Consider the following 54,198-nt stretch of genomic DNA (forward strand, 5'->3'; position numbering starts at 1 on the left):
GAGAAGGTCTACAACACGCTGACCGTGATCGGCCGGCCGATCACGGGCGACCGCGCGCCGTCATCGCCCGATCCGTCGACGGCAAGCGATGCGATGAAGACCATGACGCGCTGGCCGGTGACGGTGAGCTATTACGACAGCGACGCCCGCGCCAAGGACGGCGAGCAGACGCCGGTCTACGCGATGTCGTTCGAGCTCTACGAGAACGGCGTCTCCCGCGCGCTGGTACTCGACTACAACGATTTCGTGATCTCGGGCGCGCTGGACAAGTTCAACGTCAGGGATTCCAAGCCCTGCAAATGAGGGGCTGGCCGTCGCCACGCCCTCGGTGTCGTCCCGGCCTGGTGCGCAAATTGCGCACGGGGGCCGAGACCCAACCACCGAAGCTGATGATTGCGCGACGCTGGGGCCACAGCTTTCTTCAACAACTCAACCCTGTGGTAATGGTCCCGGCCTTCGCCGGGACGACGGCGGAGTCTTAAGCACCCCGCGAGACCACTCTGGCCGGAACCATCCGACGCGAGTACGCTTCCCGAAACACGCGTGTCAGGGAGGCACATCATGAGCAAATCAGACCATCTTCGCCCCAGCGGCCTGCATCACAATCCGGCTTACTCCCACGTCGTCGTCGCATCGGGCGCGCGCACGATCTACATTTCGGGGCAGGTTTCCACCGACGAGGAGGGCCGGGTGGTCGGCGCCGGCGATCTCGCTGCGCAGACGACGCAGGTGATGCAGAACCTCGGCATGGCGCTGAAGGCCGCCGGGGCGAGCTATTCCAACATCGTCAAGATCACGACCTTCGTCGTCGGCTACCGACCGGAGCTGCGCCCGATCATCGGCAAGGCGCGCTCGGCCTTCTTCGAGGGCATGGAGCCGCCGGCCTCGACGCTGGTCGGCGTCACCGCGCTCGCGGCCCCGGAATGGCTGATCGAGATCGAGGCGGTGGCGGTCGCGGATTGAGGACCGTGCTTCCCGTCATTGCGAGGAGCGAAGCGACGAAGCAATCCATCATTCCGCATACGCTGAAGCATGGATTGCTTCGCTGCGCTCGCAATGACGGAGTCTGAGGCACCGTCCCGAACTACTCCTCCGCGTTCTTCTGCGGCCCCTCATAGGCAATGCCCCGGATCACGGCGGCATTGCCGAACTTCTTGCGCAGATTGTCCATCGCGCGTTCGGCGTGGGCCGAGCGGCGGTCGAGCATGTCGGAATCATTGGCCTGCGCGCCCGGCCGCAGCGCGCTGACGCCGGCGCCCATCAGGCGGAAGGCGGTGCCGTCGATCTCCTTGGCCAGCATCTCGCGCGTCACCGCAAAGATCTTGGCGGCCAATTGGGTCGGCGTCTGGATCGATTGCGAACGGGTGCGCTGGCGGAAATCAGCGGTCTTCAGCTTCAGCGTGATGGTGCAGCCCGAGAGGTCGCTGCTCTTCAGCCGCGCCGAGGTCTTCTCCGACAGTTTCCACAGCAGCTTTTCCAGGATTGCAAAATCGCGGATGTCGGTCTCGAAGGTGGTCTCGCTCGAGATCGTCTTGGCGCCGCGATCGGGCACCACGCTGCGGTCGTCGATGCCGCGCGCCAGCCGCCACAGCCTGCGGCCTTCGCTGGCGAACTGCTTCATCAATTCGTTCTCGTCGGCGCGCTGCAAATCGGCGATGATGCGGAAGCCGCGCTGCACCAGCTTCTCCTGCGTCGCAGGGCCGACGCCATAGATGAAGCCGACCGGTTTGCTCGCAAGCATCTCGCGGGCCTCGTCCTGGTCGAGTGCGGCGAAGCCTCTCGGCTTGTCGAGGTCGGAGGCGATCTTGGCGAGGAACTTGTTGCAGGACAGCCCGACCGACACCGTGATGCCGATGTCGCGTTCGACGTCGCGGGCGAATTTGGCGAGCACCTTGGCCGGGATCATGCCGTGGACGCGCTGCGTGCCGGCGAGATCGAGGAAGGCCTCGTCGATCGATAGCGGCTCGACCAGCGGCGTCAGCGCCTGCATCGCCTGGCGCACCTCGCGTCCGACCCGGACATATTTCGCCATGTCGGGCGGGATCACGGTGGCGTCGGGGCAGAGTTCCAGTGCCTTGAACATCGGCATCGCCGAGCGGACGCCGTAGGTGCGGGCGATGTAGCAGGCCGCCGACACCACGCCGCGCTTGCCGCCGCCGATGATGACAGGGCGGTCGGCGATCTCAGGGTTGTCGCGCTTCTCGACGGTGGCATAGAACGCGTCGCAGTCGATATGCGCCAGCGAAAGCGCGGGCAGGGCGCGGTGACGCACCAGGCGCGGCGACCCGCAATGGCTGCAGCGCTTCACCTTGATGTCGAGGTCGCCGAGGCAGTCCCGGCAGAAACTGAGGGGGCCGTCGGGCGCTGGCGCTGCCGTCGTCACGGCACGTCGCGCTCCCATTTCGGGTCGCCCAGCACCTGATGGGCGGCGGCGATGTTGGTCGGGTGCAGCTCCGAGGCCGCGGCGAACGCCTTCACGGTGGCAACGTCGCGCATCACGAAATCGAGCACGCTCGCGAGAAATTGAGGATTGGACGCCGCGTTCCGCAGCGTCTCCGGACCGATTCCGGTTTCGGCCAGGAACAAGCCCAGCCGCTCGGGATCGCCGGCAATGAAGCCGAGCGCCTGAATTGCAACGATTTCAGCAACTTCCCGGGGGTTGTGAACAGGCTTTTTCAACGCGCCGGTTTGCCTTTCCGTTAACTTATGGTCTCTATTGAGAGGCCCATCATGCCCGAGTCTTCCGCGTGTGTTCAAGCAACGGAAACCACGCTGCGGAAGTTGGACTACGGGTTAACGGGTTAGAGCGATTCTGGCGCTAGTTTGAATTCACATTTTCGACGCGTCCCGAGCGCGGCGCGTGAGGTGCCGCAGCAGGGCCCGTCTCCTGGGTTAGGGAGGGACGGGATGGCCAAAACCGTCCTGATCGTGGAGGACAACGAGCTCAACATGAAGCTCTTTCGCGATCTGTTGGAAGCGCATGGCTATCAGACTTCGGGCACCAGCAATGGCTTCGAAGCCCTCGATCTTGTGCGCAAGCTGCGCCCCGACCTCATCCTGATGGATATTCAACTGCCCCAGGTTTCCGGCCTCGAGGTCACGCGCTGGATCAAGGACGATCCCGATCTGCGCATGATTCCGGTGGTCGCGGTCACCGCCTTCGCCATGAAGGGCGACGAAGAACGTATCCGCGAGGGCGGTTGCGAAGCCTATTTGTCGAAGCCGATCTCGGTCGGCAAATTTATTGAGACTGTCCGACGCTTCATCGGATAGGGGAGTTGTGGTGCAATGTCCGCGCGTATCCTCGTCGTCGATGACGTTCCGGCGAACGTCAAGCTGTTGGAAGCCCGTCTGTCAGCCGAATATTTCGATGTGCTGACCGCCTCCAACGGCACCGAGGCGCTGGAAATCTGCGCGCGCGCCGAATGCGACATCATCCTGCTCGACGTCATGATGCCTGACATGGACGGCTTCGAGGTCTGCCGCCGCCTGAAGTCGAATCCCGCGACCCATTTCATTCCCGTCGTCATCGTCACCGCGCTCGACAGCCCGGCCGATCGTGTGCGCGGGCTTGAGTCCGGCGCCGATGATTTTCTCACCAAGCCGGTGTCCGACGTCGTGCTGATCGCGCGCGTGCGCTCGCTGACGCGGCTGAAGATGATGACCGATGAGCTGCGCATGCGCGCCATCACCTCGCTCGAGATCGGCATGCAGGCGCCCGAGCGCAGCGCGATTGCCGACAAGGGCACCGGCGGCCGCATCCTCCTCGTCGACGACCGGCCGTCGTCCTACGAGAAGCTGGCGCCGATCCTTTCCGCCGAGCACACGGTCGACGTCGAAACCAATCCGTCGGAGGCTCTGTTCCACGCCGCCGAGGGCAATTACGACCTCCTGATCGTGTCGCTCAGCCTCGACAATTTCGATGGCCTGCGGCTGTGCAGCCAGGCCCGCTCGCTGGAGCGCACCCGCCAGGTGCCGATCCTCGCCATCTCGGATGCCGACAACAACACGCGGCTGATGCGCGGGCTCGAGATCGGCGTCAACGACTATCTGCTGCGTCCGGTCGACAAGAACGAACTGCTGGCGCGGGCGCGCACCCAGATCCGCCGTCGCCGCTACACCGATCATCTGCGCGACAATGTGCAGAACTCGATCGAGATGGCGATCACGGACGCGCTGACCGGCCTCAACAACCGGCGCTACATGGAAAGCCACCTCGCGACCTTGGCGGAGCAGGCCTCGATCCGCGGCAAGCCGCTGGCGCTGATGATCCTCGACATCGACTACTTCAAGGCGATCAACGACACCTACGGCCACGACGCCGGCGACGACGTGCTGCGCGAATTCGCCGTTCGAATCCGCAAGTCGATCCGCGGCATCGATCTCGCCTGCCGCTATGGCGGCGAGGAGTTCGTGATCGTGATGCCGGAGACCGATCTGCATGTCGCCGGCATGGTCGCCGAGCGGCTGCGCCGCTCGATCGCGGGCGAGCCGTTCACCGTCGACAAGGGCGGCAAGCGGATCACGGTCACGATCTCGATCGGGCTGACCACGCTGGAGCGCAAGGGCGAGCAGGTGACCGACGTGCTCAAGCGCGCCGACACCGCACTCTATCGCGCCAAGCACGACGGCCGCAACCGCGTGGTGTCTGCGGCGGCGTAGCGCTCTTCACTCCCTCCGGATCTCCGTCGTCATACCCCGCGAAAGCGGGGTATCCAGTACGCCGCGGCTTCTCGTTTCAAGCGTCACTGCCTCTGGAATACTGGGTCACCCGCTTTCGCGAGGGCTTTGCGAAAGTCGAACAGCTCGACGGGGCCGGACGGCTGTTGTTTGGGCCGGTTAGCGGCTGGACGGGCCAGCCATGATGGCTGGGTGCCTCGTTTGGTTAGGCGATGTGGGGTGGCGTCCTGGCCCATCGCTGGAGATTGATCGCGGTCGCGGCGAGCTGGAAAGCTGCGGCATTGCGTATCAGGCCCCGATAGCGGGCACGCGCAAGGCCGTAGACGCGCTTGAGCAATGCGAACAACGGTTCGATCGGCGCGCGTCGATGCGAGATGACCGCGTTACGACGCACCGCCCAAGGCCCCAAGCGAAGCCAGCGGTTGTGTCTGCGCATAATGCCGTCGCGAATATCCATCTGCTTCAGCCGCCCACGTCGCGCGATGGTATCGTAGGCTTTGTCAGCGTAGACTGTTGCCTCGTCGCCGCAGATCAGCTCGTCGGCGGGCACGGTGTCGTTGACATTGGCTGGCGTAAAGGCAAGGCGCCGGATGATGCGACTGCCTTGGTCCATCGCCACGTGCATCTTGTAGCCGAAGGCATATTTGCCGTCCTTCCTGGTCCAGGCGGCGTCAGGATCGTGAGGGCTTTTGACCAGCTTGCTGGCGGGGCGCCCGTCCGCATCCGGGGGCAAATCGGGATCCGGTGGTTCGGGCGGATTAACCGCCGAGCGGATCAGCGAAGCGTCAATCAATGTGCCGCGCTTCAAGACGAAGCCGGACTTCTCGATCTGCGCCGTAATCAGGGCAAAAGCGCGCTCCGCCAGCCCGCTCCTGGCCAGCTGTTCGCGGAAACGCCACAGCGTGGAATGATCCGGTACCGGCTCACTCAGCGACAGGCCCAGGAAGCGCCGGAACGACAGGCGGTCCACCAGCGCCTCCTCAAGGCCCGGATCGGACAACCCATACCATTGCTGCAGCAACAGCGCCTTAAACAGCGCCAGCGACGGGTAAGCGGGCGCTCCCATCGACCCGCTACGCAAGCCGCTCAGCAGCGCTTCAATCGCGCTCCAGTCGACCAGTTCCGATACTCGCTGCAAAGGCGCGTTGGCTCGAGCCGCGTCATTCACCAGCCCGTCGGTAAAGCTCAATTGACCAATCTGCCGCTCCGCCATCCGTTCCTCCGGCGAATCCTTCACCAAAGAGAATCATCCCGGCAGACTTCTGCAAAGCCCTCGCTTTCGCGGGTGACGACAGGTAGATGAACCTACCGCCCGCGCTTCACCGCGTCATAGGCCATCCGCTTGAACTCGAACGAGAACGGATGGACGAACGCCATCTGGCGCTGCGCCATCATGACACCGGCGATCCCGGTCTTCGGCGAAATCCACCACTGCGTGCCCGCGACGCCGCCCCAATAGAACTCGCCGGCCGCGTCGGGATGATCGATCGGCGAGGGGGTGAGGATCAGGCCGCCGGCAAGCCCATGCGCCTTGCCGGGCTGCTCGCCCATCATCGCGAAGCGGATCCACTGTCCTGCGGGCAACTGGTTGGACATCATCATTGCGATCGTGTCCGGCTTCAGCAGCGTCGGTCCGCCGGGCAGCAGGCTGCGGATCAGCGCGACCATGTCGGGCAGCGTGGACACCAGGCCGCCGCCGCCATTGAGCCTTGCGACCGGGCGCAGATAGGCACCGGGGAAGGGCGCATTGTCGGTGCGGGTGAGGCCCGGCTTCATCGGCTCCATCAGGTCGGCGCCGGCGTAATAGGCGACGAGCCGGCCGTGATCCCTTTCCGGAACGACGAAGCCGGTATCGACCATGCCGAGCGGATCGAGGATGCGCGCCTTGATGAACTTGTCGAAGCTCTGGCCGCTGACGACTTCCACGAGCCGTGCCACCACGTCGATCGCGAGCGAGTATTCCCACGACGTGCCCGGCTGATAGATCAACGGCAGACCGGCGAGCACGTCGACCATCTCGGCCAAGGTCGTGTTGGGATTGTGCACGCCGCGCTCGTTGAGCGCCTTGAAGATGACGGTGCCGGGATCGAAGAAGCCGTAGCTCAAGCCGGCGCTGTGGCTCAGCAATTGGCGGATGGTGATCGAGCTCTGCGCCGGCTCGACATCATCGATCGACATCGCGCCCGGCCGCAGCACCTTGCGGTTGCCGAGCTGCGGGATGAAGGTCTCGATCGGGTCGTCGAGCCGGAAGCGGCCGTCCTCGAGCAACAGCAGCGCCGCGCAGGAGGTGATCAGCTTGGTGTTGGAGAACACCCGGAAGATGTGGTCGGTGCGCAGCGGGACCTGCGCTTCCTTGTCGGCCCATCCGACGCAGCCGGTGTCGGCGACGTCGCGCCCGACCAGGACCGACCAGGAGATGCCAGACAGCAGATTGTTGTCGATATAGCGCTGCATGGCGGCGCGTGCCGGCGCAAAATCGTAGCCGGTGGCCGTCACCTTCAGATCTTCCATGGTCGTTCCCCAGTTGTGCCGCGTTTGCGCGGTCATCGACAATCTCGCGTGACGGAATATCCACTCAGAGGGTCGCGCGTGGTCAGCGCTACCAATCAAACGGAACCTGTTTGCGCAACCGGATTTATCCGCCGCGCTTCTTGTCTGCTGAGGGGCTTGCGACCTTGATGCCCGCATTCACCAGCAGCACGCGGGCGGCTTCCTTCGCCGCGCGCGCCATCGCCGGATCGTTGCGCACCAGGTCCTGCGCAATCGAGCCGTCGACCAGGAGCGTCAGCTGGGTCGCAAGTGCCTCGGCATCGGTGACGCCAAGCTGCCGCAGCAGATCGCGAAACGAGACCCGGCGGCTTTCCTTGAAGGCGACGGCGATGTTGCGGACGGTGCGGTCCTCGTCGTCCGGCCCGAGCTCGGCGACCGCGTTCACGAACGGGCAGCCGCGGAAATCCTTCGCCGAGAAGCGCCGCTCCAGCGAATCGAAGGTTGCGAGGATCTGCTCGGCCGGCGGCTTGTCGGAGGGGCGGGGCTGCACGAAGCGGTGCTGCAGATAGGCCGCGATCAGCGCGTCCTTCGATGGGAAGTGATTGTAGAGCGTGCGCTTGCTGATACCGATCTCGGCCGCGATGGTGTCGACGCCGACGGCGCGAATGCCCTGCAGATAGAACAGTTTGTCGGCGGTCTCGAGAATCCGCTCTTTCATTGTCTGTTTGGGAGGCGGGGAAGCCATGCGCAGGCCGTGATCCTCTTCGCTTGACAGTCGGCCCCCAGTATAGCCTAAGTACACAGGTCTGTGTAACCAAAACATGCGTGAATCGCAGGCCGTGGCACTCGTGCCGCACCGTCTTGGGAGAATAAGAACAATGCCCCTGTTGCAGGTCCTGCGTCCGACGCTTCCCATTCTGATCGGTGCCTCCATCATGCTCACGCTGAGCATGGGGCTGCGGCAGAGCCTCGGCATCTTCATGCAGCCGCTGACGCACGACATCGGCATCTCGGTGTCCCATTTCACGCTGGCACTGGCGGTGCAGAACCTCGCCTGGGGCTTCCTTCAGCCGCTGGCGGGCGCGATGACGGTGCGTTACGGCTTCCGCCCGATCATGGTGGTCGGTGCGCTGGCCTACATCGCGGGCCTTGTGCTGATGACGACGGCGCATGGGCTCGTCAGCATCATGATCGGCGCCGGTGTGCTGATCGGCCTCTCGCTCGCCTGCACCGCGAATGCGATCGCGATGTCGGTCGCGGCACGCGCTGTGCCGGAGATGGTGCGCTCGACCGTGCTCGGCATCGTCTCCGCCGCGGGCTCGCTCGGCGCGCTGCTGTCGGCGCCGCTCGGCCAGATTCTCAATGAAGGTTTTGGCTGGCGCGTCGGGCTTGCCGGCTTCGTGATCCTGTCGATCGGGATGATTCCGGCTGCGTTGTACGCAGGGCGCGTAGACAGGATTCCGCTGCCGAAGCCGGCGGGTGACGACATCGGCAACGCCACCGCTGCGACCGCGGCGAAGACCGCGTTCGGTAACGCGTCCTTCGTGGTGATGACCTGCGCCTACATGGTTTGCGGCATGCAGCTCGTCTTCCTCACCACGCATCTGCCGTCGTATCTCGCGATCTGCGGGCTCGATCCGATGCTGAGCGCGCAGACGCTCGGCATGATCGGCGGCTTCAACGTGCTCGGCTCGCTGTTCTTCGGTTGGGCCGGCCAACGCTGGAACAAGCTGGCGCTGCTCGGCGGCATCTACATCCTGCGCTCGCTGGCGCTCGCCTGGTACTTCATGCTGCCGGCAACGCCCGCATCGACGCTGCTGTTCGGCGCCATCATGGGCTTCCTCTGGATGGGCGTCGGTCCGCTGGTTGCGGGCGCGGTGGCCGAGATGTTCGGGCTGCGCTGGCAGGCGATGATCCAGGGCCTTGCCTTCATGAGCCACCAGGTTGGCAGCTTCCTCGGCGCCTATGGCGGTGGGGTGCTCTACGACTCGCTCGGCTCCTACACCATGGCCTGGCGCATCGGTGTCGCCCTCGGTCTCGCCGGCGGCATCATCCAGCTCGCCTTCGCGCTGATCCGGCCGGCGCAGCCGCCGCTGCTCAAGGCCGTCTAGCTTCCGATCCCGCCACCGGCGACTGCCGCATACGAGGGCAGTCGTCGATTGCTGCCTATTTTTGCATCGATCATCTGCCGCGAGAACGTGCAGGGGGCGCGAAGCGGTTCCGCGCGCGGATTGAAGTCATAGCATCTTCAACCTGTTACGCCGCACGCATGGGTGGCACGAATCTTGATTAAGGATGTCTAGAAATCGTGCCGGAAGCCGTCGCTGAGGTTCCGGCCTGGGGACCCATGGGAAGGGCTGGCCGCGATGAGGCTAGTCGCCGTCATTCTCCAGCCATCCGCGCACCACGGCCTTCGCCGCGCCGCCGAGACGGGTGCCCTTGCGCCCGATGTCCGGCTTGGCGCCGCGACGACTTCGCTGCGTCCCGCCGCTCGCGCCACGGCACTTCGAGACATCCCGATAACCGAACGCGCGCTGTCCTTCGGCATTCGCGCTCCGAACGCGCTGCGCCGATTCCGAACACCGGCATTTCTTGTGATGGGAGGACGATGATGGAGTTTGCGACATACACGCGCCCGAAGCTCGTGAGAATCCTGGTTGCCCTGCTGGGAGTGGCGTTTCTCTGCCTGCTGTTCAGCGACCTCGCGCTGGCCGAGGATGCCGCGGCGGCGCCGCCTGCCTGCGGCGGCAAGATTCTCGAAAAGTGCACGCCGAATTCCGGCGACACCGCCTGGATGCTCACGTCAGTCGCACTCGTCCTGATGATGACGGTGCCGGGGCTCGGCCTGTTCTATGGCGGCATGGTGCGCAAGAAGAATGTCGGCGACACCGTGATGACCAGCTTCGCCGTCACCTGCCTGGTCACGATCCTGTTTGCCGTGCTCACCTACAGCCTGGCGTTTCGTGCCGGCACGCCGTTTATCGGCGGCCTGGATCGCATGTTCCTCAAGGACATCCTGAGCGACATCGGCAAGGGTGGCATCGGCAATCCCAACCCGCTCGCCGCGACCATTCCTGAGGCCGTCTACATCTGCTTCCAGATGACGTTCGCGATCATCACGCCGGCGCTGATCGCCGGCGCGTTCGCCGAGCGGATGAAGTTCTCGGCGATGCTCTGGTTCATCGGGCTGTGGGCGATCTTCGTCTATGCGCCGATCGCGCATTGGGTCTGGGGACCCGACGGCATCTTCTCGGCGGGTAACGACGCCGCGTATGTCAAGGTTCTCGACTTCGCCGGCGGCACCGTGGTGCACATCAATGCCGGCGTGGCCGGCCTGATGTGCGCGATCATGCTCGGCAAGCGCGTCGAGACCGGGCCGGCGCACAATATGGTGCTGACCTTCATCGGCGCCTCGCTGCTGTGGGTCGGCTGGTTCGGCTTCAACGCCGGCTCCGCCGTCACGGCCGGAATGCAGGCCGGCATGGCCATGCTGGTGACCCAGATCGCAACCGCAGTGGCGGGCTTCACCTGGATGCTGGTGGAATGGGCGTTGAAGGGCAAGCCGACCGTCGTCGGTATCTGCTCGGGTGCCGTCGCCGGCCTCGTCGCGATCACGCCGGCCTCCGGTTTCGTCGGGCCGGTCGGCGCCTTCGCCATCGGCATCGCCGCCGGCGTTTGCTGCTACTGGGGATGCACCGGCTTGAAGCGCATGTTCAGCTACGATGACGCGCTGGATTGCTTCGGCGTCCATGCCCTCGGCGGCATCGTCGGTGCGTTGCTGACCGGGGTGTTCGCGGTCGAACAGTATGGTGGAACGGCCGGCGTTCTGGAGGGAAATCCCGCGCAGTTCCTCAATCAATGCATCGGCGTCGCGACGGTTTTCGTGTATGATGCCGTCGTGAGCCTGATCATCCTGTTCGTGATCAATCTCTTCGTCGGGCTTCGCGTGACGCGCGACATCGAGCGCGAAGGGTTGGATCTGGCACTGCACGGCGAGGTCGTGCAGTAGACTTGGCGGCATTCCGCCCAGCCGGCGATCTTTGCCGGCTGGCGCGGATCAAAGCTGTTCGAGGTGATCCGATGAACTGGTTCTATTGGAACACAGCGTGGTCGCTGTTCTTCAGCCTCATTTGGTTCATGACCATCACACACAATCCGGATGCACGCATCGCGGATGCGCATCTGCCTGATGAGGCGTTCGGCGGCCGCTAGCTGCGATAGTAGCGCCACATCCTGAGGAACGTCCGGTGGATCTCGTCGGGCGTCCGGTCGAATGGCTCGAGATTGACGCGGACCACGCCACGATGGTCCATGCGCCACGGCAGGCGCATCAGCAGCCGGTAGGCCGGCCGCTTGCGCCAATCGGCCACCAGCGCGCTGCCGAGCGGTCCATTGAGCGCGATCTGCAACTCGTGCACCGTCATCGCGCGCTCGGCGATCTCGACGAGGTCGATGCGTGTGACGGCGCGCCAGCGGATCAGCCCGAAGGCCTGGATGAAGATGCCGTACTGGTTGGCCCCGATGGTCGGACGACCGGCCTCCAGCAGCGGGATGTTGTAATAGGTGAAGCCGGCCGCGGCCGCCGCCAGCGCCAGCCAATACAGCGCGCCGGTGATCCAGGTCGCGGTCAGGAAGATCGCGGCGAGGGCAGCCGTGACATAGACCGGAAAGTAGGTGTCCTCGCGGCCATAGGCGACCGAGTAGCCGCCGACATTTCCTTCGTCCAAGCTTGCGATCATGTGAGCCCCTGCGCCCGGGACTTGCCCGAAAGACATGAGGGATGACGCCTGGCCACAAAGCAAAAACGGGGCCGCGAGGGCCCCGTTTGGAACGTCAGAAGCAGGCGATCTTACTTGATCTTGGCTTCCTTGAACTCGACGTGCTTGCGCGCGACCGGGTCGTACTTCTTCTTGACCAGCTTGTCGGTCATGGTGCGCGAATTCTTCTTGGCGACGTAATAGAAGCCGGTATCGGCCGTCGACACGAGCTTGACCTTGATGGTGACCGCTTTGGCCATGTGCAAATCCTCGAAAATGAAGGGGTATCGGGAGCCGGCCAAATCGGCCCGCGTTTGGCCGGGAAACTAGCCAGAAACGGTCCAAAGTCAAGGATTTCCAAGCCAAAACCAGCCCGATTCCGGGCCGATTACCCCTCGAAGAACTGATTTTTGGGCCGCGGCAGGCCCAGATTCTCGCGCAGGGTCTTGCCCTCGTACTCTTTCCGGAAAATCCCGCGCTTCTGCAATTCAGGGACGACCTTGTCGACGAACTCGAACAGGCCCTGCGGCAGGTAGGGGAACATGATGTTGAAGCCGTCGCTGCCGCGCCCCTCCAGCCATTCCTCCATCTGGTCGGCGATGCTCTGCGGCGTTCCGACGAAAGCGAGGCCGCCATAGCCGCCGACGCGCTGCGCGAGCTGGCGCACGGTGAGCTTGTCGCGCGCCGCGACATCGACGAGGCGCTGCCGGCCGCTCTTGCTGGCATTGGTCTCCGGAATCGGCGGCAATTGCCCGTCGGGATCGAAGGTGGACGCATCGGTGCCGAGGATCACCGAGAGCGAGGCGATCGCGCTGTCGTAATGCACGCGGCTGTCGAGCAGCGCGCGCTTCTCCTTCGCTTCTTCGACGCTGTCGCCGACCACGACGAAGGCGCCGGGCAGGATCTTCAGATGCTCGGGATCGCGGCCGATCTTCTCCATGCGGCCCTTGATGTCGGCATAGAGTTTCTGTCCGTCGGCAAGGCTGCCGCCGCCGGTGAACACGGCTTCCGCGGTTTCGGCCGCGAGCTGCCTACCGTCGTCGGAGGCACCGGCCTGCACGATGACGGGCCAGCCTTGCACGGGACGGGCGATGTTCAGCGGGCCGCGCACCGAGAGGTATTTGCCCTTGTGGTTGAGCACGTGCATCTTGTCGGGATCGACGAACAGGCCTGACTCGACGTCGCGCACGAACGCATCGTCGGCGAATGAATCCCACAGGCCGGTGACGACATCGTAGAATTCGCGGGCGCGCTTGTAGCGCTCGGCGTGCTCCATGTGATCGTCGAGGCCGAAGTTCAGCGCCGCGTCCGGATTGGATGTGGTGACGATATTCCAGCCGGCGCGGCCGCCCGAGATGTGGTCGAGCGAGGCGAAGCGCCGGGCGACGTGATAGGGCTCATCGAAAGTGGTCGAGCCGGTCGCGATCAGGCCGATATTCCCGGTGACGGCCGCGAGTGCCGACAGCAGCGTGAACGGCTCGAACGAGGTCACGGTGTGGCTGCGCTTCAGCGCGTTGATCGGCATGTTCAGCACGGCCAGATGGTCGGCCATGAAGAAGGCGTCGAACTTGCCGGCCTCGAGCTTCCGGATCAGCTGCTTGATATGGTCGAAGTTGAAATTGGCGTCGGGCCAGGCCCCGGGATAGCGCCAGGCGCCGGTGTGGATGCTGATCGGCCGCATGAACGCGCCGAGCTTGAGTTGACGCTTCGCCATTGCCCCGTTCCGTTCTTGATGTCGTTAGCGGAACAGATAGGGAGGCGCTTCGCGGCGCGCCATCCCGACGGCGCCAGAAGATTTTTGCAATTTGAGGGACGGCTGGAGGATAAGTCTGCAGCCGGCTCCCGATCGTCATTGCGAGGAGCGTGCGCGACGAAGCAATCCATGGATCAACAAGCGGTGAGATGGACTGCTTCGCTTCGCTCGCAATGACGGGGCTGGCCTACGCCCCCAGCACGTCCTTGTGCATCTTGCCGCCGTAGAAATGGAAGAACGGCACCGGCGCGTCGTGACGGAGCGGGCCGGTGGCGAGGCGGCGGTCGAGCTCGGCGAGCACGTTCTTGGTCATGGCGTGCGCATCCGCGAACGGCTCGGAGCCGATTTCGACCCAGACAAGCTCGACCAGCTCGGCATCGGCATGCACCACGCCTTCGACACGATGCGCGATGGTCGAGGCGTCCGCGGTGAAGAAGCGCGTATCGAAGCGGCGGACGCGGCCGGGCGGCGTGATCGCGCGCGCGATCAGGAACAGGCCGGACGGATCGGGCAGGAGCCCTGCGTCGGCGAACGGCGCCCAGGCGCCATCGAGCTTCGCCGTCTTCTCGACCTTGCGGCCGAGGCAGAGCCCGGTCTCTTCGCAGGCTTCGCGGATCGCGGCATTGGCGAGCGCACGCGCGCGGCCGGGCGTGATCTTCGGGCTGCCCTTCAACAGATTGGCTTCGAGCTCCGGCGTGATCGGGGCTGCGACCGGCACGCGGTTGTCGGCCTTGTCGACCCGGCCGCCGGGGAAGACGAACTTGCCCGGCATGAACACCACCTTGTCGTGGCGCTTGCCGACCAGCACCTTCGGCTTGGCGCCGGAGCGATCGATCAGGATCAGCGTCGCCGCATCCTTCGGCCGGAAATACGCGTGATGATCGGCTTCCTTCTCGCCCTGGTGGACGACGGCGGCGGGTGCGGCAGCTTCAGTCATTTCATCCCTTTCATTTCTTCTTTGGCGCCCGGTTTAGCTAGACCGGCGGGATGTCGCTAGGGGGATTCTCGTCAAAGCCATGCATGCGCAGGGCCCATTGCAAGCCGATCACGGCTCCTTTCACCGGCTGCAACAATGCGAGCGATGCGAACAGCGTGAGCGGCAGATAGATCGCAAGCTGCAGCCACACCGGCGGCGAATAGTCGGTCTCGATCCATAGCGCGGTCGGTACCACGATATGGCCGACGATGACGATGACGAGATAGGCGGGCAGATCGTCGGCGCGATGCGGCGTGAAATCGAGATCGCAGACCGGGCAATGGCCGTCGCATTTGAGAAACTTGCGGAACAGTTTGCCTTTTCCGCAGCGCGGACAACGGCCAAGGAACCCGCGCCTCATCGCGGTCCACACGTCGCGCTTCTCGGGCTCGGTTGCGTCGCGAGTCCAGACCACCGTGGGCGGTGTCACGTCCATGATTTGCCTCGCTTCGATTTGCCGGACTTTGGCTTCGCCGGCTTGCGGTCCTTCTTGCTGCGCGCCTTGCGTTCCTTGTGCGCCTTCTTGCCGGATCCCTTCTTTGGCCCTTCGCCAAATCCCGCGGCGCGGCGCTCGGCTCTGATGCCTTCGCGTTTTCTGCCGCGCGGAATTGCCTGGCCTTCGGATAATAGCTCAAAACGCAGCGCGCCCGCCACCGGCGCGGCCTCGACCAGTCGCACGTCGACGACGTCGCCGAGCCGATACATGGTGCCGCTGCGGGTGCCGATCAGCGCGTGGCGGGTTTCGTCGTAGTTGAAATATTCGCTGCCGATGGTGCGGATCGGGATCAGGCCGTCGGCGCCGGTGTCGTCGAGCTTCACGAACAGGCCGGCGCGCGTCACGCCGGAGATGCGGCCCTGGAACGAGGCGCCGACCTTATCGGCAAGGAAATGCGCGATCAGCCGGTCAGTGGTCTCGCGCTCCGCCTTCATCGCGCGGCGCTCGGTGACGGAAATCTGCGCGGCGATCTCGGCGAGCGTCTCCACCGTCTCATCGGTCGGCAAGGCGCCTTCGCCAAGGCCAAGCGCGCGGATCAGCGCGCGATGCACGATCAGATCGGCGTAGCGGCGGATTGGCGAGGTGAAGTGCGCATAGCGGCGCAGGTTCAAGCCGAAATGGCCGTAGTTCTCGGCGGAGTATTCGGCCTGCGCCTGCGAGCGCAGCACCACCTCGTTGACCAGCGGCTCGTAATCCTCGCCGGCGACCTGCGCCAGCACGCGGTTGAACTGCGAGGGACGCAGCGCGCCCTGCTTGGTGAAGGGCAGGTCGAGCGTCTTCAGGAATTCCTGGAGGTTGTGCACCTTCTCCTGGCTCGGCTCGTCATGCACGCGATAGATCAGCGGCAGCGCCTTCTTCTCCAGCATCTCGGCCGCGGCGACGTTGGCCAAGATCATGAACTCCTCGATCAGCCGGTGCGCATCGAGCCGCTGCGGCACGATCACCCGATCGACGGTGCCGTCGCCCTTCAGCAGGATCTTGCGCTCGGGCAGATCGAGATCGAGCGGGTCGCGCTCGTTGCGCGCGAGCCTAACCAGTTCATAGGCCGACCACAGCGGCTTGAGGATCGGATCGAGCAGGGGGCCGGTGGTGTCGTCGGGCCTGCCGTCGATCGCCGCCTGCGCCTGCGCGTAGTTCAGCTTCGCGGCCGAGCGCATCAGCACGCGGTGGAAGGTGTGCGAGCGCTTGCGGCCGTCGGCGCCGATCACCATCCGGACCGCGAGCGCGCCGCGCGGCTCGCCCGGCACCAGCGAGCAGAGATTGTTGGAGATCCGCTCCGGCAGCATCGGCACCACGCGGTCGGGGAAGTACACCGAGTTGCCGCGCTGGAGCGCGTCGCGGTCGAGCGCCGAGCCGGGCCGCACATAATAGGCGACGTCGGCGATCGCGACATGAACGATGAAGCCGCCTCTGTTGTTCGGATCGGGGTCGATCTCGGCATGCACCGCGTCGTCGTGATCCTTGGCGTCCGGCGGATCGATGGTGACGAGCGGCACGTCGCGCCAGTCCTCGCGGCCCTGCAAGGTCGCGGGTTTTGCCTCTTCCGCTTCGCGTAGTGCGGCGGAGGAGAACACCTGCGGGATGTCGTGGGTGTTGATCGCGATCAGGCTGATCGCCTTCTCGCTCGCGATCGAGCCGAGCCGCTCCTTGACGCGGGCGGAGGCGAGCCCATAGCCGCGGGTGCGGATCAAATCGACGCTGATGAGGTCGCCGTCCTCCGCGCCGCCGCTGTCGGCCTTGGCGATGTTGAGCTCGCGGCCGGCCTGCTTCTTGTCGACCGGGATCAGCCGTCCGCCGCCGTCGGGATTGCGGCGGAAGATGCCGAGGATGCGCGTGCGCCCATGGTCGATCACCTTGATGACGCGGCCGCGATAGGGCGTGCCGTCGTGCTCGTCGGTCACCACCTCGACGCGCAGCAGCGCGCGGTCGCCGACGCCGGCGGTGGTGCCGGGCTTCGGCCGGCGCGGCATCTCGATGCGGATTTTTGGGGCGGTGCCGTCTTCCGAGTCCCACTCGGCTGGGGTGGCGATCAACTCGCCGTCGCTGTCGCGGCCGGTGATGTCGGCGAGCACTGTCGGCGGCAGCGCCGCCGGCTCGTGGATCTTGCGGCCGCGCTTGGCGACCGTGCCGTCATCGGCGAGTTCGCGCAGGATCCGCTTCAGCTCGACACGGTCGGCGTTCTTCAGGCCGAACTCGCGCGCGATCTCGCGGGTGCCGACCTTGCCTGGATTGGCGCGGATGAAGGCGACGATGGCGTCCCGGCCCGGAAAGCCATGGTCGGGTTTTCGTTTCACTTATCCTCGTGCCTTGCCGGCGCTTTTCTTCGCGGGCGCTTTCGCTGACGTCGATGACTTTGCAGGCGACGTCTTGGCACCGGAGGCGACCGGCGCGCGCGCCTTGCTGGTCGCATCCGTTTTTGGCTTCGCCGCGGCCTTCTTCGACGCAGCCTTCTTGGCGGGCTTGGCCTCGGCGTCGCCGTCGGCCTCTTCAGCCGCGGCTTCGGATTTGGCCTTCTTCGCCTTGGCAGGCTTTTCCGCCTTCGCCTTCTTGGCCTTCTTGCCGCCGCCCTTGGCCGCGCGCTCGTCGATCAGCGCGATTGCTTCCGCGAGCGTGATCTCGTCGGGCGCGCGATCGCTCGGGATCGTCGCGTTGACGCCGCCGGCCGCGACATAGGCGCCGTAGCGGCCGTTTTTAAGCGCGACCGCGCCGAGCGTCGGGTGATCGCCGAGGGGCTTGCCGGGATCGGCGCCGAAACGGCGGCCGCTCGGGCCCTTGGCGATCTTCTCCGCGATCAGCGTGACGGCGCGGTTCAAGCCGATGTCGAACACCTCGTCGCCGGCCTCGAGGCTGGCATAGGTCTTCTCGTGCTTCACGAACGGCCCGAACCGGCCGAGGCCGGCGGTGATCGGCTGCCCGGTTTCCGGATGCTTGCCGATCTCGCGCGGCAGCGACAGCAGCTTCAGCGCCAGTTCGAGATCGACATCGGCGGGCGAGGTACCCTTCGGAATGCCCGCGCGCTTGGGCTTCTCGCCCTCGGCGTAATCCTTCTGCTCGCCGAGCTGGATGTAGGGACCGAAGCGGCCGGCCTTCACGGTGACGTCGAACCCGGTGTCGGGATCGGTGCCGAGCACGCGATCGGCGCTTTCAGCGCTGTCTGCCGCGAGCGGCCTCGTGTAGCGGCATTCCGGATAATTCGAGCAGCCGACGAAGGCGCCGAACTTGCCGGCCTTGAGGTTGAGCCGGCCGGTGCCGCAGGTCGGGCACTGCCGGACGTCGCCGCCATCCGCGCGCGGCGGATAGATGTGTGGGCCGAGCATCTCGTCGAGTGCATCCAGCACCTCGGCGACGCGCAGGTCCTTGATGTCGTTGACCGCGCCGATGAAGCCGCGCCAGAAATCCTGCAGCACCTGCTGCCAGGCAATCTCGTTGTTGGAGATGCGGTCGAGCTGCTCCTCGAGATCGGCGGTGAAGTCGTACTCGACATAGCGCGAGAAGAAGTTCTCCAGGAACGCGACCACGACGCGGCCCTTGTCCTCGCCGTGCAGCCGCTTCTTCTCGAGCTTGACGTAGCCGCGGTCCTTCAGCACCTGCAGGATCGAGGCGTAGGTCGAGGGACGGCCGATGCCGAGCTCTTCCATCCGCTTCACCAACGATGCTTCGGAGAAGCGCGGCGGCGGCTCGGTGAAGTGCTGGGTGACGGCAAGGCTCTGGCGCTTCACGGCCTCGCCCTGGCTCATCGCGGGCAGGCGGCGTGAATCCTCGTCCTCCTCGTCGTCGCGGCTTTCCTGGTAGAGCGCGAGGAAGCCGTCGAACTTGATGACCTGGCCGGAGGCGCGCAGCTCCAGCACGCGGGCGCCGGCCTTGGCCTCGATGTCGACCGTGGTGCGTTCGAGTTCAGCCGACTCCATCTGGCTCGCAATGGTGCGCTTCCAGATCAGCTCGTAGAGCCGTGCCTGATCGGCATCGAGCCTGCGGCCGATGGTGGCCGGGCGACGCGACAGATCGGTCGGGCGGATCGCTTCGTGCGCTTCCTGCGCGTTCTTGGCCTTGGCCTGGTACTGGCGCGGGGCGTCCGGCACATAGGCGTTGCCGTAATCCTCGCTGATCACCTTGCGCGCCTGCGTGATCGCCTCGGGCGCGATCTGCACGCCGTCGGTTCGCATATAGGTGATGAGACCGGTGGTCTCGCCGCCGATGTCGATGCCTTCATACAGCCGCTGCGCGATGCGCATGGTGTGCGCCGGCGCGAAGCCGAGCTTGCGGCTGGCTTCCTGCTGCAGCGTCGAGGTGGTGAAGGGCGCCTGCGGATTGCGCCGGGCCGGCTTGGCCTCGACGGTCGCGACCTTGAACAGCGCGGCCTCGATCGCCTTCTTGAAGTCCTCGGCTTCCGCGCCGGAGCCGATGTCGAGCCGCGCGATCTTCTTGCCGTCGGCGCCGACCAGCCGGGCCTCGAAGGCTTCGCCGCGCGGCGTCAGCAGCGTGGCGACCAGCGACCAGTACTCACGGGGCACGAACTTCTCGATCTCGAGCTCGCGGTCACAGACCAGCCGCAGCGCGACCGACTGCACGCGGCCGGCGGAGCGGGCGCCGGGCAGCTTGCGCCACAGCACGGGCGAGAGGGTGAAACCGACCAGATAGTCCAGCGCGCGGCGCGCCATATAGGCATCGACCAGCGCGCCATCGATCTGGCGCGGCGCTTTCATGGCATCGGAGACGGCCTGCTTGGTGATGGCGTTGAACACCACGCGCTCGACCTTCTGGTCCTTCAGCGCGCGCTTCTCCTTCATCACCTCCAGCACGTGCCAGGAGATCGCTTCGCCCTCGCGATCAGGGTCGGTCGCCAGGATCAGGCGGTCGGCACCCTTGAGCGCCTTGGCGATGTCGTTGAGCCGGCTGGCGGCCTTGGCATCGACCTCCCAGATCATCTGGAAATTGGCGTCCGGATCGACGGAACCGTTCTTGGCCGGGAGATCGCGAACATGGCCGAACGACGCCAGGACCTCATAGGAGGACCCCAGATATTTGTTGATCGTCTTGGCCTTGGCCGGCGACTCCACAATGACGATATTCATGTCATTCCAATAGCTTACGGGAAAACTTGAAGGTGGGTTCCGCTAGACTCGCGGCCCGCCGTGTCGGGGCGAACATGGGTGTTGGGGCGGTCGGTGTCAAATCGCCAGATATTGAAGGGAGGGCTCAAGCTGTGGAGTTTCTATCCCAAGGGTTGAAAAATGCGTCCTAGAGTTGCGGCCGGAAAGGGCGTATCTCTTTATATATATAGGGTGGGAATCGGATTAGGCCTTTTGAGCAGCACTGGGGGCGGGCGCAAGCCCAAACCGTCCGGCCGACGGCGACCGGCGGGCGACGAGCCAGATGGGGAGGGCGGCCCGGACGACGCCTTGGTCCTGATCGCCGCGGCCGCGACCGAACTCGCCAAACTCGCCCAGCGCCACAAATTCGAAGTCCTCGACCATCTGCTCGCGATGACCCGCCTGGAGGCCGACGAGCAATTGCGCGTGCGCAGCCGGAGGAAGCTGTCGTGAGGGTACGCCCGAACTCCCGCCACGTCGTCCCTGCGAAAGCAGGACCCATAACCACAGGGGGCGTGGTTGAAGCGAGCTGTGGCCCCAGCGTCGTGCAACAATCACCTTCGGTGGTTATGGGTCTCGACCTTCGCCGGGACGACGATGAGGATGGGTCGCGTTCAAGTTGCCACACCACGCGGTGTCATCGCCCGGCTTGAACGGGGCGATGACAGTTGAGGGTGAGGCCAAGCTTCGCGCGCCCCGCAATGACGGCGAAGAGAGCTACGCCGACACCCGCCGCGCCGCCTTCCGCACCGGCCGCGGCTTCAGCGTCGTATCCGCAGCACCCAGCACGCGCCCGTCCTGCGAAAGCAGCGCGAGCTTCTTCACCGGTTTGCCCTTCTCGCGGTCGACCATGATGGTCGCGATCTCGTCCGGATGCTCGTCGAACTCCTCGGTCCATTGCCGGAGCGCGACCAGGATCGGAAAGATGCCGTGGCCCTTCGGCGTCAGGACATATTCCTGATAGGCGCTGCCGTCGGAGGCGGGCACCGTCTTGAGAATGCCGCGCTCGACCAGCGTGCGCAGCCGGGTGGCGAGGATGTTCTTGGCAAGCCCGAGGCTGGCCTGGAATTCGCCGAAACGGCGCCGGCCGAGGCTGGCGTCGCGGATGATCAGCAGCGACCACCAGTCGCCGAACACGTCGAGCGCGCGTGCGACAGGGCAGCTGTCGCCGGCGAGGCTGGTTCGTTTCACGACGCACGCTCCAAAAGTGGGGTCATCACGGTCTTGTGTGGTTGCAATATTAAACCTCATGCCCTAGGTAGGCAATGAAGTTTAATAATGCAACCAACTGGAGGCGGACATGAGACTGGCGAACAAGACGGCGTTGATCACCGGCGGCAACAGCGGCATCGGGCTTGCGACAGCAAAGCTGTTCGTCGCCGAGGGCGCCAAGGTCGTCATCACCGGGCGCAACAAGGAAACGCTCGCGGCAGCGGCCAAGGAACTCGGACCGAATGCGTTCGCTCTCGTGGCCGATGCCACCGATGTCGCTGCGCTCGAAGCCGCGGTGAAGCAGGGCGCCGAGAAGTTCGGCAAATACGACGTGCTGTTCGCCAATGCCGGCATTCCCGGCCAGACGCCGATCGGCGGCACCACGCTTGCCGCATTCGAGAACGTGATCCGCACCAATCTCACCGGCGTGTTCTTCACCGTGCAGGCGGTCGCGCCGTACCTCAACGACGGCGCGTCGATCATCCTCAACGGCTCGGTGATTTCGGTGCTCGGCAATCCCGGCTATTCGGCCTATGCCGCGAGCAAGGCCGGCGTGCGCGCGATGGCGCGGGTGATGGCGTCAGAATTCTCGCCGCGCAACATCCGCGTCAACGTGGTGGCGCCGGGCGCGGTGCGTACGCCGATCTGGGGCGCGGCGATCGCAACGCCGGAGGCCGAGAAGGCGTTCGAGCAACGGATCGGCAAGTCGACGCCGCTCGGCCGCATCGGCGAGCCCGATCACATCTCGAAGACGGTGTTGTTCCTCGCATCCGACGACGCGGCGCATGTGCAGGGGCAGGAACTGTTCATCGATGGCGGTGCAACGGCATCTCCGGCCGGCGCGCCGATCTATCGCGGCTAAACTTTGTTTCGCATTGTAATAAAAGGCCGGTGTGAAACTGATCACACCGGCCGATTTCGTATGCGCGTATCATCGCTTCGTTGTCCAAACATGATCTCCTCGGAAAACCGCTTCGCACTTTTCCGGATCATGCTTGAACCTTTGACGTACTCGCCGGACTTCTGAATGGGCGGGGAATTTTTTCACCACGGAATCATTTTTGGAGTTCCTTCATGCCGAAAGCAGCTCGCATTTCGACGTCGATCCCGGTTTCGTCCGCGTCTCAGAGTTCAGACAATTCAGACGCGACACAGCTGGTGACCGTCGCGCTGTTTTCCGGCATCGGTTTGTTGATTTCGCTCGTCGCCGTCATCCTCGGCATTCAAGGGGTCTGGTTCTGATCCATCGCCCACAACTGTCATACCCCGCGCATGCGGGGTATCCAGTACGCTGCGGCTTCTCCGCTCAATAACCGCCGTCTCTGGAATACTGGGTCCCCCGCTTTCGCGGAGGACGACAGCGATCATGGAACTAGGCGGCGTTCAGGCTGCCGGCGGCCTGCAGCGCGCCTGCGACCGCCTTCTCGCGATGCTCGGGGCCGACCTGGATGCCGTCGGCGGGGATGAACTCGAGGTTCCTGACGCCGATGAAGCCGAACACCCCGCGCAGATAGGTCTCGAGGTGCTCGAGCGCGGCCATCGGCGTGTCGGCGCCGTAATAGCCGCCGCGCGAGATCGCGATGATGACGCGCTTGTTGCCGGCCAGTCCCTCGACGCCGCCGGCGCCGTATTTGAAGGTCTTGCCCGCCACCACGACGCGGTCGATCCAGGCCTTGAGCTGGGAAGGGATGGTGAAATTGTACATGGGTGCGCCGATCACCACGATGTCGGCGGCGAGGAACTCGTCCAGCACGGCCTGGCCGGTCGCGATATCGTCGCGCACCGACGGGTCCGGCGCCGCGCCTTGGCTCGCGGCAAGATGCAGGCCGGAGAGGTGGGCGAGCGGGGTCTGGGTGAGATCGCGGTACTTCACGACCAGGCCGGGATTGGCCTGGCGCAGCCGCTCGACGGCGGCGGCGGAGACCTGGCGGCTGACGGAGTGGGGGCCGAGGACCGAGGAGTCGATGTGCAGAAGTTTCATGGCTGGGGTCACCTTTGGTATAGGTTTGTAACTGGCGCTATATGAGTGACCGCCCTAAATGTTCGCAAGAACGCACATTTTTGAAACCCGAGCACACCAATGGAACCCGAGCACATCGATGTAACCGCTGAGACCGGTCTTCCGCGTCAACCGGGGACGCATCAGGACTGCCGCGGCGTCGCCTCGGTGCTGTCGCGGGTCGGCGACAAATGGAGCGTGCTGGTCATCATGCTGCTGCGCGACGGACCGCGCCGCTTCAACGAACTGAAGCGGATGATCAACGGTATCTCGCAGCGCATGCTGACATTGACCCTGCGCGGGCTGGAGCGCGACGGGCTAGTGACGCGCACGGTGTTTCCGACCATTCCGCCGCGGGTCGATTACGAGCTGACCGACCTCGGGCGCGGGCTTGCCGTGCCGGTCATGGCGCTCGGCGAATGGGCGTTCGCGCATCTGCCGGAGATCGAAGGCGCGCGACAGGATTTCGATGCGCGCAACGCGGAGTGAAATCTATGCCCGTCACCCTGAGGAGCGCGCAGCGCGTCTCGAAGGGTCGACGGCCCCGCTGTCTCAGTACGGCTGTATCCGGGCCGTGCATCCTTCGAGGCTCGCTCCGCTCGCACCTCCAGCGACAAAGGCGAAGCCTTTGCGCGGGGATGACGGCGATAGATTTTCGCAAGACGCCCGTTCGTTGCCCTAAATCATCGACACCAGTCCGCCGCCGTGACGCTCAAGTCTGCCGGCGAGCTCGAGCTCCAGCAGCACCGCGCGGACGACTGCGGGCGAGGCATCGGCCATCCGGATCAGGTCGTCGAGGCTGATCGGGCTCGGGCCGAGCAGGTTGATGATGCGGGCGCGATCTCCGCTATCGGTGGCAAAATCCAGCGGCTCGTTGTCCTCGCGCGCGGACAGCATGATGGGCCGCTCCATGATCGGCGTCACCGCGCTGATGACGTCGGCGGCTTCGGTGACCAGCGTCGCGCCTTGCTTGATCAGATCGTTGGCGCCGGCGGCGCGCGGATCGATCGGCGAGCCCGGCACCGCGAATACCTCACGGCCCTGTTCGGCGGCCATCCGCGCCGTGATCAGCGAGCCCGAGCGGTGCGCGGCCTCCACCACGACGACGCCGAGCGATGCGCCCGAGATCAGCCGGTTGCGGCGGGGGAAATCGCGCGCCCGCGGCACGTGCCCGAGGGGCATCTCCGAGATCGCCGCGCCGCGCGCGAGCAGGGCGGCCAGCAGATCCTCATGCTCCGGCGGGTAGATGCGGTCGTGGCCGCCGGCCAGCACGGCGACCGTGCCGCTTGCAACGGTGGCGCGATGCGCCGCCTGGTCGATGCCGCGGGCAAGGCCGGAGATCACGACAAAACCGGCGTCGCCGAGATCGCGCGCCAACTGGCCAGCAAATTTCAACCCGGCGCCGGACGCATTGCGGGAGCCGACGATCGCGATCATCGGCCGCATCAAGGTGTCGCGCGCGCCGCGTACGCCGAGCAGCGGCGGCGCGTCGTCGATGGTGGCGAGGCGCGCCGGATAATGCGCTTCCTCGGGCGCAACGAGATCGATGCCGAACTTGGCGCAGGCCGCGAGCTCCGCGGCTGCATCGGCCTCGCTGGTGATGCGCCCGGGTCCCGACGCGCCGCCGCGGCGCGCGAGATCGGGCAGGCGCTCCAGCGCGTGCGCCGCATCGCCGAAATGGCGGAGCAGCGATGCAAAGGTGCGTGGGCCGACATTGTCGGAACGGATCAACCGCAGCCGGTTGAGCCGTTCGGTGTCGGTGAGTTGATTCGAGGTCTGCTTGCTGTCGCCGCTGGTCCAGTCCATGGTGCGTAGCATGGCGCAACTGAGGCGTGTGGACAACCAATTGTGTGTCTGCGGAGTCTTGTCTTGGCAGACGGAACGGGTCGGCATGGCCCAACGGAGGTATCGAATGCTGGGGCTTGTGCTGATTGCAGCCGGAGTTTCCTACCTGCTGAACCCGATGATGTTTCGACGGGGCATTTGGCTCAAATGGGACATCGTCATGCGCGATTGGTCGGACGATAACTTCATCAGATGCATGCGCATTATGGGCACCATCCTTATTGTCTTTGGCCTGGGTCTTACAATCAGGGCGACACTTCATTAAGAGAACTACCGTGTTGCTCCGATCCTGATAGAAGATCTGTTTGCGCACAGGAGCTGCCGTCCATGATCTCACTTGCCGACCTCCAAGCGCGTATCGAACAGGGCGCGCTGTCGCCTGAGGCGGCCATCGGCCAGTCATTGGAGGCGATCCGCTCCCAGGAGAATGCGATCGGCGCCTTCGTCCGCCACGATCAGAGGGCACGCGCGCACAATGCTGGCCCGCTGCGCGGGGTTGCGGTCGGCATCAAGGACATCATCGACACCGCCGACTTCCCGACCGAGATGGGCGCTGCGATCTATCGCGGGCATCAGCCGCGCGCCGATGCGCCGGTCGTGATGGCGCTGAAGCAGGCCGGCGCCACCATCATCGGCAAGACCACGACGACCGCGTTCGCGGCGAACGATCCCACCGCAACGCTCAATCCGCACAATCATGCGCACACGCCCGGCGGATCGTCGTCGGGCTCGGCGGCTGCGGTCGCCGCCGGGATGATCCCGCTGGCGCTGGGTACGCAGACCGGCGGCTCGGTGATCCGGCCGGCCTCGTTCTGCGGCGTCGCCGCGATCAAGCCGAGCTACCGGCTGCTGCCGACCGTCGGCGTGAAGTGTTTTTCGTGGACGCTCGATACCGTCGGGCTGTTCGGCGCCGGCGTGCGCGATGTCGCGCTGGGGTTGGCCGCGATGACAAGGCGACCTGAGCTTGTCGTGCCGTCCGAGGTCGCGGCGCCGCGCATCGGCGTCGTGACGCAGGCCTTCGCCGGCGCGCCCGAACCATCCGGCGCGGAGGCGTTGCAGAAGGCCGCGCGGGCGGCGGAGCGGGCCGGTGCAACCGTGCGCGAGCTCGCGATATCAGAGATCATCGCCAAGGCGTGGCGGATCCATCCTGTGGTGCAGGAGTTCGAGGCGCACCAGTCGTTCGCCTGGGAATACGGGCAGAACTACGATGCGATGCCGCCGCTGCTGCGCGGCCGGCTCGACGAGAGCAAGGGCGGCACACCCGCCGAGTATGATGCCGCGATGGACGTCACGCTGCGGGCGCGGCAGGCGCTGGCCGCGATCTTTGCCGAGGTCGACGTGCTGCTGACGTTGTCGGCACCGGGCGCCGCGCCGAACGGTTTGGCGTCCACCGGCGATCCCCGCTACAACCGGCTCTGGACCTTGATGGGCGTGCCCTGCGTCAACGTGCCGGCGCTGATCGCCGAGGGCGGATTGCCGGTCGGTGTCACCGTGATCGCGGGCTTTGGTGATGACGCGAAGGCGCTGGCGGCGGCGAGCTTTGTCGAGGGTGCGTTGAAGTCCTAGCCTTCCGTCATTCCGGGGCGATGCGCCGCATCGAACCTCAGATGCGCAGTGCGCATCAGGGAATCTCGAGATTCCCTGGTGCGCAATTGCGCACCTGAGGTTCGCGACTTCGTCGCGCCCCGGAATGGCTTGCGTCACCTCTTCTCGCCGATCTTGCCTTCGGTGCCGGCCTGCAGCCGCTTGATGTTCTCGCGGTGCATGTAGAACAGCAGCAGCGTCAGCACGGCGAACAGCGAGGCGAGCGCGTTGTGGCCGAACCACCACAGGAACAGCGGCGTCACGAACGCGGCAACCAGCGCCGACAGCGACGAGTAGCGCGTGGTGTAGGCGGTGCCGAGCCAGATCACGGCAAAGATCAGCGCCGCCGGCCAGAACAGGCCGAGCAGCACGCCGATATAGGTCGCGACGCCTTTGCCGCCGCGGAATTTGAGCCAGACCGGGAAGAGGTGGCCGAGGAACGCGCCGAGCGCCGCCAGCATTGCAGCGTTCGGGCCGTCGATGGTACCGGCGATGATCACGGCGACCGTGCCCTTGAGCATGTCGCCGAGCAGCGTCGCCGCGGCGAGGCCCTTGCGGCCGGTGCGCAGCACGTTGGTGGCGCCGATATTGCCCGAGCCGATGGTGCGAAGATCCTGCGTGCCGGCGAGCCTCGTCAGGACCATGCCGAACGGGATCGAGCCTAAGAGATAGCCGACCAGGAAGGCGGCCGGCAGCAAAGCGTCAGCGGACATCGCGGTGGCTCCCCGGACGGTCGGTTCGGTCCATTTTGGACAATTCCGTCAATGAAAAATTAACCATCAATCCGCACCATGGCCTTGGAAATGAGGGAGCTTAGCATGGCTTCTGTTCGCAGGCGGCTGGAGCAGGTTTTCTTTGTCGTTTACGTCGCGGCCATCGTCGTCGGAACGACGATGGAAGCAATGTCGCAACTCGCGGCGCGCTAGGTTCCACCCAGATTTAGACGTGTTCGTACACCGTCCGTCCGCCGACGATCGTTCGGGTCACGCGGCCCGAGAAGCGGGCGTCGTCGAACGGCGTATTCTTGCACAGCGATTTGAGGTCGTCGCGATCCAGCACCCAGGGGGTGTCGGCGTCGATCACGATCACGTCGGCCGGGGCGCCGGCGCGTAGCGTGCCGCCGGCCAGGCCGAGCAGTTCCGCCGGCCGCGTCGACATCGCCCGGATCAGCGTCTTGAACTCCATCTCGCCATTGTGGATCAGCCGCAGCGCCGCCGGCAACATGGTCTGCAGGCCGACCGCGCCGCTCGCCGCTTCCGCGAACGGCAGCCGCTTGACCTCGACGTCCTGCGGATTGTGATCGCTCATCACGACGTCGATCAGCCCGGAGGCGAGCGCTGCGACCAGCGCCTTGCGGTCTTCCTCGGTGCGCAGCGGCGGCGCCAGCTTGAGGAAGGTGCGGTACGGGCCGATGTCGTTCTCGTTCAGCGTCACGTGGTTGATCGAGACCGAGGCCGAGACGTTGTGGCCGCTGTCGCGGGCGCGCTTGAGGATCTCCAGCGACTCGGTCGAGGTCAGCGACGCCGCGTGATAGCGGCCGCCGGTCAGCCCGGCGAGCCGCATGTCGCGCTCGAGCATGATCGACTCGGCGGCGGTAGGGATGCCGGCGAGGCCGAGCCTTGTGGCGAATTCGCCCTCGTTCATCACGCCTTCGCCGACCAGATGCGGGTCCTCGGTGTGATGCACGATCAGCGCGTCGAAATCGCGGGCGTAGGTCAGCGCGCGCCGCATCACCTGGGCATTGGTGACGCTGCGGTCGCCGTCGGTGAAGGCGACGGCGCCGGCGGCCTTCAACAGGCCGATCTCGGTCATCTCCTTGCCCTGCATGCCCTTGGTCAGCGCCGCCATCGGGTGGATGTTGACGATCGCGGTGTCGCGGGCGCGGCGCAGCACGAAGTCGACGGTGGCCGAATTGTCGATCACCGGCGAGGTGTCGGGCTGGCAGATGATGGTGGTGATGCCGCCGGCGGCGGCGGCCTGGCTGGCGGAGGCGAAGGTCTCGCGGTGGCTGGCACCGGGCTCACCGACGAAGGCGCGCATGTCGATCAGGCCGGGGGCCACGATCTTGCCGGCGCAATTGACGATGTCGGTGCCTTCGGGAACGCCGGCGGCACCGATGCCGCGCTTGGCGTCACGGATCACGCCGTCGGCGATCAGCACGTCGCCCGGACCGTCGAAGTCGCGGGACGGATCGATGACGCGGGCGTTGGCGAGCAGGATGGGGCGGCGGTCTGTCAGCATGGCGTCACGCGTTCGGCAGGTTGCGGGCGAGCGCTTCGAGCACCGCCATGCGCACCGCCACACCCATTTCAACTTGTTCACGGATCAGCGATTGCGCGCCGTCGGCGACGAAGGTGTCGATCTCGACACCGCGGTTCATCGGGCCCGGATGCATCACCAGCGCGTCCGGCTTGGCATAGCCGAGCTTCTTCTGGTCGAGGCCGAAATAGTGGAAATACTCGCCCGACGACGGCACGAAGGAGCCGTTCATGCGCTCGCGCTGCAGCCGCAGCATCATCACGATGTCGGCGCCGTTCAGGCCCTCGCGCATGTCGCGCGCGACCTCGACGCCCATCCGCTCGATGCCGGGCGGCAGCAGCGTGGAGGGGGCCACCACGCGGACGCGGGCGCCCATCGTGTTGAGCAGGAAGATGTTGGAACGCGCGACGCGCGAATGCAGCACGTCGCCGCAGATCGCGATCGTCAGCCCCTCGATCCGGCCCTTGTTGCGCCGGATGGTCAGCGCATCGAGCAGCGCCTGGGTCGGGTGCTCGTGGGCGCCGTCGCCGGCGTTGATCACGGAACCGTCGACCTTGCGCGCCAGCAGCTCGACCGCGCCGGAGGCGTGGTGGCGCACCACCAGGATGTCGGGGTGCATCGCGTTCAGCGTCACCGCGGTGTCCATCAAGGTCTCGCCCTTGCGGGTCGACATCGATGACACCGACATGTTCATGACGTCGGCGCCCAGGCGTTTTCCGGCGATCTCGAACGAGGACTGGGTCCGGGTCGAGGCCTCGAAGAACAGATTGACCTGGGTGCGGCCGCGCAACGAGGCGCGCTTCTTGTCGACCTGGCGGTTGAGCTCGACATACTCCTCGGAGAGGTCGAGCAGGCCCGTGATGTCGTCAGCGGAAAGGCCCTCGATGCCCAGCAAATGCCGGTGACCGAGGACAAAAGTCGATTTCAATGATGGGGTCATTAAAGCGAGAGCTATAGGCGCGGATGGCCGGTGGGGCAAGCGCGAAGAGGGGCCGGATGAGTTTTCCCCGAGTAAGATGCGGCCGCCTTCTCGGCCGCCAGACCCGCCCTTGCGGCGGGCACCGATGGCTTGCTTTTGCCGGTCGTTCCGGAACAAGACGTGGATGGCCGGGACCAGCCCGGCGGCTGCGCCGGAGCCGGAGCTCGTGAAAATTGTCGTGATCCTCATCGCTGTTGCGGGCTTGGTCTCACCGGCCCTGGCCCAGGGCCTTCCGGGCGACTTCGCGTTCCTGCGCGACATCGATCCGACCATCATCCAGGACATCCGCTACGCCGGCGCGAACAACTTCATGGGCCGGCCGATCGCGGGCTATGGCGCGGCGGAATGCGTGGTGAAGCGGGACGTCGGGCTTCGCCTGAAGGCCGTGCAGCGGGAACTGGCGCCACAAAAGCTGTCGCTGAAGATGTTCGACTGCTACCGGCCGGCCCGCGCGGTCGCCGACATGGTGGCGTGGTCGAAGAACGGCAGGGAGACCGCCGCCGAGCGGCGCTACAACCCGGCGTTCGCGAAGGCGGACCTGTTCCGTCTCGGCTATATCGCCACCCACTCCGGCCATTCGACCGGGGCGGCAGTCGATCTCACGCTGGTCGATCTGACCGCGGACAATTCGGGCAAGTTCGATCCCGCCAAGGACTACGCCGACTGCACCGCGCCGGTCGCCGCGCGCGCGCCCGAAGGCAGCGTCGATATGGGCACCGGCTACGATTGTTCCGACGCGAAGGGGCATACCGCCGCCGGCGCGATCACACCGGCGCAGCGACGCTGGCGCAACCTTCTGGTCGCGGTGATGGCCCGGCAGGGATTTGCCAACTACTCGAAGGAATGGTGGCACTTCTCGCTGCCGAGGGCCGGCGGGCCGGCCTACGATTTCCCGATCACCCGCTCGCACTAGCGGCTGGATTTTCCTCAAATCCGAGGCATCGCGGCAACACAAAGCTTGCCATCGCTGAAGTAGCTGAATGCGTGTTCAACACTCCTTAATTGCGGCCGTATCAAGTGCGCGCATTGCGGGAGCAGAAAACATGCGTTGGGCTGTTGTCATTGTTGCCGTCGGTGCGTTCGGCATCGCGATCTACGACCAGTACGACAAGGGCGCGAACTATCAGCGCGTCGATGCGCGCATCAGCAGCGTCAACGAGCAGTGCTATCTGGAAAAGGTCGAGCGCGGCGTCATCACCAAGACGACGTTCACGTCCGACCTGACTCGGTGCGAAACCGCCGAGCTGCTGCGGAAGGAGCATCCGAAGTGGCAGGGCTATCACGTGAACCACAAGATCGAGGTGCGCGTGGTCTACGTCTCGCCGGTCGATGGCGTCTCGCACCAGTCGAGCCTGGAGATGTCGTACTTTCCCAGCGGCAAGCCGCTGCGCGCCGGCGACGTGTTTCCGGTGCTGGCCTCCAAGACCAAGGCGGACAAGACGCGCATGATCTGATCGTCGCGGCGGTTTGGGAGCCTCACCATGCGTATCGGCGTCTACGGGATGATCGCCATCGGCCTTGCCAGTTTCTATGCCTATCGCGAGTTCGACAAGCGGGTGAACTTCCGCCCGATCGACGCGCGCGTCAGCAGCGTCAAGGAGCAATGCTACATGGAAAAGACGGAGGGAAATCGGAGCTCGACGTCCGATCTCCTGCCGTGCGAACTGACCGAGCTTCTGGCGCGCAACCATCCGAAATGGCAGGGCTACGAGATCAAGCACAAGATCGAGATCCGGTTTGCCTACATCTCTCCGGCGGACGGCGCTGCGCACGAGTCGAACATGCAGTTCGCTGAATATCCGGATAACCGGCAACTGAGCAGCGGCGACATTTTCCCTGTCCAGGCTTCCCGCAAGGAGGCGAACCGGACCCGCGCCAGCGACTGGGTCGACCGCTGGCTCGGACGCCATGCGCCCAGGCACGGAAGCATCTAGCAGCGGGCGCATTTTTCGCTGCCCGGTGCCCGCCCGCGGGCTTATGATCCCCCGATTCCACCGCGCCACGATTGGCCGTGATCCCGGCCGCCGGGCCGTTGTCCGGGCCGCATGCGCGCGGCGAGGCTCAACCGAGAGGAGACCATGACGCAGGCTCCGTTTGCCACCCACGACGTCTTCAACCAGTCGCCGCCCTTCTGGGATGTCGACCTGTTCGCAGCGGATGCGCCGCTGGTCGCCGCGGTGGCCGCCAATGGCGGGGCGGCGTCCGCGGCAGAGCTGTCGGATTTCGGCAAGCACTGGGGATCGGCCGTCATGGCCGAGCGCGGCCGCGTCGCCAACGAGAATACGCCGAAGCTGCGAACCTTCGATGCCAGGGGCAATCGCCGCGACGAGGTCGAGTTTCATCCGGCCTATCACGAGCTGATGGCGCACTCGGCCCATGCCGGCGTGCACAACTCGACCTGGACTGCCGACGGCAAGCCGGCCGGCGGCGCGGCCGAGGTGGTGCGCGCGGCAAGGTTCTATATCGCCTCGCAAGTCGAGACCGGCCATCTCTGTCCGATCACGATGACGCGCGCCTCGGTCGCGGCGCTGGCCTCGCAGCCCGACATTCTGGCGAAGACGATGCCGGTCATCGGCACGCGCGCGTACGATCCGAGCTTTGCGCCATGGTGGACCAAGCGCGGCATGACCCTCGGCATGGGCATGACGGAAAAGCAGGGCGGCACCGATGTGCGCGCCAACATGACGCGCGCCGAGCGCGACGGCGGCTTCTATCGCATCACCGGGCACAAATGGTTCATGTCGGCGCCGATGTGCGACGCATTCCTGGTGCTGGCACAGGCCGAGCAGGGGCTGAGCTGCTTCTTCATGCCGCGCTTCGCGCCCGATGGCACGGTCAATGCGATCCACTTCCAGCGGCTGAAGGACAAGCTCGGCAACCGCTCCAATGCCTCGTCGGAGGTCGAATTCCACGGCGCCCATGCCGAATTGATCGGCGAGGAGGGCAAGGGCATCCGCACCATCATCCAGATGGTGCAGCTGACGCGGCAGGATTGCGCGATCGCATCCGCCGGCCTGATGCGCTCGGGGCTGGCGCATGCGCTCAATCACGCGCAGCACCGCAGCGTGTTCCAGAAGCATCTCGCCGACCAGCCGCTGATGCAGGCGGTGTTGTCGGACATGGCGCTGCATGTCGAGGCATCGATCGCACTGGTGATGCGGCTGTGCCGCGCCTTCGACTATGCGCCGACCGATGCGGGCGAGGCCGCCTATATGCGGCTATTGACGCCGGCGATCAAATACTGGACCTGCAAGAGCGCGCCTGGCTTCCTCTACGAGGCGATGGAGTGCCTCGGCGGCAACGGCTATGTCGAGGAGGGCATTCTGGCACGGCATTACCGGGAGTCGCCGGTCAACGCGATCTGGGAGGGCTCAGGCAACGTGATGTGCCTCGACGTGCTCCGCGCGCTCGGCCGCGAGGCCGATGCCGCGCTCGCCGTGCTGCGCGCGCTCGCCGACGAGACCAAGGGGCTGCCTGGCGCCGCCGAGACGGTTGCCTCGATCGGACAATCCTTCCGTCGGCCGGACAGCGAGCGCGTCGCCCGGCTTGCGGTCGAGAAGCTGGCGCTGCTGGCCGCCACCGCGGCGCTCAACCAGGTCTCGCCGAAAAACGCCGAATTGTTCGCGGCGACACGGCTTGTCGAACGCCACGCCGGCATGTACGGCGCGGTGGACCTCTCCGATGCCGATCAGCGCGCGCTGCTGGCGCGGGCGCTGCCCTGAAGGTTTGCTCATGGACGCACTCAATCCCGGTACTCCACCGCCCGCTATCGATGCTCTGCCACGCCCACCGCGGGTCTGGAAGTTCTGGGGCACCGCGCTGTGGGGGCTTTTGATCTTCGTTGCGATGTTCGTCGGCCAGATTGCCGTCGTCATCTACCGGATCATCGCGCAGGGCGGAGAACTGTCGGCGGCCGGCATCACCCATGTGGTCGCCGACGGACTGACGATCTCGCTCTCGGTGCTCGCCGGCCTGCCGATGGTGCTGCTGGCGCTGTGGTTCGCGATCCGCCGCACCGGGATTCCGTTCGCCGACTACCTCGGGCTGCGCGGCACGTCGTGGAAGAATGTCATCATCGGCGTCGTCGCGCTCGGCGTGTTGGTCGGCGCCTGGGACATGGTGTCCCGCGCCGCCGGCCGCGAGGTGACGCCGGGCTTCATGGGCGACGTGCTGAAATCGGCACAGGATCACAGCGCGCTGTGGCTGCTGGTGATCGCCTTTGCCGTGGCCGCGCCGCTCTGGGAGGAGCTGTTCGCGCGCGGCTGGCTCTATCGCGGCTGGTCGGAATCCAGGCTCGGCCCCTATGGCGCGATCCTGCTGTCGTCGATCGTCTGGACCGTTATGCACCTGCAGTACGACTGGTTCTTCCTGTGCGAGGTGCTGTCGATCGGCCTCCTGTTCGGCTATCTGCGCTTCCGCACCGGTTCGACCTGGCTGACCATCCTGCTGCACGGTCTGAACAATTTTGCCGCGACGCTCCAGACCTGGTGGCTGGCGGGCTGAGCGTTCGATATGCTAGGTTGAGCCTAGGCCCACCTTCGCTGCAAAATTGTTGCAAAAACATCCACATGTCGAACTTCGAAAATGCCGGCGCACGGACACCTGCCTCGGCGCCGCCACCGCGAACCTGGGACTTCATGGAGACGACATTCGTCACCCTGGTCGCCTACGGCATTTATATGCTGGCAGGAGGTGTAGCCGCGACATTCATCGTCGGTCTGCAAGACGGCGTAGCCAAGATGTCGCCGGCTCAGTTTCAGGACTTCGCAGCCCAAGGGCGATGGTTCGGCCCGGTCATTGCCGTCGCGAGCCCGTTGACGATCGCTGTGCTCTGGATCGCGATCCGAAAGGCCGGCCGCGGGTTCGCCGAATATCTTGCGCTCAACTGGCCGAGCAGGAGCGAGGTGGTTCGCGCTCTGGTCATTACGGCGATCATATTGGGCGCCGAGACCATGAGCGAATTCCTCGTCGGTTCAGAGAATGGCACGCCCGACTCATTTCTGATTGTTAAAGGACCTGGCGGGTTACTGGGCCTCCTCATTGCTGTGTGCATTGCCGTGCCGATCATGGAAGAGTTCATTTTCCGTGGATTCACGTTTCGCGGTTGGTCGGAGTCGTTCCTTGGTCCGCCCGGAGCCATCGTCCTTACGTCGATCGCATGGGCGATGATCCACACTCAGTACGATTGGTTCGGGCGCTTCTGGATATTCGTCTCAGGTCTTGCGCTCGGCCATTTCCGCTGGCGCAGCAACTCGACGTGGCTGGCAGTCATTGCGCATTCGGCGATGAACGTAGTCAGTTTTCTCTCGACCGGCCCTTACACCTAGGTTTCGCCTGCAACCGGGGCAGTCACGATCGGTATCGTGATGGCCGCCGGATTTGTCTGCAGCTTCACGATCCGGAACCGGCAGCGCGTCGTCGCCGCCTAGCGTTGACGAAGAGGGTGTCAGCGGCCCCCTCGAGTGCTATGATCTAGATCAATGAATGAGCGCGGGCCGGACCGAAACCAGGCAGCGGCGGCTGCCGTCGTGCGAGCTCTTGTCATGGCCATTTTGATCCGAACTCTGCTCGCCAGCGTGGTCGCGCTGGCGTCTCTCGGCGCCATCACGCAGCAGGTGCGCGACCAGGGCGTCACCGATACCGAAATCCGCATCGGCAATCTCATGCCGTATAGCGGCGCGCTGGAGATCTTCGGCCAGATCGGCAAGGCGGAAGCCGCCTATTTCGAGATGGTCAACGAACGCGGTGGCATCAATGGCCGCAAGATCCGCTTCATGTCCTACGACGATCTGTCGGATGCTTCCAACGCCATGGATCTCACGCGCATCCTCGTCGAGACCGACAACGTGCTCTTGATGTTCGGTTCGTTCGGCGCGCCGGAGAACCTTGCCGTGCGGAAGTATCTCAACGAACGCCAGGTCCCCCAGCTCTTCGTTGCCTCCGGCGATCAGGATCTCAGCGAACCGTCGCGCTATCCGTGGACCATGGGCTGGCAGCCCTCCTACCGCGAGGAGGGACGCATCTACGCCAATTACATCCAGGCTTTCTATCCCGGAAAGAAAATCGTGGCGCTCTGGGAGAATGATCAGTTCGGCCGCGAATTGTTCAAGGGATTGGTGCAAGGGCTGGGTGACGTCGCCCACAACATCAGGGTCGACATCGCCTATGATGCCGACGATCAGCATCTGGACGGCCACATATCGATCCTGAAGCAATCGGGAGCGGAGGTGTTCGTGTTTGCCGGCGTGCCGGAAAATGCCTCGAAGGTGATCCGCGCCGCGGCCGAACACGGCTGGCGGCCGGTGTTCATCGTGAACCAGATGGCGTCGTCGATCGAGACGGTGCTCAAGCCGGCCGGCGCGGAGAATGCGACCGGGGTCGTCACCGCCGCCTTCCTGAAGGATGCGAGCGACCCGGCCTGGCGGGAAGATCAGGGCGCCTGGCACAGCTTCCTGGACAAGTACACGAAGGCCGGCGGCAAGGATGACGCAGCCGCAGTCTATGGCTATGCGGCGGCCGAAACGCTGGTCCAGGTGCTCAGGCAATGCGGCAACGATCTGTCGCGCGAAAACGTCATGAAGCAGGCCGCGGCGCTCAGGGACTATCAGGCATCCGCCTTGCTGCCCGGCATCAAGATCAACACCACGCAGTTTCGCCCGGTCGAGCAATTGCGGTTGCTTCAGTTCGATGGCCGCAGCTGGCAGCCGATCGGCGACGTGCTCGACACGGCGTTCACAGGCTCCAGCGGGAAATAGCGACGATCAGCGAAAGCTCGACGAGCGTGCTCCAGTCCGCCAGGCTGCGAGGAGCCTTTCGACGTTGGCGTCGATACCTTCGCCGGTGTCCAGCTCAAGGTCGTAGACCTTGCCGGCATGAATGGTCTCGTAGTCGCGCCTTGCACTGCCCGCCGGCCGGTCGCCGCGCCGCTTCTCCCGTTCGATCAGGACATCAAGCGGGCAATGCACGGCGACGAAGAACACGTCGTGGTCGGCGAGCAAGTCGCGCAGCGTCTCGAGCCATCCATCGGTATCCAGAATATGCTCCAGGATGAGGCTGTTGCCCGCGTTCGCATATGCGGCCAGCGACGCGTGGGAAGCCGTCGAAAAAGGCATGTCTTGCATCCTTCCACGCGAATTCGCCGCTTTGGAAGCGACTCATCGGGAGAACGCCGGAATCCCGCAGATGATCGATCGAGATATGCCAGAATGGCTTTTCGATACGAGCCTGCAGGGCCTTGGCGATAGTCGATTTCCCGCTGCTCGATGCGCCATGCAGAAAGATGATCTGCGCCATCGCAGCGCCGCCTAAGGCCCGACCGCGGCGATCACGATCGGCATCGTGATTGCGGCCAAAATCGTCTGCAGCGTGATGATCTGGGCGAGCAGGGGGGCGTCGCCGCCCATCTGGCGCGCCAGCACGTAGGCCGACGGCGAGGTCGGCACCGCGGCGCAGGCCGCGACGATGGCGAGATTGGCGCCGGTGACGCCGAACCACACCGCGAGCGCGACGGTCAGCACGGGCATCGCGACCAGCTTCAGGACCAGCGCGACGCTGGCGGCGAGGCTAGGACGGAAGATGCCTTCCAGATGCAGCCCGGCGCCGGTGACGAGCAGGCCGATCGCCAGCGACGAGCCGCCGAGCGCGTCGGCGACGTCGTGCCAGATCTTCGGCAGCGGGACATGTGCGACATTGATGGCGAGCCCGATCACGCAGGCCCAGATCAGCGGGTTCTTCACGACCGTCATCGCGATGGCGCCGGTGGACCGCTTCCCGGACGAGGCATATTTCGCCAGCACGGCGACGCTGAAGACATTGACCAGCGGAATGATCGCGACCATCGCGACCGAAGCCAGCGCAAGTCCGACCTTGCCATAGAGATTGCCCGACACCGACAGCGCGACATAGGTCTGCCAGCGGGTGGCGCCCTGGAAGATCGAGGAGAAAGCGGGGCCGTCGACCCCGGCGCGGGCGAGCGGGGCTCGCAGCGCAAGACACAGCAGGCACATCACGAGCGCCGCGAGCAGCAGCGCGCCGCCGACGCCCGCGACCGGCACCTTGGTCAGATCGGCCTTCACCAGCGTCTGCACCAGGAGCACCGGGAACAGCACGTAGTAAGTGAGCTGCTCCAGTCCGTGCCACTGGGTATCGAGCCGCATCAGTGTGCGTCTCAGGATGAAGCCGAGCACGATCAGCAAGAACACCGGTAGCAGGGCCGCGATCACCACGGCCATCGTCAGCGGTCTCCGCGCAGCTTCGCGAGCCGGTCGAGTGCGCCCTGCAGGATGAAGATCGCGGCGTGCTCGTCGATCACCTCGGCGCGGCGGGCGCGGCTGACGTCCATCCCGATCAGCTCGCGCTCGACCGCGGCGGTCGACAGCCGCTCGTCCCACAGCCCGATCGCCAGCGCGGTGAGGTTTGCGAGATTGCGGGCGAAAGCCCGGGTCGATTGCGCGCGCGGCCCTTCGCTGCCGTCCATATTGATCGGCAGGCCCAGCACGAAGCCCACGGCACTGCGCTCGGCCGCGATCGCGAGCAGCCGCGCCGCGTCGGCCTTGAACTGCTTGCGCTGGATGGTCTCGACGCCGGTCGCGAGCCGCCGGTCCGGATCGGAGACGGCAACGCCGATGGTCTTGGTGCCGAGGTCGAGACCGACGAGCGCGCCGCGCTCGGGCCAGTGCGGCGCAGCTTCGATCAGGGGGAGAATAGGGGCGGGCATGGCGCTAGCGCTTAGCACGCACCCGCGCGCCGAGGCAAAGCCCGACGGCGGGCGGCCGTCCATGCGAAAACGCCGGTCAGGCGGCAATCACCCGATCGTTGCCGGAAAGGCACGCGGCAAGTCCCTGCAACGCGCTGTATTGATGTGCGGTGCGGCGCTGGATGAACAGCGTCTCGACCTGCGCATGGTGCGGATTGAGCTTGTGGATCTTGATGTCGCGCTGGACATGATCGCGCTCGACCACCGCGCGCGGCAGCAGCGTCACGCCCATATCGGCGGCGACGCACCCGACCATGCCGTCGAGCGTGCCGAGCTCGAAGCGGGCGGCCGACGGCCAGCCGAACTCGGTGAACACCTGTTCGAGGCGTTGCCGGTAGGTGCAGCCGGTGCGGAACACAAGCGCGGTCGGGCCCGACTCCGCGGTGCCGGCGCGCAAGGCGGCGAGCGATGTCCAGCGCTGCGCGGTGACGAGCACCAGTTCCTCGGTGAAGGCCGATGTCGCTGACAGTTCGGCATGCTCGATCGGACCGGCGACAAAGGCACCATCGAGCGAGCCGTCGAGCACGGCGGCGACGAGATCGGCAGTCGGCGCGGTGCGCAAGGTCAGGCGCACCGCCGGATAGCGGCGATGAAACTCGGCAAGCAGCGTCGGCAGCCGCACCGCGGCGGTGGTCTCCATCGAGCCGATCGACAGCGGCCCCTTCGGCTCGCCGTCGTCGCGCGCGGCAAGCACCGCTTCGCGCGACAACGCCGCCATGCGCTGCGCATACGGCAACAGACGGCGGCCGGCGCCGGTCAGCGACATGCCGCGGCTGTGGCGCTCGAACAGCGCCGTGCCGATCTCGGCCTCCAGGGCCTTGATGCGCTGGGTGACGTTGGACTGCACGGTGTTCAGCTCGTCGGCGGCCCGGGTGATGCCGCCGAGCCGGGCGACCGTCGAAAAGGTGAGCAGGTCGATCAATTCCATCTGGGACCACCGTTTCATTTTAGAGATGGTAGCGTTCTCTAGTATTCATTTTCCGAGAATGTTAGGCCCGCTTAGGCTACGAGTCCAGAACCGTAGGCAGAGCAGATCAGGGAGCCACGCATGCCGATCGGCACCGAATTGACGGCACGTCTGGACATCGCGCATCCGATCCTGCTGGCGCCGATGGCGATGATCACGGGGAGCCGGTTGGTCATGGCCGTGAGCGACGCCGGCGGCCTCGGCATTCTCGGCGGCGGTTATGGAGACCGGGCCTGGCTCGAGGCGGAGACTGCGGTGCTCAGGAACTATCGCCGCCCGTTCGGGATCGGTTTCATCACCTGGAGCCTTGCCCAGCAACCCGAGCTGATCGACATCGCGCTGGATGCAAAGCCGCGCGCGGTGATGTTGTCATTCGGCGATCCCGCGCCGTTCGCGCCCAAGATCAAGGCCGCAGGCGCGCTGCTGATCTGCCAGGTGCAAAGCGAGGACATGGCGCAAGCGGCGCTGGATTGCGGCGCCGACATCCTGATCGCACAAGGCACCGAGGCGGGCGGTCATGGCGCCTCGCGCACCACGCTCGATATCGTGCCTGCGATCATCGATTTCGCGGCAGGGCGCGTGCCTGTCGTCGCGGCCGGTGGCATCGCTGATGGCCGTGGCTTAGCTGCGATGACGATGCTCGGCGCATCCGGCGTGCTGATGGGAACGCGCTTCTATGCCAGCGTCGAGGCCGACGCGCCGGAGCGGGCGAAGCAGCTGATCTGCGCAGCAAAGAGCGGCGAGACGGTGCGCGGCGTGGTGTTCGACTGGTCGCGCAAGCTGATGTGGCCGGCGCCGTTCACCGCGCGCTCGCTCTCCAACGACCATCTGCGACGCTGGTCTGGCCGCGAGATCGAACTGATGCAGCGCGCGGACGAGATCGCGGTGGAATACGCCGCCGCGAGGGCCGCGGCTGATTTCGATATTGCCGCGGTATTTGCCGGCGAGTCCGTCGGCCTGATCCATGATATTGTTCCCGCGGCCGAGATCGTCGGCCGCGTCGTCGCCGAGGCCGAGCAGTCGTTGCAGGGCCGGCGCAACTCTCTTTCCTCTTTGACGTGAACAAGCGTGAGACACACCATGTGGCCCGACCGCCGGATTATCGACCTCTTCAAGACTGAATTCCCGATCGTGCTGGGGCCGATGGCGGGTGTGATGGATGCGGAGCTTGCGGCCGCGGTCGCGCAGGGCGGCGGTGTGGCCTCGCTGCCGTGTGCGATGATCACGCCGGACAAGGCGCGCGAGCAGGTCCACATCTTCCGCCAGCGCGTTTCGGCACCGATCAACCTGAACTTCTTTTGTCACAAGGCGGTCGATGCCGATCCGGCGCGCGAAGCGATCTGGCGGCAGCGGCTCGCACCCTATTATCGGGAGCACGGGCTCGACCCGAACGCGCAAATCAATGCCGCGAACCGCGCGCCGTTCGATGCCGCGTTCTGCGCTGTTGTCGAGGAGCTGAAGCCCGAGATCGTCAGCTTCCATTTCGGCCTGCCGGAGCCGAAGCTGCTTGAGCGCGTGAAGGCGACCGGCGCCGTCATCCTATCGTCGGCGACGACGGTCAGGGAGGCGATCTGGCTCGAGGAGAACGGCGCCGATGTCATCATCGCGCAGGGTGCGGAGGCCGGCGGCCATCGCGGCATGTTCCTGACCGAGAACATCGCCGAGCAGCCGGGCACTTTCGCGCTGGTGCCGCAGGTGGTCGATGCGGTGAGGGTGCCCGTAATCGCCGCCGGCGGCATCGCCGACGGGCGCGGCATCGCGGCGGCGTTCGTGCTCGGCGCGTCCGGCGTGCAGATCGGCACCGCTTATCTGCGCTGCCCGGAGTCCAAGGTCATTCCGGCGGCGCGGGTGATGCTGGCGCAGGCGAGCGATGAATCGACCGTCATCACCAATGTGATGACCGGCCGCCCGGCGCGCGGGGTCGCTAACCGTGTGATGCGCGAGGTCGGCCCGATCTCGCCGGATGCGCCGGCGTTCCCGCACGCGGCAACCGCCCTCGGGCCGCTGAAGGCGGCTGCCGAAAAACAGGGCAAGGTCGATTTCACCAATCTCTGGGCCGGGCAGGCGGTGCGGATGGGTAAGGAGATGCCGGCCACTGAGCTGACCCGCGCGCTGGCGGGTGCTGCACTGGCACGGATGGCCGCGCTGTCTCAGGCCTGACGCGCGGGCTCGCTCCGGATGATCTCGAGATGCTCGGTCGCGAGCCTGCGATAATGCGCGGCCATTTCCTTGTAATGCTGCCGGGAGATCGGATCCGTGGCGCTCTCGGCGCGGCGCTCGAACATCTCGGCCTTTTCCTGCAGAGCTTTTGCCTGGGACATGGCCATGGCTCCTCGCTCAGACCAGGCAGGCGACGTAAAGGATTGCGATCCCCAGCACCGTGCCGATCGACCACAAAGCGGGGTCCCAGCCCTCCGGCCGGGGGCGGCTTTCCTGCATTTGCATGACGCGCTCCGAACTTTTCTGTTTGGGGTGAGTAGGCGCCGGCAATGTTTCCGGACGACTTCGTGGCGGGCGCGAAGTGGTTTCGTCGCAGGCTTTTGCGACCCGAATGCACGCCGGAATGTCTCGCTCGGGCGCCGGACAGGGTGCCGAAGCCGAGGGGGCGCCGGATTCGTGTGGTTGCGGCGCAAAACCGGCCTCTGCTATACGGCGGGCTGACCCTTAAAGCCTGACCTTTGGGACCCGAGGCCCTATATAATGTCCGTAGACGCCACAACCGTTCGCCGCATCGCGCATCTGGCGCGGATCGCGGTCAGCGACGCCGAAGTTCCCCATCTCCAGGGCGAGCTGAACGCGATGCTGGCCTTTGTCGAGCAGCTGTCGGAGGTGAATATCGACGGCGTCGAGCCGATGACCTCGGTGACGCCGATGGAGATGAAGAAGCGCGCCGACGTGGTCAATGACGGTGACAAGGCCGACGACATCGTCCGCAATGCGCCTGACGCGACGAACCACTTCTTCCTGGTGCCGAAGGTGGTGGAGTAGTTCTCTGTTCTGGGACGATGGCGATGTGTCTGCTCTGCGACGATGAGAAGGCCTACAAGGCCTATATGGACTTCCTCGATGCGATGGAGCGCAAGGGGAAGGTCGCCGATCCCAATGCGGCGATGGACGCCGTGCTCGACCATCTCGAGGCGCTCGATGCCGAACGCGCCAGGGAGAACGCCCAGAGAAATATGAGCCCTCGGCAAGACGACCCCGCCAACGACAAGACCCTGTCTCCGTTCTTCTGCAGCCCGATCAATAAATGACCGATTTGACATCGCTGACGATCGCCGAGGCCCGCGAGGGCCTGGCGAGCAAGTCTTTCACCGCCCGCGAACTGACTGACGCGCATCTTGCCGCCATCGAGGCCGCGCGCGTGCTCAATGCCTATGTGCTGGAGACGCCGGACCGCGCCCGCGACATGGCGAAGGCGGCCGACGAGAAAATTGCAAAGGGTGAGGGCGGGCCGCTCGCCGGCATACCGCTCGGCATCAAGGATCTGTTCGCGACCCGCGATATCCGCACCACGGCGTGCTCGAAGATCCTCGGCAATTTCATTCCGCCCTACGAGTCGACGGTGACCTCGCAGCTCTGGCGTGACGGCGCGGTGCTGCTCGGCAAGCTCAACAATGACGAGTTCGCGATGGGCTCGTCGAACGAGACCTCGTGCTTCGGCCCGGTCACCAATCCGTGGCGGCGCGAGGGCAGCAACACCACGCTGGTGCCGGGCGGCTCGTCCGGCGGCTCGGCCTCGGCGGTGGCGGCACTGCTCTGCATGGGCGCGACCGCGACCGACACCGGCGGCTCGATCCGCCAGCCCGCGGCGTTCACCGCGACCGTCGGCATCAAGCCGACCTACGGCCGCTGCTCGCGCTGGGGCATCGTGGCGTTTGCATCCTCGCTCGATCAGGCCGGCCCGATCGCCCGCACGACGCGCGATGCTGCGATCCTGATGCGCTCGATGGCCGGTCACGATCCCAAGGACACCACGTCGGTCGACATCGCGGTGCCGGATTACGAGGCCGCGATCGGCAAGTCCGTGAAGGGCATGAAGATCGGCATTCCGAAGGAGTATCGCCTCGACGGCATGCCGGCCGAGATCGAGAAACTCTGGAGCGAGGGCGCGCAGTGGCTGAAGGCCGCCGGCGCCGAGCTCGTCGAGGTGTCGCTGCCGCACACCAAATACGCGCTGCCGGCCTATTACATCGTGGCGCCGGCGGAGGCCTCGTCGAACCTCGCGCGCTATGACGGCGTGCGCTATGGGCTGCGCGAGCCGGCCAAGAACATCATCGAGATGTATGAAGGCACCCGCGCCGACGGCTTTGGCGACGAGGTGCGCCGGCGCGTTCTGATCGGCACCTATGTGCTCTCGGCCGGCTATTACGACGCCTATTATCTGCGTGCGCAGAAGGTGCGGACGCTGATCAAGAAGGATTTCGAGGACTGCTTCGCCAAGGGCGTGAATGCGATCCTGACGCCGGCGACGCCGTCGGCGGCGTTCGGCATCGGCGAGAAGGGCGGCGCCGATCCGGTCGAGATGTATCTCAACGACATCTTCACGGTGACCGTGAACATGGCGGGCCTGCCGGGCATCGCCGTGCCCGCGGGCAAGGACACGCAAGGCCTGCCGCTCGGCCTGCAACTGATCGGCCGTCCGTTCGACGAGGAGACGCTGTTCTCGCTCGGCGAGGTGATCGAGCAGGCGGCCGGCCGGTTCGCGGCGCCGAAATGGTGGTGAGCGATGGCGGATTTCCGCGCCAGTCTCGCTGACGCTGCGCCGGATCACGCGTTGTCGCCGCCGCTCGCCGCGTTGTGGTGGGCGAGGAAGGGCGATTGGGACCAGGCGCACCGCATCGTGCAGGACGAGAGCGACGCCAATTCGGCCTGGGTGCACGCCTATCTGCATCGCGTCGAGGGTGATCTCGGCAATGCCGGCTACTGGTATCGCCGGGCCGGCCAGCCGGTCGCAAAGGACACGGTCGAGGCCGAATGGGAGCGGATTGTTTCCGCGCTGTTGGCCTCGTGAGTATCAGAGCATCGGTGCCAAGTGCGGTGTCTTGGCACCGCGAGCATTAACCTTGTTTCGGCCGCCATGCCGCCGCCCAGATTGGCCGTGATAGGCTGGTGGAACCGGGCGGGGGCCAGCGGCAAAGAGAGTATTCGTGCGTGGGTCGGGCATAGGGGGATGGCTGTCAGCGCTGCTGGTGGCTGCGGTGGCGGTGGGCCTTGCCGGCTGCGCCTCCGTCTACAATCTCCCGGGCAACGTGCCGCTCGGTGCCGCGGCTGCCGACATCAACGGTGTCAGCGATATTCCAAGCTATGAAGATGACCTGCTGCTCGCGCTGTCGTTCTCCGGCGGCGGCACGCGCGCGGCGGCGTTCTCATTCGGCGTGCTTGAAGAGCTCGACCGGGTGCGCTCCAGCGCCGCCGGCACCAAGACGCTGCTCGACCGCGTCGACTTCGTTTCCGGCGTCTCCGGCGGTTCGGTCACCGCGGCCTATTTCGGATTGAAGCGGCGTGCGGCGCTCGACGATTTCCGCGAACGCTTCCTGCTGCGCAATGCCGAGGAAGGACTGAAGACCAGGATCTCGCTCGGCAATATCGGGCGCGCGCTCGGCGGTGGCGTCAACGACAGCCAGTTCACCGACTGGCTCGATCAGAACCTATTCGATGGCGCGCGGTTCGAGGCTTTGCCCGACGACCGCCGGCCGCGGGTCTGGATCAACGCCTCCGACATCTACAACCGCACGCCGTTTGTGTTCGGCAAGACCTCGTTCGACGCGCTGTGCAGCGACGTCCGCTCCTATCGTGTCGCCGAAGCGGTGGCGGCATCAGCTGCGGTGCCGCTGGCGTTTGCCCCGATCGTGCTGCAGACCTATCCCGGCGGCTGCGCCGCGCCGCTGCCGGCCTGGCTCGACCGGGTGCGCAACGATCCGAACGCGCAGCCGCTGCTGCGCTCCTATGCCGAGGCCCAGGCGCGCTACCGCGACGGCTCGATGCGCTACGTCAAGCTGCTCGATGGCGGCCTCGTCGACAATTACGGTCTGTCGGGGCTGAGCATCGGCCTGCTCGCCGCGCAACGTCCCTATGAGCCGCTGAGCGAACGGCAGGCCGCCAAGCTGAAGCGCATCCTGTTCCTGGTGGTCGATGCCGGCCGCGGCATCTCCGGCGACTTCGTGCAGACGCTCGAAGGGCCGAACGGCGTCGAGCTGGTGTCGGCGGCCGCCGACACCGCGATCGATGCCAGCGTGCGCTCGAGCTACGCCGCCTTCACGGCGCTCGCCAACGACTGGTCCGGCAAGCTGAAGCACTGGCGCTGCGGCCTGTCGGCGGCGGATCGCACCCGGCTCGGCGTCGGTACGGGGTGGAAGTGCGGCGATGTCGCGATCTATGTCGAGCGGCTCGGCTTCGACCGGCTCGGATCGGAGCGCGCCGGCATCCTGAATGCGATCCCGACCCGGCTGTCGCTGCCGCCGGAGCAGGTCGACCAGCTGATCACCGGCGGCGCGGACGCGCTGCGCTCGAGCAAGGCCTATCAGCAGTTCCGGCGCGGGCTCTGATCTGCGCCTCAATGCGCCGGTACGGGGCGCAAGGGGACTGCAAGAGGAGCGCAAGGCGGCTTGACTGCCGCGGTTGGTTGCGCGAAGCCCAATCCCTCCCAGATATCACTTTATCCGGAAACCGAGATCCATGACCGCATCAGCCGCCCCGCATAAACTGATCAAGAGCGCCACCGGCGATTGGGAGGTCGTGATCGGCATGGAGATCCATGCCCAGGTCACCTCGAACTCAAAGCTGTTCTCGGGCGCATCGACCGAGTTCGGCGGCGAGCCCAACTCCCATGTGTCGCTGGTCGATGCCGCTATGCCGGGCATGCTGCCCGTGATCAACGAGGAGTGCGTCCGCCAGGCGGTGCGCACCGGTCTCGGGCTGAATGCCAAGATCAATCTGCGTTCGGTGTTCGACCGCAAGAACTACTTCTATCCCGACCTGCCGCAGGGCTACCAGATCAGCCAGTACAAGTCGCCGATCGTGGGCGAGGGCGAGGTGTCGCTCGAGCTCGACGGCGGCCGCAGCGCCACGATCGGGATCGAGCGGCTGCATCTGGAGCAGGACGCCGGCAAGCTGCTGCACGACCAGTCGCCGACGATGACCTATGTCGACCTCAACCGTTCCGGCGTCGCGCTGATGGAGATCGTCTCCAAGCCCGACATCCGCGACGCCGAGCAGGCCAAGGCCTACGTCACCAAGCTGCGTTCGATCCTGCGCTACCTCGGCACCTGCGACGGCGACATGGAGAAGGGCAGCCTGCGCGCCGACGTCAACGTCTCGGTGCGCCGCTACGGCGAGACCGCGTTCGGCACCCGCTGTGAAATCAAGAACATGAACTCGATCAACTTCATCGGCCAGGCGATCGAGTATGAGGCGCGGCGCCAGATCGAGATCATCGAGGACGGCGGCTCGATCGACCAGGAGACCCGGCTGTTCGACCCGAACAAGGGCGAGACACGCTCGATGCGCTCCAAGGAGGAGGCGCACGACTACCGTTACTTCCCCGATCCCGATCTGCTGCCGCTCGAATTCAGCCAGGCCTTCGTCGATGAACTCAAGGCGCAGCTGCCGGAGCTGCCGGACGAGAAGAAGTCCCGTTTTATTACGGGCTTCGGCCTGTCGCCCTATGATGCGAGCGTGCTGGTCGCCGAGCGCGAGAGCGCGGAGTTCTACGAGACGGTGCTCGCTCGTCTTGCCGACAAGGCGCGCGACGGCAAGCTCGCCGCCAACTGGGTGATCAACGAGCTGTTCGGCCGTCTCAACAAGGAGAGCGTTGCGATCGCAGCCTCGCCAGTGTCGGCGGAGCAACTCGCCGCGATCGTCGATCTGATCGGCGAGGGAACGATTTCCGGCAAGATCGCCAAGGACTTGTTCGAGATCGTCTGGCAGGAGGGCGGCGATCCGCGCGCGCTCGTCGAGACGCGCGGCATGAAGCAGGTGACCGACCTCGGCGCGATCGAGAAGGTGGTCGACGACATCATCGCGGCCAATCCCGACAAGGTCGAGCAGGCGAAGGCGAAGCCGCAACTGGTCGGCTGGTTCGTCGGTCAGGTGATGAAGTCGTCGGGCGGCAAGGCGAACCCGCAGGCGGTCAACGACCTCTTGAAGTCGAAGCTCGGCATCTGAACGAACAGGACAATGATGTTGTCCTTGGAGCATGATCCAGTCGGATCATGCTCCGGCGTCGCCATCGTAGGCGTCGTCGCGCGCGCGTGAACGCGGCGTGATCCTGCCTCACAGCCGCCCTCGACGGTCACGCTGAGGCCCTCGGCGCCGAATCGACGAAGCTGCGATTCGTTCGCGAATTCGCCTTGGACGACCTCAAACGAGGCAAAAGCCGTCTTTCCCACGAAAATTTTTTCGTTGCCAAAAATTACGACTCGGCGTCGGCGACGCGCCGCTTTTCGTCTTCGCTCGCGACTCATCGCAACGACGATCTCGCGTCGATCGCTTCAATGCGAATTCAAGAAAAGCCTACAAAAGAAGGCATTTCCTGCAGCGTTGACAAATGGCGATGTCGGCGGCTGTTGCGTTTCTTGCATCGTCGCGCGAATGACGTGTCGATTTGAACGGCGGCGCGGGCGGTGCGCACTGCCATCGCTGCGTCAACACTTCCTTAAGCGGGACACTGTTTTTTTCGGTCTGTTGGTGTATTCGGGAAGTAGTGCATATCGATTCCCGAGTGCACGCAGCGAAGTAAGAGCCATCTCACATACTGGAGGGCAACATGGCTAAGAAGGCAAAGAAGGCGAAGAAGGCGAAGAAGGCCAAGAGCGCAGTGAAGAAGACTGCGAAGAAGACCCGCAAGGTCGCCAAGAAGAAGTAAGCCTCTCGCCTTGAGAGGATTGCCGGCGGCTTCACGCCGGCACGTCGCGAGAGCCAGCGGACGGACTGCTGAGAGGCACATCCCACCCCAAGGCTCTGGCTGACGAAAGAGGGTGTCGGCGAGACATCAGGTCAAACGGCTGGATCGAATTTCGGAGAGGGCAACCTTCCCAAAACCGGTCCGGCAGAAGAAACAGAGATTTCTTCGTTCGGTGCGGAGCCCGCTTGGTTCCGCAATTTCACCGGCGACAATGCCGAGTTGAAATCTGGTCCTGACGTGTTCGCCGACCCCCTCGTTCCGGCGGCCCGCGCAGTCCGCGCCCGGCAGCCACTTTCCCCATTCCATTTTCAGGATCGACGTTGGGCCTGACGGCCTCGCGTTCCTTTGCGCGTCCGGCCGCTCTGCGGAGCGTCCACCCGACGTGGCAGCCTGCCGCCGACCGATCGATTGATCACATGCGCCAGCGACCGGACCGGCCGGCGCCCGCGGCCATTGTCCGCGATGGTTATCGTTGTCCGAAACAGCAGGGTAAACCGGCGTTCACGAATGCAAGGAAGTGCCTGCGGCACAGGCACTTTTGCGATTCCGGCGAACGCTGCCGGCTGCCCGGATTTACATCCCGTTCATCGCGATACTTAAACCGCTCTTCAAATTTGATGGGCCATGATCATCCCAACAAGCCGGCAACCGGCGAGCGGTGATCCCCAGGGATCAACGCGGGGCATGATCCAAAGGATCAGCGCGGGGCATGATCCCAAAGGATCAGCTCGGAGATAACAGGGTAGCTTAACAGTGGACGGGGGCCGCGCTCGGGGGAGGGCGGCCAACAATAAAAAGGGGAATGACGACAATGTTTCAGGGGGTCATCGATCAGGAAAGCGCTGTCCCGGTTGCCGCGACCGCAATCCAGGACGTGCTGTTCGAGCGCGGCATGTATTGGGCGAGCGGCCGCTCCGGCGTGGTCAACCTCGTCGCGGCGCACAAATGGTTCAACCTGGCGGCGCTGAAGGGGCGTACCGACGCGATCGCGCATCGCCGTGAAGTCGCCGAGCAGATGTCCGACGTCGAGATTGCTGCCGCCCAGCGCGAAGCCCGCGCCTGGATGACGACGCACTAAGCAAGTCACCGATATCATCGAGCTGGGAGCCTCGGCTCCCTCGCTCCATCTAGAACCAGTATCGCGCCGCGTAGACCGCGGTCATCAGAACCCCGGCGGCGATGACGAACTGCCGCACGATCTGAGCCGGCAGGATCCGGATCAGGTAGCCGCCGGCATAGCCGCCGATCATGGCGCCGAGCAGCATCGCCGAGGTCTCCGGCCACCGTACGGCTCCCTGCATGATGAAGATCAATGTGGCGGCGAGCGAGACGCAGGTCGCCAGCAGGTTCTTCAACGCCTTGATCGCCCTGATGTCGTTGGGCTCCGTGATCGAGAGTACCGCGGTCAGGATGACGCCGAGCCCGGCGCCGAAGAACCCTCCATAGACGCACGCCAATCCCAGGACAGCACCGCTCGTGCCGGTCGAGGGCAGAGCTGCGGCTTTCTGATGTCCGGTGGTCCACGCCTGGATCTGTGGCGCGAAGGCAAACAGCAGCGTTGCGAACGCGATCAGGGCCGGCACCGGCAGGACGAACAGCCGCTCGGGAAGCAGCATCAGGATGCCGGCGCCGGCCGCGCCGCCGATCGTGGAGACGGCGACGAAGCTGACGCTACGCCGCGTCGGCGGTGGCAGCTTGCCACGATCGGCGAGCGCTGCGATCAAATGCCCCGGCGAGATCGCTACCGCATTCGACGCATTGGCGACGACGGCCGGCAGGCCTGCGGCGAGCATCGCCGGAAAGGTGATGAGCGTCGCGCCGCCCGCCAAAGCGTTGATGATGCCCCCCGCGCCGCCGGCCGCGAGCAGCAGAAGACTTGTCGGCGTATCCATCCTTCACCCCAGTGCAGGGCGAGCAGGCTAGCGCCGGAGCCGCGGTCGGTCTGGAACGTCTGTGACGTCGCCTCAATCGCGCCAGTAGACGCCCGGCGTCGTGCCGAAGGTGCGGCGGAACAGGCGGGTGAGGTGGCTCTGGTCGGAGAAGCCCGCATCCGCCGCAACGGCTGCGATCGGCTCGCCGGCGCGCAGCAACTGCCGGGCATGGTTGAGCCGGGTGAGGAGGCGGAAGGTATGCGGCGCGACGCCGAGCTCGCGCCTCACCATGCGGCTGAACCCTTCGCGGCTTCGCCCGAAGCTGGTGGCAATCTCGCCGATTGGCTCGATGCTCTCCGTCAAGGCAGTGCCGAGCTTCGTCCGGTCGGTGCATCCGGTCGAACCGGCCGGCTCGCGCGACAGGATGTCGTCGGCGATATCGAGGATGTGTTCGGGCGATATCTCATCGATGCTTCGCCAGCGGTCCCCGATGCTGATGATCCGGAGCAATGAACAGGCGCGGGCAGCCGGAACATAGGCATTCAGGCAAATCGTTTCCTCGTCCAGCGTCGGCATCGGCGCATGCAGCATGCCCGCCGGGATCAGCGCGGCATGGCCCGCAGGCACGGTGACGGTCGCGCCGTCGATGCGAAAGGCGCGCGAGCCCGCCAGCACCAGCACGATCTGGTTCTCGTCATGGAAGTGCGGCCTGAGGCCGAGCGAGCCCGTGCCGCGCCACGATGCCAGTTCGACGATGCCGTCGTCGGCGGTGCGCCGGTAATTCCAGGCATTGGTCATGGCGAAGCGGGGATCACAGTTATCTTGAACCGATGAGGGCGGTGATCCCTGAGCGTAGCACTGACATCACCGACCGTCATGGACCTCACCGCTGCGCGATCGAGGCGATCGGCGAGGCGGCTCGCATCGTCGCGACAGCGATCAAGGCGGCGACGAGGTTGGCGGCTGCGCTGATCGCAACCGGGATGAAGTAGCTGTGGCTGACGTCGAACGCGAAGCCGGCAGCGCTTGGACCGAGCAGCGTGCCAAAGGCGACGCTGGTGTAGAGGATGCCGATGATGCCGCCGACATTGCGGCCCCCGAAATGGTCGGTGACCACCGCAGGCAGGATCGCCACCCAGCCGCCATAGAACACGCCGAACAGCAGCGCGAAGATCGTGAGCGACCAGAAACTGCCAGCGATCGCCCAGATCGCCAGCGAGACGGCCATGCCGAGATACATCGCGACCAGGAACGCATCGCGGCCGACCCGGTCGGCAATGCCGCCGAGGAAGAACCGGCCGGCGGTGCTGCCGACGCCGATCATCCCGAGCAGCAGCACGGCGAGCGTCGGCGCCACCTGATGGTCGACCGCGAACGGCACCAGGTGCACGAACGGCACGAACACCCCGAACGCACTGATCAGGCAGGCCGCATAGAGCCCGGCGAAGCGGGCGGTCTTGATCGCGGCGCAGATCGAGACGCCTTGGCGGAGTGGCGTGCCTGAAATCGTCTCAAGCGGATCGCCGTCCGGTCCGGTGCCGTAGCGGCGCGGATCGTCGGCGATCAGGAGCGATGCCCCGATCCCGGCGACGACGGCGACGACGCCCAGCACGACGTAGGCATCGCGCCAGCCGAGGCTCGTGATCAGCCAGGTTGCGAGCGGCGGCATCACCAGGGTGCCGACCCCGATCCCGCTGACGGCGAGGCCCGACGCAAAGCCGCGCCGCCTGACGAACCAGCGCTGCACGGCGCCCAAGGTCGGCACATAGGCGCAGCCGACGCCGGCGCCGATGCCGATGCTGTAGGCGGCATAGACCTGAAGAATGGTCTGCGCCTGTCCCGCCAGCACCATGCCGAGACCGACCAGCGCCATGCCAAGGCCAGCGAGCTTGCGTGCGCCCCAGCGATCGGCGAGCGGGCCGGAGACGATGCCGAGACCGAAATACAGGAAGCCTGCGAATGAGAACACCAGCGAGACCGAGCCGCGCGAGGCGCCGAACTCCCGCTGCAACGACTCGACAAAGGACGAGAATGTGTAGGCGCTGCCGAAGCCGATGAAGGTCACGACGAAGGCGGCCGCGACGACGTACCAGCCGTAGAACGGCTTTGCGGGTTGATATCCTGCGCGCATGGCGGCATTCCTCATGATCGTTCTCCTTGTGCCGCGCGCTCGCCTGCCTTGGCCGGCGGATAGAGCAGCATCTGCGTGCAGCGAAACAGCGCGATCGTCTTGCCGCTTGCTTCGCTGCGGACCTCGGCATCCCACACCTGGGTGGTGCGGCCGGCGTGAACGAGGCGCGCCTCGCAGCTGACGCCGCCTTCGCGCGCGGTGCCGATGAAGTTCGTCTTCAATTCGCCGGTGGCGAAGCCGGTCGCGCCGTCCGGCAAGGAGGCGAGGCAGCCGAACCCGCACGCGGTATCCGCCAGCGCGACGAGGCTTGCGCCGTGCAACAGCCCGTGCGGCGAGAAGTGCTTCGCTGTGATCTCGAAGCGGCCGCTTACGCGGCCGCGTTCGGCTTCAAGCCAGTGAAAGTCCAGCAGGCCGGGCAGGCTGCCGGCTTGCGACGCGTTGATGCGTTCGGCGCGTTGGCCGCCATGGCCGCCTGCACCGCCTTCGTGCAGGGCGAGCTTGCTTGGGATGTCAGTCATGTCCTGTCCTGGCTCCATCAGGGAATCGAAAGTCGCCGTCGTGAGTCGCCACAAAAGATTAGAAAATCTAACTTTGTTGGCCTGGATTTCTCTGAGTTGACGGGGCTCTCGGCGTTGAGATAGGCTGATTGAGCGCCCGGAAGGCCTTGTTGGCAAACCAGATTTGTTGCGCGATTGAGATTAGAAAATCTAAATCATGGAGAGCCGGCTTCCACCCCTGAACGCGCTCAAGGCGTTCGAGTCCGCCGCCCGCCATCTCTCGGTGAAGCTCGCGGCCGAGGAGCTGTACGTGACGCCCGGCGCGGTCAGCCAGATGCTCAAGACGCTGGAAGCCCATCTCGGCGTCAAACTGTTCGAGCGGGTGCCGCGCGGCATCTATCTCACCGACGCCGGGCGCGACTATCTGCCGTCGATCCGCAATGCGTTTCGCCAGATTGCGGATGCCTCGCGCCGCGTCGCGGCGTCTGTCGACGTCGGCACGCTGACGGTGAGCGTGACGCCGTTCTTCGCGTCGGCCTGGCTGGTGCCGCGCATGGCGTCGTTTCAGAGCACCCATCCCGAGATCGATCTGCAGATCGTCACCAGCAACACCGTGGTCGATTTCTCGCGCAGTGGCGTCGACGTCGCGGTGCGTCACGGGCTCGGCCGCTATCCGGGGCTGCGCAGCGACCGCGTCGTCACGGTCGAGATGGTGGCGGTGGCCGCGCCGTCGCTGGTTGCGCGTTTCGGGCGGCCGGCGTCTCCCGCAGATCTTGCGGGCTGGCCGCAGGTACACGACGCCGATCGCAAGGGCTGGAGCCTGTGGTTTCAGGCCAACGGCATTGCTGAAGTTCGTCCGCCGCGCGGCCCGTCGTTCGACGACAGCGGTCTCCTCTTGAAAGCCGTGCTGACCGGGCAGGGCGCGGGGCTTTTGCCGGCGGCGATGGTCGCA

Annotated in this window: 58 protein-coding genes and 1 pseudogene (2 of these 59 running past the window's edge); 31 read left to right on the top strand and 28 right to left on the bottom strand. The window is 65.4% G+C overall.

Translation table 11 applies throughout. The annotated features are described in order from the left end of the window. On the top strand, nucleotides 1-303 hold the end of the coding sequence (locus XH92_RS21830; RefSeq protein WP_194460998.1) for a cell envelope integrity EipB family protein. The gene continues 564 nt to the left of window position 1, outside the view; 303 of the gene's 867 nt are visible here — the last part of the coding sequence; its start codon lies beyond the left edge, outside the window; its stop codon occupies nucleotides 301-303. 258 nt (nucleotides 304-561) lie between these two features. After that, nucleotides 562-963 carry a RidA family protein gene (locus XH92_RS21835; RefSeq protein ID WP_194460999.1) on the top strand — a complete coding sequence of 134 codons (402 nt, stop codon included), beginning with the start codon at nucleotides 562-564 and terminating at the stop codon, nucleotides 961-963. A 121-nt stretch (nucleotides 964-1,084) separates the two neighbouring features. Here the strand turns inward: XH92_RS21835 and XH92_RS21840 are convergent, their stop codons facing one another. Beyond that, nucleotides 1,085-2,401, bottom strand: a complete 1,317-nt coding sequence (locus XH92_RS21840) for a DNA polymerase IV (RefSeq protein WP_194461000.1) — start codon at nucleotides 2,399-2,401, stop codon at nucleotides 1,085-1,087. After that, entirely contained in the window at nucleotides 2,380-2,679 is a 300-nt protein-coding gene (locus tag XH92_RS21845) for a DUF3572 domain-containing protein (RefSeq protein ID WP_194461371.1), read from the bottom strand. Before XH92_RS21845 ends, XH92_RS21840 begins: the two co-directional genes overlap by 22 nt. Before the next feature lie 228 nt (nucleotides 2,680-2,907). On the opposite strand from XH92_RS21845, the gene XH92_RS21850 reads away from it, so the two are divergent. Then, nucleotides 2,908-3,273 carry a response regulator gene (locus XH92_RS21850; protein WP_194461372.1) on the top strand — a complete coding sequence of 122 codons (366 nt, stop codon included), beginning with the start codon at nucleotides 2,908-2,910 and terminating at the stop codon, nucleotides 3,271-3,273. A gap of 15 nt (nucleotides 3,274-3,288) precedes the next feature. Beyond that, the gene (locus XH92_RS21855; RefSeq protein WP_194461001.1) at nucleotides 3,289-4,662 is read left to right on the top strand and encodes a PleD family two-component system response regulator; all 1,374 of its coding nucleotides are present in this window, start codon (nucleotides 3,289-3,291) and stop codon (nucleotides 4,660-4,662) included. Nucleotides 4,663-4,885: 223 nt separating this feature from the next. On the opposite strand, the gene XH92_RS21860 is transcribed toward XH92_RS21855, so the two are convergent. From XH92_RS21860 to XH92_RS21870, 3 genes are all read right to left on the bottom strand, one after another. After that, nucleotides 4,886-5,893, bottom strand: coding sequence for an IS5 family transposase (locus XH92_RS21860; RefSeq protein WP_194455643.1), 1,008 nt, complete (start codon nucleotides 5,891-5,893; stop codon nucleotides 4,886-4,888). A gap of 92 nt (nucleotides 5,894-5,985) precedes the next feature. Continuing rightward, on the bottom strand, nucleotides 5,986-7,227 hold the full coding sequence (locus tag XH92_RS21865; protein ID WP_246788521.1) for a serine hydrolase: 1,242 nt from the start codon (nucleotides 7,225-7,227) through the stop codon (nucleotides 5,986-5,988). An 88-nt stretch (nucleotides 7,228-7,315) separates the two neighbouring features. Further along, on the bottom strand, nucleotides 7,316-7,915 hold the full coding sequence (locus tag XH92_RS21870) for a TetR/AcrR family transcriptional regulator (RefSeq protein ID WP_194461002.1): 600 nt from the start codon (nucleotides 7,913-7,915) through the stop codon (nucleotides 7,316-7,318). A 133-nt stretch (nucleotides 7,916-8,048) separates the two neighbouring features. Here XH92_RS21870 and XH92_RS21875 point away from each other — a divergent pair, with 133 nt between their 5' ends. The 3 genes from XH92_RS21875 (at nucleotide 8,049) to XH92_RS21885 (ending at nucleotide 11,382) form a co-directional block, all read left to right on the top strand. After that, a complete protein-coding gene (locus XH92_RS21875) occupies nucleotides 8,049-9,281 on the top strand; it encodes an MFS transporter (RefSeq protein WP_194461003.1) in 1,233 nt (410 codons plus the stop codon). 497 nt (nucleotides 9,282-9,778) lie between these two features. Beyond that, the gene (locus XH92_RS21880; RefSeq protein WP_194461004.1) at nucleotides 9,779-11,179 is read left to right on the top strand and encodes an ammonium transporter; all 1,401 of its coding nucleotides are present in this window, start codon (nucleotides 9,779-9,781) and stop codon (nucleotides 11,177-11,179) included. Between the two features lie 2 nt (nucleotides 11,180-11,181). After that, complete coding sequence (locus XH92_RS21885; protein WP_194461005.1) at nucleotides 11,182-11,382, top strand: hypothetical protein; 201 nt, start codon at nucleotides 11,182-11,184, stop codon at nucleotides 11,380-11,382. Here XH92_RS21885 and XH92_RS21890 read toward each other — a convergent pair. The 7 genes from XH92_RS21890 to topA all read right to left on the bottom strand — a co-directional run bounded on the left by XH92_RS21890 (nucleotide 11,379) and on the right by topA (nucleotide 20,224). Continuing rightward, nucleotides 11,379-11,909: a hypothetical protein gene (locus XH92_RS21890; RefSeq protein WP_194461006.1), complete on the bottom strand. Its 531-nt coding sequence runs from the start codon at nucleotides 11,907-11,909 to the stop codon at nucleotides 11,379-11,381. The genes XH92_RS21885 and XH92_RS21890 overlap by 4 nt on opposite strands. A 110-nt stretch (nucleotides 11,910-12,019) precedes the next feature. After that, complete coding sequence (gene rpmG / locus XH92_RS21895; protein ID WP_018271988.1) at nucleotides 12,020-12,187, bottom strand: 50S ribosomal protein L33; 168 nt, start codon at nucleotides 12,185-12,187, stop codon at nucleotides 12,020-12,022. Between the two features lie 128 nt (nucleotides 12,188-12,315). Next, nucleotides 12,316-13,641 carry an LLM class flavin-dependent oxidoreductase gene (locus XH92_RS21900; protein ID WP_194461007.1) on the bottom strand — a complete coding sequence of 442 codons (1,326 nt, stop codon included), beginning with the start codon at nucleotides 13,639-13,641 and terminating at the stop codon, nucleotides 12,316-12,318. Between the two features lie 226 nt (nucleotides 13,642-13,867). After that, nucleotides 13,868-14,617: an NUDIX domain-containing protein gene (locus tag XH92_RS21905; protein ID WP_194461008.1), complete on the bottom strand. Its 750-nt coding sequence runs from the start codon at nucleotides 14,615-14,617 to the stop codon at nucleotides 13,868-13,870. A 37-nt stretch (nucleotides 14,618-14,654) separates the two neighbouring features. Next, complete coding sequence (locus tag XH92_RS21910) at nucleotides 14,655-15,092, bottom strand: DUF983 domain-containing protein (RefSeq protein WP_194461009.1); 438 nt, start codon at nucleotides 15,090-15,092, stop codon at nucleotides 14,655-14,657. Continuing rightward, complete coding sequence (gene rnr, locus XH92_RS21915; RefSeq protein ID WP_194461010.1) at nucleotides 15,083-17,446, bottom strand: ribonuclease R; 2,364 nt, start codon at nucleotides 17,444-17,446, stop codon at nucleotides 15,083-15,085. Before rnr ends, XH92_RS21910 begins: the two co-directional genes overlap by 10 nt. Further along, on the bottom strand, nucleotides 17,447-20,224 hold the full coding sequence (topA, locus tag XH92_RS21920; RefSeq protein WP_194461011.1) for a type I DNA topoisomerase: 2,778 nt from the start codon (nucleotides 20,222-20,224) through the stop codon (nucleotides 17,447-17,449). Between the two features lie 327 nt (nucleotides 20,225-20,551). Here topA and XH92_RS21925 point away from each other — a divergent pair, with 327 nt between their 5' ends. Then, the gene (locus tag XH92_RS21925) at nucleotides 20,552-20,695 is read left to right on the top strand and encodes a hypothetical protein (RefSeq protein ID WP_194461012.1); all 144 of its coding nucleotides are present in this window, start codon (nucleotides 20,552-20,554) and stop codon (nucleotides 20,693-20,695) included. A gap of 264 nt (nucleotides 20,696-20,959) precedes the next feature. Here the strand turns inward: XH92_RS21925 and XH92_RS21930 are convergent, their stop codons facing one another. Further along, nucleotides 20,960-21,493 carry a helix-turn-helix domain-containing protein gene (locus XH92_RS21930; protein WP_194461013.1) on the bottom strand — a complete coding sequence of 178 codons (534 nt, stop codon included), beginning with the start codon at nucleotides 21,491-21,493 and terminating at the stop codon, nucleotides 20,960-20,962. A gap of 49 nt (nucleotides 21,494-21,542) precedes the next feature. Between XH92_RS21930 and XH92_RS21935 the strand changes: the two genes are divergently transcribed. Both XH92_RS21935 and XH92_RS21940 read left to right on the top strand, forming a co-directional pair. After that, a complete protein-coding gene (locus XH92_RS21935) occupies nucleotides 21,543-22,316 on the top strand; it encodes an SDR family NAD(P)-dependent oxidoreductase (RefSeq protein WP_194461014.1) in 774 nt (257 codons plus the stop codon). 212 nt (nucleotides 22,317-22,528) lie between these two features. Beyond that, complete coding sequence (locus XH92_RS21940) at nucleotides 22,529-22,696, top strand: hypothetical protein (protein WP_194461015.1); 168 nt, start codon at nucleotides 22,529-22,531, stop codon at nucleotides 22,694-22,696. Between the two features lie 130 nt (nucleotides 22,697-22,826). Here the strand turns inward: XH92_RS21940 and XH92_RS21945 are convergent, their stop codons facing one another. Next, the gene (locus XH92_RS21945) at nucleotides 22,827-23,435 is read right to left on the bottom strand and encodes an FMN-dependent NADH-azoreductase (RefSeq protein WP_194461016.1); all 609 of its coding nucleotides are present in this window, start codon (nucleotides 23,433-23,435) and stop codon (nucleotides 22,827-22,829) included. A gap of 99 nt (nucleotides 23,436-23,534) precedes the next feature. Between XH92_RS21945 and XH92_RS21950 the strand changes: the two genes are divergently transcribed. After that, complete coding sequence (locus XH92_RS21950; RefSeq protein WP_194461017.1) at nucleotides 23,535-23,942, top strand: helix-turn-helix domain-containing protein; 408 nt, start codon at nucleotides 23,535-23,537, stop codon at nucleotides 23,940-23,942. A 189-nt stretch (nucleotides 23,943-24,131) separates the two neighbouring features. On the opposite strand, the gene dprA is transcribed toward XH92_RS21950, so the two are convergent. Further along, on the bottom strand, nucleotides 24,132-25,271 hold the full coding sequence (gene dprA / locus XH92_RS21955) for a DNA-processing protein DprA (RefSeq protein ID WP_246788522.1): 1,140 nt from the start codon (nucleotides 25,269-25,271) through the stop codon (nucleotides 24,132-24,134). A 94-nt stretch (nucleotides 25,272-25,365) separates the two neighbouring features. Here dprA and XH92_RS21960 point away from each other — a divergent pair, with 94 nt between their 5' ends. Further along, nucleotides 25,366-25,563: a hypothetical protein gene (locus XH92_RS21960; RefSeq protein ID WP_194461018.1), complete on the top strand. Its 198-nt coding sequence runs from the start codon at nucleotides 25,366-25,368 to the stop codon at nucleotides 25,561-25,563. 62 nt (nucleotides 25,564-25,625) lie between these two features. After that, nucleotides 25,626-26,864, top strand: coding sequence for an amidase (locus XH92_RS21965; protein ID WP_194461019.1), 1,239 nt, complete (start codon nucleotides 25,626-25,628; stop codon nucleotides 26,862-26,864). 134 nt (nucleotides 26,865-26,998) lie between these two features. On the opposite strand, the gene plsY is transcribed toward XH92_RS21965, so the two are convergent. From plsY to XH92_RS21980, 3 genes are all read right to left on the bottom strand, one after another. Beyond that, nucleotides 26,999-27,595 (bottom strand): glycerol-3-phosphate 1-O-acyltransferase PlsY, encoded by a 597-nt coding sequence (gene plsY, locus XH92_RS21970; RefSeq protein WP_194461020.1) that lies wholly within the window; start codon nucleotides 27,593-27,595, stop codon nucleotides 26,999-27,001. A 226-nt stretch (nucleotides 27,596-27,821) separates the two neighbouring features. Beyond that, nucleotides 27,822-29,123, bottom strand: coding sequence for a dihydroorotase (locus XH92_RS21975; RefSeq protein WP_194461021.1), 1,302 nt, complete (start codon nucleotides 29,121-29,123; stop codon nucleotides 27,822-27,824). A 4-nt stretch (nucleotides 29,124-29,127) separates the two neighbouring features. Further along, the gene (locus XH92_RS21980) at nucleotides 29,128-30,081 is read right to left on the bottom strand and encodes an aspartate carbamoyltransferase catalytic subunit (protein WP_194461022.1); all 954 of its coding nucleotides are present in this window, start codon (nucleotides 30,079-30,081) and stop codon (nucleotides 29,128-29,130) included. 163 nt (nucleotides 30,082-30,244) lie between these two features. Here XH92_RS21980 and XH92_RS21985 point away from each other — a divergent pair, with 163 nt between their 5' ends. From XH92_RS21985 to XH92_RS22015, 7 genes are all read left to right on the top strand, one after another. Further along, the gene (locus XH92_RS21985) at nucleotides 30,245-31,033 is read left to right on the top strand and encodes a M15 family metallopeptidase (RefSeq protein ID WP_194461023.1); all 789 of its coding nucleotides are present in this window, start codon (nucleotides 30,245-30,247) and stop codon (nucleotides 31,031-31,033) included. Nucleotides 31,034-31,163: 130 nt separating this feature from the next. Beyond that, nucleotides 31,164-31,574 (top strand): hypothetical protein, encoded by a 411-nt coding sequence (locus tag XH92_RS21990; RefSeq protein ID WP_194461024.1) that lies wholly within the window; start codon nucleotides 31,164-31,166, stop codon nucleotides 31,572-31,574. Between the two features lie 27 nt (nucleotides 31,575-31,601). Next, nucleotides 31,602-32,054: a hypothetical protein gene (locus XH92_RS21995; RefSeq protein WP_194461025.1), complete on the top strand. Its 453-nt coding sequence runs from the start codon at nucleotides 31,602-31,604 to the stop codon at nucleotides 32,052-32,054. 144 nt (nucleotides 32,055-32,198) lie between these two features. Beyond that, a complete protein-coding gene (locus XH92_RS22000) occupies nucleotides 32,199-33,842 on the top strand; it encodes an acyl-CoA dehydrogenase family protein (RefSeq protein WP_194461026.1) in 1,644 nt (547 codons plus the stop codon). Between the two features lie 10 nt (nucleotides 33,843-33,852). Further along, nucleotides 33,853-34,623 (top strand): CPBP family intramembrane glutamic endopeptidase, encoded by a 771-nt coding sequence (locus XH92_RS22005; RefSeq protein WP_194461027.1) that lies wholly within the window; start codon nucleotides 33,853-33,855, stop codon nucleotides 34,621-34,623. A 65-nt stretch (nucleotides 34,624-34,688) separates the two neighbouring features. Then, the gene (locus tag XH92_RS22010) at nucleotides 34,689-35,447 is read left to right on the top strand and encodes a CPBP family intramembrane glutamic endopeptidase (protein ID WP_246788523.1); all 759 of its coding nucleotides are present in this window, start codon (nucleotides 34,689-34,691) and stop codon (nucleotides 35,445-35,447) included. A gap of 216 nt (nucleotides 35,448-35,663) precedes the next feature. Continuing rightward, nucleotides 35,664-36,875: an ABC transporter substrate-binding protein gene (locus XH92_RS22015; RefSeq protein ID WP_194461028.1), complete on the top strand. Its 1,212-nt coding sequence runs from the start codon at nucleotides 35,664-35,666 to the stop codon at nucleotides 36,873-36,875. 6 nt (nucleotides 36,876-36,881) lie between these two features. Here XH92_RS22015 and XH92_RS22020 read toward each other — a convergent pair whose 3' ends face one another. The 5 genes and pseudogenes from XH92_RS22020 to XH92_RS22035 all read right to left on the bottom strand — a co-directional run bounded on the left by XH92_RS22020 (nucleotide 36,882) and on the right by XH92_RS22035 (nucleotide 39,803). Then, complete coding sequence (locus tag XH92_RS22020; RefSeq protein ID WP_256437675.1) at nucleotides 36,882-37,232, bottom strand: chloramphenicol phosphotransferase CPT family protein; 351 nt, start codon at nucleotides 37,230-37,232, stop codon at nucleotides 36,882-36,884. 70 nt (nucleotides 37,233-37,302) lie between these two features. After that, nucleotides 37,303-37,413 (bottom strand): annotated as a pseudogene (locus tag XH92_RS43645) (chloramphenicol phosphotransferase); the annotation flags it as partial. A gap of 11 nt (nucleotides 37,414-37,424) precedes the next feature. Continuing rightward, nucleotides 37,425-38,351 carry an AEC family transporter gene (locus XH92_RS22025; protein WP_194461029.1) on the bottom strand — a complete coding sequence of 309 codons (927 nt, stop codon included), beginning with the start codon at nucleotides 38,349-38,351 and terminating at the stop codon, nucleotides 37,425-37,427. A 2-nt stretch (nucleotides 38,352-38,353) separates the two neighbouring features. Continuing rightward, on the bottom strand, nucleotides 38,354-38,836 hold the full coding sequence (gene ruvX / locus XH92_RS22030) for a Holliday junction resolvase RuvX (protein ID WP_194461030.1): 483 nt from the start codon (nucleotides 38,834-38,836) through the stop codon (nucleotides 38,354-38,356). A gap of 76 nt (nucleotides 38,837-38,912) precedes the next feature. Further along, nucleotides 38,913-39,803: a LysR family transcriptional regulator gene (locus XH92_RS22035; protein ID WP_194461031.1), complete on the bottom strand. Its 891-nt coding sequence runs from the start codon at nucleotides 39,801-39,803 to the stop codon at nucleotides 38,913-38,915. Nucleotides 39,804-39,923: 120 nt separating this feature from the next. On the opposite strand from XH92_RS22035, the gene XH92_RS22040 reads away from it, so the two are divergent. Both XH92_RS22040 and XH92_RS22045 read left to right on the top strand, forming a co-directional pair. After that, nucleotides 39,924-40,904: a nitronate monooxygenase family protein gene (locus XH92_RS22040; protein WP_194461032.1), complete on the top strand. Its 981-nt coding sequence runs from the start codon at nucleotides 39,924-39,926 to the stop codon at nucleotides 40,902-40,904. An 18-nt stretch (nucleotides 40,905-40,922) separates the two neighbouring features. After that, a complete protein-coding gene (locus XH92_RS22045) occupies nucleotides 40,923-42,002 on the top strand; it encodes a nitronate monooxygenase family protein (protein ID WP_194461033.1) in 1,080 nt (359 codons plus the stop codon). Here XH92_RS22045 and XH92_RS22050 read toward each other — a convergent pair. Then, nucleotides 41,993-42,163, bottom strand: coding sequence for a hypothetical protein (locus XH92_RS22050; RefSeq protein ID WP_194461034.1), 171 nt, complete (start codon nucleotides 42,161-42,163; stop codon nucleotides 41,993-41,995). The genes XH92_RS22045 and XH92_RS22050 overlap by 10 nt on opposite strands. Nucleotides 42,164-42,542: 379 nt before the next feature. Between XH92_RS22050 and gatC the strand changes: the two genes are divergently transcribed. The 8 genes from gatC (at nucleotide 42,543) to XH92_RS22090 (ending at nucleotide 49,825) form a co-directional block, all read left to right on the top strand. Beyond that, nucleotides 42,543-42,830 (top strand): Asp-tRNA(Asn)/Glu-tRNA(Gln) amidotransferase subunit GatC, encoded by a 288-nt coding sequence (gatC, locus tag XH92_RS22055; RefSeq protein ID WP_194461035.1) that lies wholly within the window; start codon nucleotides 42,543-42,545, stop codon nucleotides 42,828-42,830. Nucleotides 42,831-42,853: 23 nt separating this feature from the next. Further along, nucleotides 42,854-43,096 (top strand): hypothetical protein, encoded by a 243-nt coding sequence (locus XH92_RS22060; RefSeq protein WP_194461036.1) that lies wholly within the window; start codon nucleotides 42,854-42,856, stop codon nucleotides 43,094-43,096. Further along, nucleotides 43,093-44,568 carry an Asp-tRNA(Asn)/Glu-tRNA(Gln) amidotransferase subunit GatA gene (gene gatA / locus XH92_RS22065; protein WP_194461037.1) on the top strand — a complete coding sequence of 492 codons (1,476 nt, stop codon included), beginning with the start codon at nucleotides 43,093-43,095 and terminating at the stop codon, nucleotides 44,566-44,568. The genes XH92_RS22060 and gatA overlap by 4 nt, the downstream gene beginning before the upstream one ends. A 3-nt stretch (nucleotides 44,569-44,571) precedes the next feature. Continuing rightward, nucleotides 44,572-44,856, top strand: a complete 285-nt coding sequence (locus XH92_RS22070) for a hypothetical protein (protein WP_194453999.1) — start codon at nucleotides 44,572-44,574, stop codon at nucleotides 44,854-44,856. Nucleotides 44,857-45,028: 172 nt separating this feature from the next. Further along, a complete protein-coding gene (locus XH92_RS22075) occupies nucleotides 45,029-46,390 on the top strand; it encodes a patatin-like phospholipase family protein (protein WP_194461376.1) in 1,362 nt (453 codons plus the stop codon). Nucleotides 46,391-46,520: 130 nt separating this feature from the next. Then, nucleotides 46,521-48,008 carry an Asp-tRNA(Asn)/Glu-tRNA(Gln) amidotransferase subunit GatB gene (gene gatB / locus XH92_RS22080; protein ID WP_194454000.1) on the top strand — a complete coding sequence of 496 codons (1,488 nt, stop codon included), beginning with the start codon at nucleotides 46,521-46,523 and terminating at the stop codon, nucleotides 48,006-48,008. Between the two features lie 185 nt (nucleotides 48,009-48,193). Next, nucleotides 48,194-48,451 carry a hypothetical protein gene (locus XH92_RS22085; RefSeq protein WP_194454001.1) on the top strand — a complete coding sequence of 86 codons (258 nt, stop codon included), beginning with the start codon at nucleotides 48,194-48,196 and terminating at the stop codon, nucleotides 48,449-48,451. Nucleotides 48,452-49,558: 1,107 nt separating this feature from the next. Further along, nucleotides 49,559-49,825, top strand: a complete 267-nt coding sequence (locus XH92_RS22090; RefSeq protein ID WP_021078341.1) for a hypothetical protein — start codon at nucleotides 49,559-49,561, stop codon at nucleotides 49,823-49,825. Nucleotides 49,826-49,874: 49 nt separating this feature from the next. Here the strand turns inward: XH92_RS22090 and XH92_RS22095 are convergent, their stop codons facing one another. The 4 genes from XH92_RS22095 to XH92_RS22110 form a co-directional block, all read right to left on the bottom strand. Next, nucleotides 49,875-50,639, bottom strand: a complete 765-nt coding sequence (locus tag XH92_RS22095) for a sulfite exporter TauE/SafE family protein (protein WP_194454002.1) — start codon at nucleotides 50,637-50,639, stop codon at nucleotides 49,875-49,877. A gap of 72 nt (nucleotides 50,640-50,711) precedes the next feature. Further along, the gene (locus XH92_RS22100) at nucleotides 50,712-51,416 is read right to left on the bottom strand and encodes a helix-turn-helix transcriptional regulator (RefSeq protein WP_194454003.1); all 705 of its coding nucleotides are present in this window, start codon (nucleotides 51,414-51,416) and stop codon (nucleotides 50,712-50,714) included. Nucleotides 51,417-51,501: 85 nt separating this feature from the next. Further along, nucleotides 51,502-52,764, bottom strand: coding sequence for an MFS transporter (locus tag XH92_RS22105; protein ID WP_246787570.1), 1,263 nt, complete (start codon nucleotides 52,762-52,764; stop codon nucleotides 51,502-51,504). Continuing rightward, nucleotides 52,761-53,267, bottom strand: coding sequence for a PaaI family thioesterase (locus XH92_RS22110; protein WP_194454004.1), 507 nt, complete (start codon nucleotides 53,265-53,267; stop codon nucleotides 52,761-52,763). The genes XH92_RS22105 and XH92_RS22110 overlap by 4 nt, the downstream gene beginning before the upstream one ends. Before the next feature lie 196 nt (nucleotides 53,268-53,463). Here XH92_RS22110 and gcvA point away from each other — a divergent pair, with 196 nt between their 5' ends. Continuing rightward, nucleotides 53,464-54,198: the 5' portion of a transcriptional regulator GcvA gene (gene gcvA, locus XH92_RS22115; protein WP_210345469.1), read on the top strand. The gene runs 168 nt beyond the window's last position; only the first 735 of its 903 coding nucleotides appear in the window; its start codon is at nucleotides 53,464-53,466; its stop codon lies beyond the right edge, outside the window.

This window comes from Bradyrhizobium sp. CCBAU 53421 (genome assembly GCF_015291625.1).
Taxonomy (GTDB): domain Bacteria; phylum Pseudomonadota; class Alphaproteobacteria; order Rhizobiales; family Xanthobacteraceae; genus Bradyrhizobium.

What these genes read in the sequence shown, in the direction of transcription:
- XH92_RS21835 (WP_194460999.1), top strand. Translation starts at nt 562, where the DNA reads ATGAGCAAATCAGACCATCTTCGCCCCAGCGGCCTGCATCACAATCCG.
- XH92_RS21840 (WP_194461000.1), bottom strand. Translation starts at nt 2,401, where the DNA reads ATGGGAGCGCGACGTGCCGTGACGACGGCAGCGCCAGCGCCCGACGGC.
- XH92_RS21850 (WP_194461372.1), top strand. Translation starts at nt 2,908, where the DNA reads ATGGCCAAAACCGTCCTGATCGTGGAGGACAACGAGCTCAACATGAAG.
- XH92_RS21855 (WP_194461001.1), top strand. Translation starts at nt 3,289, where the DNA reads ATGTCCGCGCGTATCCTCGTCGTCGATGACGTTCCGGCGAACGTCAAG.
- XH92_RS21860 (WP_194455643.1), bottom strand. Translation starts at nt 5,893, where the DNA reads ATGGCGGAGCGGCAGATTGGTCAATTGAGCTTTACCGACGGGCTGGTG.
- XH92_RS21865 (WP_246788521.1), bottom strand. Translation starts at nt 7,227, where the DNA reads ATGACCGCGCAAACGCGGCACAACTGGGGAACGACCATGGAAGATCTG.
- XH92_RS21870 (WP_194461002.1), bottom strand. Translation starts at nt 7,915, where the DNA reads ATGGCTTCCCCGCCTCCCAAACAGACAATGAAAGAGCGGATTCTCGAG.
- XH92_RS21875 (WP_194461003.1), top strand. Translation starts at nt 8,049, where the DNA reads ATGCCCCTGTTGCAGGTCCTGCGTCCGACGCTTCCCATTCTGATCGGT.
- XH92_RS21880 (WP_194461004.1), top strand. Translation starts at nt 9,779, where the DNA reads ATGATGGAGTTTGCGACATACACGCGCCCGAAGCTCGTGAGAATCCTG.
- XH92_RS21890 (WP_194461006.1), bottom strand. Translation starts at nt 11,909, where the DNA reads ATGATCGCAAGCTTGGACGAAGGAAATGTCGGCGGCTACTCGGTCGCC.
- rpmG (WP_018271988.1), bottom strand. Translation starts at nt 12,187, where the DNA reads ATGGCCAAAGCGGTCACCATCAAGGTCAAGCTCGTGTCGACGGCCGAT.
- XH92_RS21900 (WP_194461007.1), bottom strand. Translation starts at nt 13,641, where the DNA reads ATGGCGAAGCGTCAACTCAAGCTCGGCGCGTTCATGCGGCCGATCAGC.
- XH92_RS21905 (WP_194461008.1), bottom strand. Translation starts at nt 14,617, where the DNA reads ATGACTGAAGCTGCCGCACCCGCCGCCGTCGTCCACCAGGGCGAGAAG.
- XH92_RS21910 (WP_194461009.1), bottom strand. Translation starts at nt 15,092, where the DNA reads ATGGACGTGACACCGCCCACGGTGGTCTGGACTCGCGACGCAACCGAG.
- topA (WP_194461011.1), bottom strand. Translation starts at nt 20,224, where the DNA reads ATGAATATCGTCATTGTGGAGTCGCCGGCCAAGGCCAAGACGATCAAC.
- XH92_RS21930 (WP_194461013.1), bottom strand. Translation starts at nt 21,493, where the DNA reads ATGAGGTTTAATATTGCAACCACACAAGACCGTGATGACCCCACTTTT.
- XH92_RS21935 (WP_194461014.1), top strand. Translation starts at nt 21,543, where the DNA reads ATGAGACTGGCGAACAAGACGGCGTTGATCACCGGCGGCAACAGCGGC.
- XH92_RS21940 (WP_194461015.1), top strand. Translation starts at nt 22,529, where the DNA reads ATGCCGAAAGCAGCTCGCATTTCGACGTCGATCCCGGTTTCGTCCGCG.
- XH92_RS21945 (WP_194461016.1), bottom strand. Translation starts at nt 23,435, where the DNA reads ATGAAACTTCTGCACATCGACTCCTCGGTCCTCGGCCCCCACTCCGTC.
- XH92_RS21950 (WP_194461017.1), top strand. Translation starts at nt 23,535, where the DNA reads ATGGAACCCGAGCACATCGATGTAACCGCTGAGACCGGTCTTCCGCGT.
- dprA (WP_246788522.1), bottom strand. Translation starts at nt 25,271, where the DNA reads ATGCTACGCACCATGGACTGGACCAGCGGCGACAGCAAGCAGACCTCG.
- XH92_RS21960 (WP_194461018.1), top strand. Translation starts at nt 25,366, where the DNA reads ATGCTGGGGCTTGTGCTGATTGCAGCCGGAGTTTCCTACCTGCTGAAC.
- XH92_RS21965 (WP_194461019.1), top strand. Translation starts at nt 25,626, where the DNA reads ATGATCTCACTTGCCGACCTCCAAGCGCGTATCGAACAGGGCGCGCTG.
- plsY (WP_194461020.1), bottom strand. Translation starts at nt 27,595, where the DNA reads ATGTCCGCTGACGCTTTGCTGCCGGCCGCCTTCCTGGTCGGCTATCTC.
- XH92_RS21975 (WP_194461021.1), bottom strand. Translation starts at nt 29,123, where the DNA reads ATGCTGACAGACCGCCGCCCCATCCTGCTCGCCAACGCCCGCGTCATC.
- XH92_RS21980 (WP_194461022.1), bottom strand. Translation starts at nt 30,081, where the DNA reads ATGACCCCATCATTGAAATCGACTTTTGTCCTCGGTCACCGGCATTTG.
- XH92_RS21985 (WP_194461023.1), top strand. Translation starts at nt 30,245, where the DNA reads ATGGCCGGGACCAGCCCGGCGGCTGCGCCGGAGCCGGAGCTCGTGAAA.
- XH92_RS21990 (WP_194461024.1), top strand. Translation starts at nt 31,164, where the DNA reads ATGCGTTGGGCTGTTGTCATTGTTGCCGTCGGTGCGTTCGGCATCGCG.
- XH92_RS21995 (WP_194461025.1), top strand. Translation starts at nt 31,602, where the DNA reads ATGCGTATCGGCGTCTACGGGATGATCGCCATCGGCCTTGCCAGTTTC.
- XH92_RS22000 (WP_194461026.1), top strand. Translation starts at nt 32,199, where the DNA reads ATGACGCAGGCTCCGTTTGCCACCCACGACGTCTTCAACCAGTCGCCG.
- XH92_RS22005 (WP_194461027.1), top strand. Translation starts at nt 33,853, where the DNA reads ATGGACGCACTCAATCCCGGTACTCCACCGCCCGCTATCGATGCTCTG.
- XH92_RS22010 (WP_246788523.1), top strand. Translation starts at nt 34,689, where the DNA reads ATGTCGAACTTCGAAAATGCCGGCGCACGGACACCTGCCTCGGCGCCG.
- XH92_RS22015 (WP_194461028.1), top strand. Translation starts at nt 35,664, where the DNA reads ATGGCCATTTTGATCCGAACTCTGCTCGCCAGCGTGGTCGCGCTGGCG.
- XH92_RS22020 (WP_256437675.1), bottom strand. Translation starts at nt 37,232, where the DNA reads ATGCCTTTTTCGACGGCTTCCCACGCGTCGCTGGCCGCATATGCGAAC.
- XH92_RS22025 (WP_194461029.1), bottom strand. Translation starts at nt 38,351, where the DNA reads ATGGCCGTGGTGATCGCGGCCCTGCTACCGGTGTTCTTGCTGATCGTG.
- ruvX (WP_194461030.1), bottom strand. Translation starts at nt 38,836, where the DNA reads ATGCCCGCCCCTATTCTCCCCCTGATCGAAGCTGCGCCGCACTGGCCC.
- XH92_RS22035 (WP_194461031.1), bottom strand. Translation starts at nt 39,803, where the DNA reads ATGGAATTGATCGACCTGCTCACCTTTTCGACGGTCGCCCGGCTCGGC.
- XH92_RS22040 (WP_194461032.1), top strand. Translation starts at nt 39,924, where the DNA reads ATGCCGATCGGCACCGAATTGACGGCACGTCTGGACATCGCGCATCCG.
- XH92_RS22045 (WP_194461033.1), top strand. Translation starts at nt 40,923, where the DNA reads ATGTGGCCCGACCGCCGGATTATCGACCTCTTCAAGACTGAATTCCCG.
- XH92_RS22050 (WP_194461034.1), bottom strand. Translation starts at nt 42,163, where the DNA reads ATGTCCCAGGCAAAAGCTCTGCAGGAAAAGGCCGAGATGTTCGAGCGC.
- gatC (WP_194461035.1), top strand. Translation starts at nt 42,543, where the DNA reads ATGTCCGTAGACGCCACAACCGTTCGCCGCATCGCGCATCTGGCGCGG.
- XH92_RS22060 (WP_194461036.1), top strand. Translation starts at nt 42,854, where the DNA reads ATGTGTCTGCTCTGCGACGATGAGAAGGCCTACAAGGCCTATATGGAC.
- gatA (WP_194461037.1), top strand. Translation starts at nt 43,093, where the DNA reads ATGACCGATTTGACATCGCTGACGATCGCCGAGGCCCGCGAGGGCCTG.
- XH92_RS22070 (WP_194453999.1), top strand. Translation starts at nt 44,572, where the DNA reads ATGGCGGATTTCCGCGCCAGTCTCGCTGACGCTGCGCCGGATCACGCG.
- gatB (WP_194454000.1), top strand. Translation starts at nt 46,521, where the DNA reads ATGACCGCATCAGCCGCCCCGCATAAACTGATCAAGAGCGCCACCGGC.
- XH92_RS22090 (WP_021078341.1), top strand. Translation starts at nt 49,559, where the DNA reads ATGTTTCAGGGGGTCATCGATCAGGAAAGCGCTGTCCCGGTTGCCGCG.
- XH92_RS22095 (WP_194454002.1), bottom strand. Translation starts at nt 50,639, where the DNA reads ATGGATACGCCGACAAGTCTTCTGCTGCTCGCGGCCGGCGGCGCGGGG.
- XH92_RS22100 (WP_194454003.1), bottom strand. Translation starts at nt 51,416, where the DNA reads ATGACCAATGCCTGGAATTACCGGCGCACCGCCGACGACGGCATCGTC.
- XH92_RS22105 (WP_246787570.1), bottom strand. Translation starts at nt 52,764, where the DNA reads ATGAGGAATGCCGCCATGCGCGCAGGATATCAACCCGCAAAGCCGTTC.
- XH92_RS22110 (WP_194454004.1), bottom strand. Translation starts at nt 53,267, where the DNA reads ATGACTGACATCCCAAGCAAGCTCGCCCTGCACGAAGGCGGTGCAGGC.